Origin of the sequence: Rhodococcus sp. 5A-K4 (assembly GCF_046097995.1) — a bacterium.
Lineage (GTDB): Bacteria > Actinomycetota > Actinomycetes > Mycobacteriales > Mycobacteriaceae > Rhodococcus_F > Rhodococcus_F erythropolis.
Window position 1 is genome coordinate 229,576 of sequence record NZ_JBJURM010000004.1, and the last position, 57,671, is coordinate 287,246.

General features: G+C 62.5%; 49 protein-coding genes (1 of these 49 running past the window's edge). 20 read left to right on the forward strand and 29 right to left on the reverse strand.

The annotated features are described in order from the left end of the window. Both ACKAMS_RS07850 and ACKAMS_RS07855 read right to left on the reverse strand, forming a co-directional pair. Nucleotides 1–278: the 5' portion of an oleate hydratase gene (locus ACKAMS_RS07850; RefSeq protein ID WP_306294060.1), read on the reverse strand. The gene continues 1,474 nt to the left of window position 1, outside the view; 278 of the gene's 1,752 nt are visible here — the first part of the coding sequence; it begins with the start codon at nt 276–278; its stop codon lies beyond the left edge, outside the window. 22 nt (nt 279–300) lie between these two features. Further along, the gene (locus ACKAMS_RS07855) at nt 301–1,227 is read right to left on the reverse strand and encodes a TetR family transcriptional regulator (RefSeq protein WP_029254130.1); all 927 of its coding nucleotides are present in this window, start codon (nt 1,225–1,227) and stop codon (nt 301–303) included. A gap of 115 nt (nt 1,228–1,342) precedes the next feature. Between ACKAMS_RS07855 and ACKAMS_RS07860 the strand changes: the two genes are divergently transcribed. Further along, a complete protein-coding gene (locus ACKAMS_RS07860) occupies nt 1,343–2,296 on the forward strand; it encodes a cyclase family protein (RefSeq protein WP_003943547.1) in 954 nt (317 codons plus the stop codon). After that, complete coding sequence (locus ACKAMS_RS07865) at nt 2,293–3,942, forward strand: class I adenylate-forming enzyme family protein (protein ID WP_029254129.1); 1,650 nt, start codon at nt 2,293–2,295, stop codon at nt 3,940–3,942. Before ACKAMS_RS07860 ends, ACKAMS_RS07865 begins: the two co-directional genes overlap by 4 nt. Nucleotides 3,943–3,991: 49 nt before the next feature. On the opposite strand, the gene ACKAMS_RS07870 is transcribed toward ACKAMS_RS07865, so the two are convergent. The 5 genes from ACKAMS_RS07870 to ACKAMS_RS07890 are packed head-to-tail and all read right to left on the reverse strand — an operon-like array spanning nt 3,992 to nt 8,745. Beyond that, on the reverse strand, nt 3,992–5,203 hold the full coding sequence (locus tag ACKAMS_RS07870; RefSeq protein ID WP_080909334.1) for a lipase family protein: 1,212 nt from the start codon (nt 5,201–5,203) through the stop codon (nt 3,992–3,994). A gap of 17 nt (nt 5,204–5,220) precedes the next feature. Beyond that, on the reverse strand, nt 5,221–6,045 hold the full coding sequence (locus ACKAMS_RS07875; RefSeq protein WP_047889337.1) for an ABC transporter ATP-binding protein: 825 nt from the start codon (nt 6,043–6,045) through the stop codon (nt 5,221–5,223). Continuing rightward, nucleotides 6,042–7,112, reverse strand: a complete 1,071-nt coding sequence (locus ACKAMS_RS07880) for a glycine betaine ABC transporter substrate-binding protein (RefSeq protein WP_047889336.1) — start codon at nt 7,110–7,112, stop codon at nt 6,042–6,044. Before ACKAMS_RS07880 ends, ACKAMS_RS07875 begins: the two co-directional genes overlap by 4 nt. Next, the gene (locus ACKAMS_RS07885; RefSeq protein ID WP_080909336.1) at nt 7,109–8,011 is read right to left on the reverse strand and encodes an ABC transporter permease; all 903 of its coding nucleotides are present in this window, start codon (nt 8,009–8,011) and stop codon (nt 7,109–7,111) included. Before ACKAMS_RS07885 ends, ACKAMS_RS07880 begins: the two co-directional genes overlap by 4 nt. Next, nucleotides 8,008–8,745 (reverse strand): SDR family NAD(P)-dependent oxidoreductase, encoded by a 738-nt coding sequence (locus ACKAMS_RS07890; RefSeq protein ID WP_080909426.1) that lies wholly within the window; start codon nt 8,743–8,745, stop codon nt 8,008–8,010. Before ACKAMS_RS07890 ends, ACKAMS_RS07885 begins: the two co-directional genes overlap by 4 nt. Before the next feature lie 321 nt (nt 8,746–9,066). On the opposite strand from ACKAMS_RS07890, the gene ACKAMS_RS07895 reads away from it, so the two are divergent. Next, entirely contained in the window at nt 9,067–10,419 is a 1,353-nt protein-coding gene (locus ACKAMS_RS07895) for an aspartate aminotransferase family protein (protein WP_047889335.1), read from the forward strand. Continuing rightward, nucleotides 10,416–11,675 (forward strand): Glu/Leu/Phe/Val dehydrogenase, encoded by a 1,260-nt coding sequence (locus ACKAMS_RS07900; RefSeq protein WP_047889334.1) that lies wholly within the window; start codon nt 10,416–10,418, stop codon nt 11,673–11,675. Before ACKAMS_RS07895 ends, ACKAMS_RS07900 begins: the two co-directional genes overlap by 4 nt. Here the strand turns inward: ACKAMS_RS07900 and ACKAMS_RS07905 are convergent. Then, nucleotides 11,665–13,173, reverse strand: coding sequence for a PLP-dependent aminotransferase family protein (locus ACKAMS_RS07905; RefSeq protein ID WP_185564482.1), 1,509 nt, complete (start codon nt 13,171–13,173; stop codon nt 11,665–11,667). The genes ACKAMS_RS07900 and ACKAMS_RS07905 overlap by 11 nt on opposite strands. A gap of 85 nt (nt 13,174–13,258) precedes the next feature. On the opposite strand from ACKAMS_RS07905, the gene ACKAMS_RS07910 reads away from it, so the two are divergent. Together ACKAMS_RS07910 and ACKAMS_RS07915 are read left to right on the forward strand one after the other, a co-directional pair. Next, a complete protein-coding gene (locus ACKAMS_RS07910) occupies nt 13,259–13,975 on the forward strand; it encodes a TSUP family transporter (protein WP_047889332.1) in 717 nt (238 codons plus the stop codon). A gap of 349 nt (nt 13,976–14,324) precedes the next feature. Next, nucleotides 14,325–15,773, forward strand: a complete 1,449-nt coding sequence (locus tag ACKAMS_RS07915; RefSeq protein ID WP_047889331.1) for a histidine-type phosphatase — start codon at nt 14,325–14,327, stop codon at nt 15,771–15,773. On the opposite strand, the gene ACKAMS_RS07920 is transcribed toward ACKAMS_RS07915, so the two are convergent. Together ACKAMS_RS07920 and ACKAMS_RS07925 are read right to left on the reverse strand one after the other, a co-directional pair. Beyond that, nucleotides 15,719–16,102, reverse strand: coding sequence for a helix-turn-helix domain-containing protein (locus ACKAMS_RS07920; RefSeq protein WP_029254127.1), 384 nt, complete (start codon nt 16,100–16,102; stop codon nt 15,719–15,721). The two genes, ACKAMS_RS07915 and ACKAMS_RS07920, sit on opposite strands and share 55 nt — an antisense overlap. A 154-nt stretch (nt 16,103–16,256) precedes the next feature. Continuing rightward, complete coding sequence (locus tag ACKAMS_RS07925; protein WP_019746277.1) at nt 16,257–16,715, reverse strand: hypothetical protein; 459 nt, start codon at nt 16,713–16,715, stop codon at nt 16,257–16,259. A gap of 170 nt (nt 16,716–16,885) precedes the next feature. On the opposite strand from ACKAMS_RS07925, the gene ACKAMS_RS07930 reads away from it, so the two are divergent. Together ACKAMS_RS07930 and ACKAMS_RS07935 are read left to right on the forward strand one after the other, a co-directional pair. After that, nucleotides 16,886–17,782: an oxygenase MpaB family protein gene (locus ACKAMS_RS07930; RefSeq protein ID WP_047889330.1), complete on the forward strand. Its 897-nt coding sequence runs from the start codon at nt 16,886–16,888 to the stop codon at nt 17,780–17,782. Between the two features lie 21 nt (nt 17,783–17,803). Continuing rightward, on the forward strand, nt 17,804–18,301 hold the full coding sequence (locus ACKAMS_RS07935; protein ID WP_047889329.1) for a hypothetical protein: 498 nt from the start codon (nt 17,804–17,806) through the stop codon (nt 18,299–18,301). Nucleotides 18,302–18,308: 7 nt separating this feature from the next. Here ACKAMS_RS07935 and ACKAMS_RS07940 read toward each other — a convergent pair whose 3' ends face one another. Beyond that, the gene (locus ACKAMS_RS07940; protein WP_047889328.1) at nt 18,309–18,917 is read right to left on the reverse strand and encodes a hypothetical protein; all 609 of its coding nucleotides are present in this window, start codon (nt 18,915–18,917) and stop codon (nt 18,309–18,311) included. Beyond that, complete coding sequence (locus ACKAMS_RS07945) at nt 18,914–19,378, reverse strand: GNAT family N-acetyltransferase (RefSeq protein ID WP_047889327.1); 465 nt, start codon at nt 19,376–19,378, stop codon at nt 18,914–18,916. Before ACKAMS_RS07945 ends, ACKAMS_RS07940 begins: the two co-directional genes overlap by 4 nt. 204 nt (nt 19,379–19,582) lie before the next feature. On the opposite strand from ACKAMS_RS07945, the gene ACKAMS_RS07950 reads away from it, so the two are divergent. After that, the gene (locus ACKAMS_RS07950) at nt 19,583–20,104 is read left to right on the forward strand and encodes a hypothetical protein (protein ID WP_408988840.1); all 522 of its coding nucleotides are present in this window, start codon (nt 19,583–19,585) and stop codon (nt 20,102–20,104) included. A 10-nt stretch (nt 20,105–20,114) separates the two neighbouring features. Here ACKAMS_RS07950 and ACKAMS_RS07955 read toward each other — a convergent pair whose 3' ends face one another. From ACKAMS_RS07955 to ACKAMS_RS07965, 3 genes are read right to left on the reverse strand one after another with little or no spacing between them, the layout of a single operon-like run. Next, a complete protein-coding gene (locus ACKAMS_RS07955) occupies nt 20,115–21,050 on the reverse strand; it encodes a tyrosine-protein phosphatase (protein WP_408988841.1) in 936 nt (311 codons plus the stop codon). Between the two features lie 51 nt (nt 21,051–21,101). Beyond that, nucleotides 21,102–22,265, reverse strand: coding sequence for a hypothetical protein (locus ACKAMS_RS07960; RefSeq protein ID WP_408988842.1), 1,164 nt, complete (start codon nt 22,263–22,265; stop codon nt 21,102–21,104). Continuing rightward, nucleotides 22,262–23,485: a phosphotransferase family protein gene (locus ACKAMS_RS07965; protein WP_408988843.1), complete on the reverse strand. Its 1,224-nt coding sequence runs from the start codon at nt 23,483–23,485 to the stop codon at nt 22,262–22,264. Before ACKAMS_RS07965 ends, ACKAMS_RS07960 begins: the two co-directional genes overlap by 4 nt. 124 nt (nt 23,486–23,609) lie before the next feature. Here ACKAMS_RS07965 and ACKAMS_RS07970 point away from each other — a divergent pair, with 124 nt between their 5' ends. Continuing rightward, on the forward strand, nt 23,610–24,230 hold the full coding sequence (locus ACKAMS_RS07970; protein WP_041814434.1) for a TetR/AcrR family transcriptional regulator: 621 nt from the start codon (nt 23,610–23,612) through the stop codon (nt 24,228–24,230). Here ACKAMS_RS07970 and ACKAMS_RS07975 read toward each other — a convergent pair. Next, on the reverse strand, nt 24,227–25,213 hold the full coding sequence (locus ACKAMS_RS07975; RefSeq protein WP_408988844.1) for a DUF2332 domain-containing protein: 987 nt from the start codon (nt 25,211–25,213) through the stop codon (nt 24,227–24,229). The two genes, ACKAMS_RS07970 and ACKAMS_RS07975, sit on opposite strands and share 4 nt — an antisense overlap. Before the next feature lie 72 nt (nt 25,214–25,285). Between ACKAMS_RS07975 and rraA the strand changes: the two genes are divergently transcribed. Beyond that, a complete protein-coding gene (rraA, locus tag ACKAMS_RS07980) occupies nt 25,286–25,762 on the forward strand; it encodes a ribonuclease E activity regulator RraA (protein WP_003943552.1) in 477 nt (158 codons plus the stop codon). Between the two features lie 15 nt (nt 25,763–25,777). On the opposite strand, the gene ACKAMS_RS07985 is transcribed toward rraA, so the two are convergent. Next, a complete protein-coding gene (locus ACKAMS_RS07985; RefSeq protein ID WP_003943569.1) occupies nt 25,778–26,005 on the reverse strand; it encodes an RNA-binding S4 domain-containing protein in 228 nt (75 codons plus the stop codon). Nucleotides 26,006–26,093: 88 nt separating this feature from the next. On the opposite strand from ACKAMS_RS07985, the gene lysX reads away from it, so the two are divergent. From lysX to ACKAMS_RS08005, 4 genes are all read left to right on the forward strand, one after another. Beyond that, nucleotides 26,094–29,450, forward strand: a complete 3,357-nt coding sequence (lysX, locus tag ACKAMS_RS07990; protein WP_047889516.1) for a bifunctional lysylphosphatidylglycerol synthetase/lysine--tRNA ligase LysX — start codon at nt 26,094–26,096, stop codon at nt 29,448–29,450. A gap of 13 nt (nt 29,451–29,463) precedes the next feature. Beyond that, nucleotides 29,464–30,354, forward strand: coding sequence for an alpha/beta fold hydrolase (locus tag ACKAMS_RS07995; protein WP_020968026.1), 891 nt, complete (start codon nt 29,464–29,466; stop codon nt 30,352–30,354). Between the two features lie 78 nt (nt 30,355–30,432). Next, complete coding sequence (locus tag ACKAMS_RS08000) at nt 30,433–31,842, forward strand: GGDEF domain-containing protein (RefSeq protein WP_020905658.1); 1,410 nt, start codon at nt 30,433–30,435, stop codon at nt 31,840–31,842. A 5-nt stretch (nt 31,843–31,847) separates the two neighbouring features. After that, nucleotides 31,848–32,447 (forward strand): histidine phosphatase family protein, encoded by a 600-nt coding sequence (locus ACKAMS_RS08005; protein ID WP_020968024.1) that lies wholly within the window; start codon nt 31,848–31,850, stop codon nt 32,445–32,447. Here ACKAMS_RS08005 and ACKAMS_RS08010 read toward each other — a convergent pair whose 3' ends face one another. The 6 genes from ACKAMS_RS08010 to ACKAMS_RS08035 all read right to left on the reverse strand — a co-directional run bounded on the left by ACKAMS_RS08010 (nt 32,448) and on the right by ACKAMS_RS08035 (nt 40,064). Next, nucleotides 32,448–33,437, reverse strand: a complete 990-nt coding sequence (locus ACKAMS_RS08010) for an ABC transporter ATP-binding protein (protein ID WP_020905656.1) — start codon at nt 33,435–33,437, stop codon at nt 32,448–32,450. It abuts the gene before it with no gap. Then, nucleotides 33,437–34,534 carry an ABC transporter ATP-binding protein gene (locus ACKAMS_RS08015; RefSeq protein WP_020905655.1) on the reverse strand — a complete coding sequence of 366 codons (1,098 nt, stop codon included), beginning with the start codon at nt 34,532–34,534 and terminating at the stop codon, nt 33,437–33,439. The genes ACKAMS_RS08010 and ACKAMS_RS08015 overlap by 1 nt, the downstream gene beginning before the upstream one ends. Next, entirely contained in the window at nt 34,531–35,625 is a 1,095-nt protein-coding gene (locus tag ACKAMS_RS08020) for an ABC transporter permease (protein WP_020968023.1), read from the reverse strand. Before ACKAMS_RS08020 ends, ACKAMS_RS08015 begins: the two co-directional genes overlap by 4 nt. After that, nucleotides 35,618–36,574 (reverse strand): ABC transporter permease, encoded by a 957-nt coding sequence (locus ACKAMS_RS08025; RefSeq protein ID WP_019746259.1) that lies wholly within the window; start codon nt 36,572–36,574, stop codon nt 35,618–35,620. The genes ACKAMS_RS08020 and ACKAMS_RS08025 overlap by 8 nt, the downstream gene beginning before the upstream one ends. Nucleotides 36,575–36,666: 92 nt before the next feature. Beyond that, the gene (locus tag ACKAMS_RS08030) at nt 36,667–38,286 is read right to left on the reverse strand and encodes an ABC transporter substrate-binding protein (protein WP_020968021.1); all 1,620 of its coding nucleotides are present in this window, start codon (nt 38,284–38,286) and stop codon (nt 36,667–36,669) included. A gap of 182 nt (nt 38,287–38,468) precedes the next feature. Continuing rightward, complete coding sequence (locus tag ACKAMS_RS08035; RefSeq protein WP_020905652.1) at nt 38,469–40,064, reverse strand: Na+/H+ antiporter; 1,596 nt, start codon at nt 40,062–40,064, stop codon at nt 38,469–38,471. A 26-nt stretch (nt 40,065–40,090) separates the two neighbouring features. On the opposite strand from ACKAMS_RS08035, the gene ACKAMS_RS08040 reads away from it, so the two are divergent. Both ACKAMS_RS08040 and ACKAMS_RS08045 read left to right on the forward strand, forming a co-directional pair. Then, complete coding sequence (locus ACKAMS_RS08040) at nt 40,091–40,411, forward strand: UBP-type zinc finger domain-containing protein (protein WP_269577403.1); 321 nt, start codon at nt 40,091–40,093, stop codon at nt 40,409–40,411. 292 nt (nt 40,412–40,703) lie between these two features. After that, entirely contained in the window at nt 40,704–43,016 is a 2,313-nt protein-coding gene (locus ACKAMS_RS08045; RefSeq protein WP_020968019.1) for a transketolase-like TK C-terminal-containing protein, read from the forward strand. Between the two features lie 83 nt (nt 43,017–43,099). Here ACKAMS_RS08045 and ACKAMS_RS08050 read toward each other — a convergent pair whose 3' ends face one another. Then, entirely contained in the window at nt 43,100–44,719 is a 1,620-nt protein-coding gene (locus ACKAMS_RS08050; protein ID WP_408988845.1) for an ABC transporter substrate-binding protein, read from the reverse strand. 361 nt (nt 44,720–45,080) lie between these two features. On the opposite strand from ACKAMS_RS08050, the gene ACKAMS_RS08055 reads away from it, so the two are divergent. Continuing rightward, nucleotides 45,081–45,983, forward strand: a complete 903-nt coding sequence (locus ACKAMS_RS08055) for an SDR family NAD(P)-dependent oxidoreductase (RefSeq protein WP_020968018.1) — start codon at nt 45,081–45,083, stop codon at nt 45,981–45,983. Nucleotide 45,984: 1 nt separating this feature from the next. Here the strand turns inward: ACKAMS_RS08055 and ACKAMS_RS08060 are convergent, their stop codons facing one another. Together ACKAMS_RS08060 and ACKAMS_RS08065 are read right to left on the reverse strand one after the other, a co-directional pair. After that, nucleotides 45,985–46,710 (reverse strand): hypothetical protein, encoded by a 726-nt coding sequence (locus ACKAMS_RS08060; protein WP_408988846.1) that lies wholly within the window; start codon nt 46,708–46,710, stop codon nt 45,985–45,987. A gap of 150 nt (nt 46,711–46,860) precedes the next feature. Then, nucleotides 46,861–47,733: a hypothetical protein gene (locus tag ACKAMS_RS08065; RefSeq protein WP_408988847.1), complete on the reverse strand. Its 873-nt coding sequence runs from the start codon at nt 47,731–47,733 to the stop codon at nt 46,861–46,863. 212 nt (nt 47,734–47,945) lie between these two features. Between ACKAMS_RS08065 and ACKAMS_RS08070 the strand changes: the two genes are divergently transcribed. Continuing rightward, on the forward strand, nt 47,946–48,506 hold the full coding sequence (locus ACKAMS_RS08070; protein WP_317832559.1) for a DUF732 domain-containing protein: 561 nt from the start codon (nt 47,946–47,948) through the stop codon (nt 48,504–48,506). On the opposite strand, the gene ACKAMS_RS08075 is transcribed toward ACKAMS_RS08070, so the two are convergent. The 3 genes from ACKAMS_RS08075 to gltB form a co-directional block, all read right to left on the reverse strand. After that, a complete protein-coding gene (locus tag ACKAMS_RS08075; protein ID WP_020905644.1) occupies nt 48,507–49,403 on the reverse strand; it encodes a cutinase family protein in 897 nt (298 codons plus the stop codon). A 184-nt stretch (nt 49,404–49,587) separates the two neighbouring features. Continuing rightward, on the reverse strand, nt 49,588–51,039 hold the full coding sequence (locus tag ACKAMS_RS08080) for a glutamate synthase subunit beta (protein WP_020968013.1): 1,452 nt from the start codon (nt 51,037–51,039) through the stop codon (nt 49,588–49,590). Next, nucleotides 51,032–55,630 carry a glutamate synthase large subunit gene (gltB, locus tag ACKAMS_RS08085; protein WP_408988848.1) on the reverse strand — a complete coding sequence of 1,533 codons (4,599 nt, stop codon included), beginning with the start codon at nt 55,628–55,630 and terminating at the stop codon, nt 51,032–51,034. Before gltB ends, ACKAMS_RS08080 begins: the two co-directional genes overlap by 8 nt. Before the next feature lie 556 nt (nt 55,631–56,186). Here gltB and ACKAMS_RS08090 point away from each other — a divergent pair. Continuing rightward, on the forward strand, nt 56,187–57,626 hold the full coding sequence (locus tag ACKAMS_RS08090; RefSeq protein ID WP_408988849.1) for a phytoene desaturase family protein: 1,440 nt from the start codon (nt 56,187–56,189) through the stop codon (nt 57,624–57,626). Nucleotides 57,627–57,671: the final 45 nt, after the last annotated feature.

Below are 57,671 nucleotides of genomic sequence, written 5' to 3' on the forward strand. Positions count from 1 at the left end.
CCCGCGTCGTTACCGAGTTCGCGATGGCCGTACTGGTGCTGAAACGTAGCGGCGGATTCGCCGTCGTTCGCTCCGTGCATGTCCAGGCCCATGATGGTGATGTCCTCACCGTTCCACTCACCGTCTCGAATCAGATAGACGGCAGCCGAGAGGTTTCCGATGCCGGCACCGATCATGTAGGCCTTGTGAGACAGATTGGAAGACATTGGGTTTCGTTCCTTACTCGAGTCGCGGTACGGATACCTTCCAAGCATGGACCCGTTTGCCCGCAGGCGCATCACCCGAACCGGATGACGTCCGTCACGGTCGCTGAAGGCGCACCAGATCGAGCGCAAAACGCACGTAGTCACGTGCAATTTCCTCGGGCGTTTGCGGCCCACTCGGCCGATACCATTGCGCGACAGAGACACACATCACGACAATCGCACGCGCGGCCTGTCGCGGCCGATCCGTCTCGAACACACCGGCGGCGATTCCGTCGTCCACTTGCTTCGTCATCAACCATTGCTGGTAGTTGCGTGATTCCGTGATGCGCAACCTGTTCTCGGCTGTGAGACTGCGCATTTCACTGGCGCCGAGAAATCCTTGATCACGCCGATAGATATGGAACAAGGTCACACATTCGACAAGGAAAGCCAATCTTTCGTCGGGACTTTCGCCCTCTTCGATAGCCGCCAACGATCTCGTGTTGAGTTCAGCCATGGTGAGGTCGAGAATTTCGGCCAACATCTGTTGCTTACTGGAATAGTGGTGATACAGACCCGGAACACTCATCTGCGCACGTTTGGCGATCTCACGCATCGCAGCGCCGTGATATCCGGTCTTCACCATCTCCGCGAGCGCGGCAGCCAACACCGGATCGAACGAACTCGGACCGAACCTTCGCCACTCGTTCGGGCGAAAATGTGCGTCCGGGTCGGCGTCGTCGCCTCCCCATCGCGGCTGTTCCGGCGGACGCACTATCGCAGCCGGGAGCAGAGCGTCGAAACGCACTCCGAGAATCCCGCCGATTGCCGCCAACCGGTCGACGCTGACTCTGGTCTTTCCGGTCTCGACAGCGCTGAGGGTGGCCGGGCTGACATCGAGACGCCTGGCCAATTCACGCAGCGAGAGCCCGCTGTGACGCCGCGCTTGCCGGATCGACGCCCCGATCAGGACAGCATTCTCAAATTCGGTCACAGTGTTCAGTATTGCCGAACATAGGATTTCCAACAATGCGATGACCACGGAAATCTATGAACGTGTTGACTACTAGTTATCGGCCTGAACATGATGTGGATCACAAAGACCCAGGTCCGCCCGAGCGATCGTTCGGTGTCGGTAGCGAGAGGATCGAATCACCATGACCGAGGCGCCATATCTTGGAGAACTCCTGCGCGACGCACCCAGTAACTGGGGCAAGTGGGGAGAGTCCGACGAGGTCGGTTCACTGAACTACCTCGACGCCGGACAGGTGCTTCGCGGCGTCGGAACCATCAAGCAGGGTTCCGTGTTCACACTCCAACGTCTTATCGGCGATCCCAAGGGTGATCCGGTCTGGCCGGGACGGAGCCCCGCCGAGCGCACACAGATCTTCGACGAGAGCAGCTGGGACGGCGACGACGCCCCCAACTTCCCCGGCGGCCTGCATTACGCGGACGACAAGATCGACGCGTTCCTGCAGGGCTCGACGCAGTACGACGCACTCGGCCACGTCTGGTACGACGGCGCCCTGTGGAACGGATACTCGGCTGATACCACTGTCGGCGGCCTGGAGAAGGCCAGCGTCGAACCGATTGCCGACCGCGGCGTCGTCGGACGCGCAGTACTTCTCGACATGGCGAAGTTCCGCGGCAAGGAAAACCTCGACAAGGCCGAAACCTTCACGCACCATGATCTTTTGGCCTGTGCCGAAGCGCAGGGCGTCACCATCGAGAAGCGTGACATTCTCGTCATCCGCACCAACTTCCTCAAGCTGTTCTTCGACCAGGGCGAAGCCTTCTACGAGGGCTTCTGCGAGCCCGGCTTGATCTACAGCCCCGAACTCGTCCAGTGGTTCCAGGACATGGAGATTCCGAACCTCGTCACCGACACCATTGCCAACGAGGTCACCACCGACCCCGAAAACGGTGTGGCACTGGTTCTCCACAACGCATTGATGCGCAACCTCGGTGTGGTGTTCACCGAGATCTGCGATCTGGAGAAGCTGGCCGCGGACTGCGCGTCCGACGGCCAGTACACGTTCTTGTACGTCGCCGCACCGCTCAAGGTTGCCAAGGCCAGCGGCTCTCCCGTGAATCCGGTTGCCATCAAATGACATACGAAGATCGCCCTTGGTTGGCGTTGTACCGCAACGACGTTCCCCCCGACATCGACGTCGAACAGCCCACAATGCTCGAATTGTTGGCAGCGGCGGTCCGCTCTGATCCGGACGCCACGGCCGTGAAGTACTTCGACGGTCAACTCAGTTTCGCCGAACTGGATCAGCAGAGTGACGCCCTGGCCCGCGCACTACGAGCAGGTGGTCTGACGAAGGGAGACCGTGTCGCACTCTTCCTGCAGAACGTTCCGCAATTCGTGCTCGCCCTCGCCGGAATCTGGAAAGCCGGCGGCGTCGCAGTCTCGATCAATCCCATGAGCCGTGAACGAGAACTGGGATACCAACTCGAAGATTCCGGAGCAGCGGTTCTGATCGCTCTCGAGGGGCTCTACGAGTCCGTCGGCCGCAACGTCGTCTCCGACTCGCCGGTCAGGCGAGTCATCACCACCTCGGAACTCGAGTACCAAAGCCGCAACGATCCACGGGTTTTCGACGGAATCGTGAAGAAGGATCTCGGTACCGACGATCTCGCGACGCTGATCGACCAGCATCGTCTCGGCGATCCGATCACTACCGACGCTGCACCGGAAGACATTGCGGTACTGACCTATACGTCGGGGACCACAGGTCCGCCCAAGGGAGCGATGACCTCTCACGCGAACATGACCTTCAACGCCCAGGTCTACCGTGACTGGCTGGGGCTCACCCCGAAAGACACGGTTCTCGGCGTCGCACCGCTCTTCCACATCACGGGGTTGATCGGTCACATCGCGGTGTCCGTCTTGGCGAGAATGCCGCTGGTGCTTGCCTACCGCTTCCAGCCCGAGGTGATGCTCGACGCGATTCGTGAGCACCGCCCGACATTCACAGTCGGCGCCATCACTGCGTTCACCGCACTGCTCAACACTCCGGGTTGCGCGCCCGAAGACTTCACCTCCATGCGGTTGCTGTATTCCGGCGGCGCACCCATCTCGCCGACAGCCGCCGAGGCAGTCCGCGCCATGACCGGTGCTGCGCTGCACAACATCTACGGGCTGACCGAGACCACGTCGCCCACTCACGCCGTTCCCGTCGGGGCGGACACGCCCGTCGACCCCACGTCCGGGGCACTGTCCGTTGGCGTTCCAGTACCCAACACCGTGGTCCGCATCGAAGACGAGGGCGGTGCGGTCCTGCCGATCGGAGAGATCGGCGAATTGGTCGTCCGTGGTCCACAGGTGGTGCGCGGTTACTGGAACAAGCCGGAGGAGAGTGCGTCGGCCATTCGCGACGGGTGGTTCCACACCGGCGACGTCGGTTTCATGGACGAAGCCGGCTGGTTCTACGTCGTCGACCGTAAGAAGGACATGATCATTGCGTCCGGCTACAAGGTGTGGCCACGCGAGGTCGAGGACGTTCTTGCCGAGCACCCCGCAGTCCGTGAGGCGGCAGTCGTCGGGATCGCCGACGAATACCGCGGTGAGACGGTGAAGGCGTTTGTCAGCCTCGTCGCGGGGGCCTCGGTGACGCCGGAAGACTTGATCGATCACTGCAAGCAGCGGATGGCGGCGTACAAGTACCCACGCTCCGTGGTGCTGGTGGAGGAACTGCCCAAGACCGTCACGGGCAAGATCTTGCGACGGGAGCTGCGCACGACCTCTTGACGACGAAGGCGGGCGGGCCTCCAGGCTCGCCCGCCCTCCGACATGTCGTTCAGCAAGTACCTGGCGTCACGCGACCACCCGCGAGGATCCTGCTCGTGAAGTCCTTCGCGTCTTCGTAGGAAGCCGCGATTGCGCCACGGTGGTCGGCGCCCTCATAGGTCTTGAATTCGACAGCCGACCCTTTGGCGCAGAAATCCTCTACCGCGCCGGTGGTACTGGCCACCGACACCAGAACGTCAGCCGTCCCCTGCGCGAACAGCGTCGGCACCTTTGGCGCAACAGTCGTCAGTTCCTGTTCGTTCAAGTTCGCCGTTAGAGCTGTCAGGTCTGCGCCCTCACGAAAGATCTGGTCGACGGGAACCGGCGGCACTGCTCTCACCGCCGCCAGGCAACCAGTCCGCGCTGCCTCGAGCAGCGGTTGCGCTTGATCCGAGAGAAGTTGCTCGGGGACGACCGACGGATCGACTGCCTGGACTCCGAGAAGAATGATCGGAACGAATGGCACTCCACCTGCCATAGATTGATTACCGGACGCGACCAGTTCCGGAATCTGCGCGGTTCCGTTCCCTGGAGCGATCGACACCGCACCCTTCAAGTTCAGCTCAGGTGCTCGGTCCTTGCCGATAGCCGAGGTGAAGACCACAGCTTGCCCGCCTTGGCTGTGGCCCATGGCAAACCAGTCCTTGCCGACGTGCTCGTCGATCTGACGCGCAGCGCGAACGATGTCGGTTACGGCATTGGCTTCACTGGTTCCGTTCATGTACGGATGACCGCCGGGTGTGCCCAGGCCCTCGTAGTCCGTCTGCACCACGACGTAACCGTTTTCGACCCACCGGTCAAGGGTCTGATCGACCACCGAGAGGTAGTCGTGGACCGGTCCGTTCGGCGTATCAGCGGAAGGTGCGCACGCATCGGCTACGCCGGTGGTTCCATGCGCCCAACTGACGACCGGCCAGCCTCCAACCGGAGCCGGCGTCTTGGGGATGGCGACCACTCCCGATACCAGAATGGCTTCGCCGGAGGCACTTTGGGATATATAAGTGACGCGCTGGTTCTTTGCTGCGCTTGGCAATGCGGCCGATTCCGTCAAGTCGTGCGACGTGACCAATGTTCCCGGCGACAGCGGTGCAGGCGGCTCTTCTCCGAACGAGAGAGACCCCTCGGCGTTCGCGTTGGAGCACGCCACCATGGAGACCATCGCACCCAAGGCGACGATGCAGCCGGCGGTACGGGTAAATCGTTTCTTCCGAACATCTTTCATTTACAAAATCCTCACGTTCAGTGGAGCGCAACCGTGGCGCCGATCAATCCCTGTGCTTCGTAGATCTTGGCCGCTACTTCGTCTCGCATGGCGACGAATTCCGGCGTCGAGCGGATTTCGGTGTCGGTCGACCGAGGGCTGCCTTTCTTGAACCACACCTTGCGGTCGTAGATCACCCGTCCAGGGCGCGCTCCCATCACGATGACCCGCGTGCCGAGGAAAATCGCCTCCTCGACACTGTGCGTGACAAAGAAAACCGTCTTGCGACGCTCACGCCACAACTCGAGCAGTTCCAGTTGCAGCCTCTCGCGTGTCATAGCGTCGAGAGCGCCGAAAGGCTCGTCCATCAGAATGATTCGTGGGTCGGTGATCAGGACGCGCGCAATCTGGCATCGCTGCTGCTGACCACCCGACAGCTGGTACGGCTTTCGGTTTCCGTACTGCTCCAGGCCGACGAGCTCCAACATACGTTCGGCTTCGTCAGCGCGTTCGCGGCGCGGAACACCCCTCATCTTGAGCCCGAACTCGACGTTTCCCCGCACCGACAACCATGGATACAGATTCGAATGCTGAAACACCACACCACGGTCCGGGTCCGGGCCTTTGATGTGGGTGTTTCCCACCATGATGGTTCCCTCGGTGGGCGTCTGGAACCCAGCCAGCATCTGGAGCAGCGTAGTCTTACCGCAACCGGAAGGACCTACGACACATACGAATTCCTCGGGCTCGAAGGTCAAACTCGTCGACGAGAGGGCGACGACCGTTTCGTCGGAGGTGACGTATTCCTTGCGCACCTCTGTGAGAACTACTCGAGTACTGAGGTCCGTACCTTCCGTTGTCATGACTGTCCCACCTTCGCGACCGCATCGTTGAAGATTCCGTCTGCATACTTGCCGGGCGTGCTGACCGCATCGATATTGCCCTGCTGTAGAAGGAACTCCGCTGTTCCTGCCAAACTCTGCGCAAAAGCCCCACCGAGATAGTCCGGGCCGGCCTGCTCTGCAGCCGAAAGATATGTGTACCCCACGAGCTGAGGAATGATCACGTCCGGTGCGATGCCGAGCTGTGCAGACATCGAGACGGCTGCTGCGGTGGGATCGGCGTTGATCCGTCCGACCGCAAAGTCCTGCAACTTCGTCCACATCTCCATGAACTCGGGGTTCGATGTAGTGAAAGCCGTTGTGGCTCCCGAAAGATCGAAGGTGGGTGCGCCCTGTTTCGCCACATCCCCACTACTCAGGATGACGCGACCGTCTATTGTCAACTTCGACAATGTCGGGTCCCAGACCCACGCCGCATCGATCTGGCCGCCCTGCCAGGCGCCGAGCATCGCATCCGGCTTCAGGCTCATCAAAGTGACGTCAGCCGACATGTTCGCGGCGCCGAGCGCGGCCAGCAGACTGTAATGAGAGGTGCTGCCGAAAGGTGTTGCGATCTTTTTGCCGCGCAACCCTTCCAGCGTGGTGATCGACGGATCCCTGACCACCAGAGACTCCGCTTTCCCGATCACATCCTGAATCCATATCACTTGCATCGGAATGTTCAGCGGCGACGACAAGGCCATGGTAGCGGGACTCGAACCGAGTGTTCCGAGATCGAGGCTGCCAGAACCGAAGGCTTGGACGACGTCTTGCCCCGAACTGAACTTGCTCCAAGTGATATCGGCATTGGGCATGCAGGCTTCCAGCAAACCTTGATCCTTGACGATCAGATCGCCGTTCGGGATGTCCTGGTAGCCGATCCGCGCGGTAGTCGTGATCGACTCGTTCACTGTCACGGGGCAACTGGTCGTGGCACCCGTCGATCGACTCATCTCACCGCGCCCCGTCTCCACGCACGCAGTCAGGCTCATGCCCAGAGTTCCGGACGCGATGACGGCGATGACAAGCTTTCTCGAATTGATTTTCATGCCTTACCTTTCCATGGCGCCACGACTGTTCCGATCGCTTTGATCACAGAGTCGAGAACGAGCGCAGCACAACCGATGACGATGATGCAGGCGATGGTCAACGGCGTATCGAGCTGAGTTCCGGCCAGATAGGCCAGTCCGCCGATGCCCGGAATACCGTTGTTGAGTTCGGCTGCCACCACAGTGGTCCACGCGAATCCGACTGCAATACGGATGCCGTTGATCACTTCCGGCAGCGTCGATGGAAAGACCACGTTGGTCAGAACCTGGGTTCGGCTTGCACCCAATGCTTTTGCCGCATTGATCTGGTCGACCTTGACCGAGGTGACTCCGTTCAACGTGGCGATGGCTATCGGAGGGAATGCAGCCAGGAACAGGAGCCAGATCTTCGAAGTGTCACCGATACCGAACCAAACGATGAGCAATCCGATGTAGCCGAGTGGGGGCAATGCACGAAGAAAGTTCAAGTACGGCTCGACGAAGGTGCGTATCGGCGCAGACATCCCCATGGCGAAACCGATGAGGGGGCCGACAATCACGGCCGCACCGACTCCGGCAGCGATCCGTTGGCCGCTCGCGATCAGATGCTCCCACAGGAAGTAGTTCTGCTCACCGAGGACTTCACGATCCACACCGGGCGCAATCTGGTGCCACGTGTTGGCTCTGACGAACGCGTCCCATACCGACTTCGGTGACGGGAGGAACAATTCGTCGATCACACCGGCAGCAGTGATTCCCCACCACAGAACCAGAAAGACGAGCAACGCAACTACACGAACACCGATGGACCGCAATCGCTTCGACGACAGGTGTCTTTTTCTGCGCAGGGGTGTTCGATCAGGCCTCCCGGTCTCCAACGACGGCGCCACCGCGGTCGGCGGGGAACTGGTGGTGGTCATGCGGTCCTCCTGTGTACTCGCTGAGCCGAGGTCTGATCGCGGGCCAGTACAAGCATCGAGTCGACGTTGACCCGACTCGGGCGAGTGACGACCCAAGCAACGCAATCCGCGATATCGTCGGCGGTCAGTGGATCGGCGCCGGCGTACACGGCGGCGGCACGCTCCTTGTCACCGCCGAAGCGCACCATGCTGAACTCCGTCTCCACCATGCCCGGATCGATCTGACAGACACGGATCGGCTCTCCGAGAAGTTCGAGTCGCAACACCCGAGTGAGTGCTGTCACAGCATGTTTCGCAGCGTTGTACCCTCCCCCTCCCAGATACGGCTCGCGGCCGGCGATCGATCCGATACTCACGACGGTGGCGTTCCCGCTCTCACGTAACCGTGGCAGCAACCGTTGCGTGACGCGCAGGACACCCAGGACATTCACATCGAACATCGCGGTCCAGTCCGCCTCGTCGGTATCGGCGATACTGTCTGCGCCGAGCGCGCCACCGGCATTGTTGACCAACACGTCACAGCGCTCGATCAGGTTGCAGAAAGCATCAACCGAGGCGACGTCGGTCACGTCGAGAGGTAGAGCGCGAGCGCCCGTTTCGGCCGCCAACTCCTCTAGCCGATCCATCCTGCGCGCACCCATCACCACATCGAATCCCTCCTTGACGAGGTGCCGAACCGTCGCCGCGCCGATGCCACTGCTGGCCCCGGTGACCACAGCTACTGGAGTCTTCATGACGGACATAGTGGGGAACTCCTTCGAGAATGATGCTGCAGAATCCTGCTGGTGAATGTTGTTCATGCCCTGGGAGATTCCCATCGGCATCGAATGAACTGCTCACCAGTCTGCTCATAATCTGGCACCTGCTCCAGTGCCACCTGCAGGGTCATTTTCTCGGGCCAGTCGTAACGTACTCGACTCGTGTTAACGCGATGGTTCCTCTGTGTAACTGGCCCCTCCAGATCGCGTCCGATCTGGATCTGGCGACGGGCCACCACTGTTCTCCATCATTGAGTGGACTGAAGAAGTTCAACCCTCGATCAGGAGGTTTCTGCCATGGCAGCTCCCGCACTCAGCACGTCACAACGGACCTACGAACTGGATCGAGCGCATGTCTTCCACTCGTGGTCGGCTCAGAAGTCGTTGCAACCCATGGTTGTCGAACGTAGTGAAGGTTGCTACCTCTGGGATGGCGAAGGCAAGGAATATCTCGACTTCTCCTCGCAACTCGTCTACACCAACGTAGGACATCAGCACCCGAAGGTTGTCGCCGCCGTCCAGGAACAGGCAGCGAAATTGTGCACCATCGCACCTGCTCACGCGAACGAGGCTCGGTCCGAAGCGGCGCGACTGATCGCCGAGATCTCCCCCGAGGGGATGGATCGAGTCTTCTTCACCAGTGGCGGTGCGGATTCCAACGAGCACGCAATCCGCATGGCGCGCCTCCACACCGGTCGATACAAGATTCTCTCGGCGTACCGCTCCTACCACGGTGCGACGGCGGAGACTATCAATCTCTCCGGCGATCACCGTCGCTGGCCGAACGACTACGGCAACTCAGGAGCTGTCCACTTTCACGGACCGTTTCTCTATCGGTCCGAGTTTCGTTCCGAGACGGAGCAACAGGAGTCCGAGCGCGCACTGGAGCACCTCGAAACTCTGATCCGATTCGAAGGTCCGTCAGCGTTTGCAGCAATCATCGTCGAATCGGTTCCCGGCACGTCCGGCATCATGCCGCCACCGCCCGGATACCTGAAGGGTGTCCGGGACATCTGCGACCGATACGGCATCGTCATGATTTGTGACGAAGTCATGTCCGGCTTCGGTCGCACGGGAGCCTGGCTGGCAATCGACCACTACGATGTCGTCCCCGATCTCATCACCTTCGCCAAGGGAGTGAACTCCGGCTACGTGCCCCTCGGTGGAGTCATCGTCGGTGAGAAGATCTACAACTCGTTTGCCGAGCGTCCGTACCCCGGCGGCATGACGTACTCCGGCCACCCGCTCGCCTGCGCCGCCGCCGTGGCCACCATCACGACGATGCACGAGGAACGCATAGTCGAGAATGCCGAGTTCATCGGCCGCACGTCACTCGGTCCGGGGCTCGCTGCTCTCACTGACAAACACCCGAGCGTCGGAGACGTCCGAGGTCTCGGAGTCTTCTGGGCACTCGATCTCGTCACGAACCGTGAGACACGCGAACCACTGTCCCCGTACGGCGGCACCAACGCTGCGATCGGTCGGACCATGACAGCGGCGCGGGAGGCGGGGCTGCTGGTCTTCAACAACTACCACCGCATCCACGTGGTCCCGCCGTGCACCGTGACCCCCGCACAAGTCGACGCTGCGCTTGCCATGCTCGACACTGCGCTGGACGTAGCCGATTCCTACTACGACGGCCCCCGGTGACAGTGCCGACAGTTCAGGCGAATGCGCTCGACGACGCGCGTGTTCAACTCGCGGAGGCAGTGGCAGTCCTGGGCTACCCCGAAGGTTTGCACCGCATCCTCGGCGCTGCCAGGCGTGAAACGACCGTCAGCGTTCCTCTTGTCCGCGACAACGGCGACGTGGAGGTCTTCACCGGATACCGGGTGCAGCACAGCATCGCCCGCGGGCCGGCCAAGGGTGGGATCCGATACAGCTCCGAGGTAAATCTGGACGAAGTCCGTGCTCTGGCGATGTGGATGACATGGAAGTGTGCGCTTCTCGACATCCCCTACGGCGGGGCGAAAGGCGGAGTCGACGTCGATCCCCGGACACTGTCCCCCGCCGAACTCGAACGTCTCACCCGGACGTACACCCAGGGAATCTCACCCGTCATAGGGCCGGACAACGATATTCCCGCTCCGGACGTCGGCACCGACGAGCAGACCATGGCCTGGATGATGGACGCATATTCCGCAACTCGGGGTCGTGGTGTCCCGGGCGTTGTGACAGGCAAGCCCCTTGATCTCGGCGGCTCGCTCGGCCGACGGACGTCCACTTCTCGCGGCGTCGCTCACATCTCGCTGTTGGCTTTGGCGAAAGAAGGCATTGCACCGTCCTCGGCGACGGCAGTCGTTCAGGGATACGGCAAAGTCGGCGCGGATGCCGCAGACTACCTTGCCGAGGCGGGGGTTCGAATCATCTCCGTCAGTGACAGATTCGGCGCAGTGCACAACGCCGACGGTCTCGACTTGTCGCGTCTGCGGGCACATTCCGAAGAACGTGGCACAGTTGCGGCGTTCGGTGGAGGACTCCCGATTGATCCGGCGGCGGTACTCGAACTGGATGTCGACCTGTTGGTGCCGGCGGCAGTCGAGGGCGTTGTCAATGCCGACAATGCATCTCGGGTGTGTGCTCGCATCATCGTGGAGGGCGCAAACGGACCGACCACGGCCGAGGCGGACAGGATCCTCGAACGATCCGGAGTGCTTGTGGTGCCGGATATCCTCGCAAATGCCGGAGGAGTTGTGGTCTCGTATTTCGAATGGGTTCAGGCACAACAAGGTTACTGGTGGACGCTCTCCGACGTCGAGCGTGGACTGGATGATCGAATGACCGCAGCGTGGTCGTCGGTACTCGATCAGGCTGCGACTACCGGATCCACACTCAGACGCGCCGCGATGGCTCTCGCGGTCGGCCGGGTTGCCAGAGCACACCGAGCCAGGGGCCTCACCCACTGATTCGGCGAGTCTCGTCGAGCATTCGATGAGCAATACCCCCGAGCAGGGCGATGCCGGGCTCGATCGACTGCTGGGCTATCGAACCGAAGCCCAGCCGCAAGCAATTGTGCGAGCCGGTGCCGGGAAAGAAGTATCGCGATCCGTCAGCAACAAGAATCCCCTGCTTCGCTGCCCTTTCGGTCAACTCTGCAGCGTCGAGATCCTCCGGGCCGGTGTACCAGACACTGACACCGCCCGGAGGAAACGATGATGCTTCCACACGTGGCATGTACGTGTTGATCGACTCGGTGATGATCTCCCAATTCTGCTTGAGTCGACGACGGTGCGAGCGCAGAACCTTGTGGTAGTCCCCCGAGGTGATGAAAAGCGCGAGCGAGCGCTGGATGTGACCGGGCAGGTGTTTGGTTCGATGATGACGCTCGGCCCGAAGTGCGGCAATGACTGGAGCATCGGCGACGATGTAACCGATCCGAAGACCCGCCGAGAGAAATTTCGAGAAGGATCCGAGGTAGATGACTCGACGGTTGTCTCCGATCGATTTCAGCGAGGGGGTCGGCCGACCGCGAAAGCGGAATTCACTGTCGTAGTCGTCCTCGATCACGAAACCGTTTCTCTCTTCGAGCAATTCGAGAAGTAGCTTCCGGCGCGGCAGACTCAGCGTGACGTTGGTGGGGTGGTGGTGGCTCGGTGTGAGGTACATGGCATCGAACACCGTCGATCGATCGAACACCGCCCCCCTACCGTCCACCGGGACCGGGGACAATTCCACACCGGAGCGCTTGAAGATGTGCATCGCATCGAGGTATCCGGGGTTCTCAAAACCCATTATCTTGCCCGACCCGAGCAGAACATCGGCGATCAGCGAAAGCCCTTGCTGGGTGCCGCTGGTCACCAAAATCTCGTCGGAACTCGCTTCGATTCCTCGCGACGGCAGGATCTCCTTGCGGAGCGCCTCGACGAGCAACGGATCATCTTGATCGACGGCGTCACGGACGCTGTATCGCAGATGCGGCCCGGTCATTGCCTCACTCGCGGCGCGCAACCAACCGCGCACGGGGAAGGAACGCAATTCGGGCTGGGAGCTGATGAACGGGTACGGGTAGTCGAAAGCGTCGGGATGCCCGAGAGTACGAGTGAATTCGACGCTCTCACGGGGTCGGAGCAACGTGGACCAATCGACGGGTTCGGCCGACGAGACGGACTCGGCCGCGGCGCGTGTCAGCGGCGTTGCCGCGTAAAGCCCACTGCGAGGCCTGCTCTCGATCACACCGAGCGCAATCAACTCGTCGTATGCGGCAGCAACGGTGTTACGTGAGACCCCGAGTTCCTGGGAGAGGTACCGCGTCGACGGCATAGGCCGTCCGCCGTCGAATACTCCTCGGGCAAGGAGATCTTCGATCATCGCGCGCACGCGGCGGTACATCGGCATCGTGGTGTCTGCATCGAGATACGCCGACCGGCCCGCTAGAAAATCATCCAAATTCTCGTGTGATCTCAACTGCGGTTCCTCCTGGTACTGGCCCCCTCAATGCTTGCACGATCTGGATCTTCCGGCAGTGCCAGACTGCCCAGAGAATGGGAATGTGATTCTTATCCTGGTCGCCTGCGTACTCGTCGGCTCGTCTGCAATTCAGTCGGCAACGGGATCGGGCTTCGGTCTGGTCGCCGGCCCTGCCCTGATTCTGATTGCGCCACAGCTGGTTCCGGCACCACTTCTACTTCTCACGCTACCCATCATGGGCTTGGTCGCAATCCGGGAACGCCGGCACTGCGACCTGAAAGCGGTACTGATCGCCAGTGCCACAATGATTCCCGGAATTGCTGCGGGTCTGTGGTTCCTCGGCCGCGTCGAGGTAACCGTCGTGCACGTGTTGGTTGCCGTCGTCGCATTGGCCGCGGGAGCAGCCCTCCTCACGGGCAAGTCCTTCGGCGGCACCAGCCATGCACTCGCCGGCGCCGGCATCGCGGCAGGCTTCATGGGCGCACTGGCTGCCATGCCCGGCCCGCCACTTTCACTGACATATCGGACGCCGAACGCTGCCGAACTACGGTCGACGCTCTCGACGATCTTTCTCCTCATGGCCGCGGCCACACTGGCTGCATTGCAGTTTCAGGTGGGCATCACTCGCGCCGAACTGCTGACAGCCCTCGCGCTGTCCCCACTGTTGCTGTGCGGTCACGCCCTCGGGACATTGGTCGCCCGCAGAATCTCTCTGCTCACCTCGAATCGGGTCACGACATACGTGATCATCGTTGCCGCAACCGCACTGCTCCTCCGTAGCGTCACTGTTGCAACTTGACCGATCCTGTCTGATCGCACACTTTTTCCCGTCGACCGCGCCATCGGGGTAATGGAACAGTAATATGTGCTGAGTACCCACGGACAAACGGGAGACATCAGTGAGCAAGTTCGGACGTAAGAAGCAGCCCACGCCCAAGAGCTACCAGTGGCTGGCCATGACCCTCATCGCGTTGTCGCTCTCCGTGTCGATCGGGATTGCCGCCAAACCCTCCTGAGCTCGGCGGATCCGAAACTTGTAACCCCGCGTCCATCTGCACATGGGCAAATAGGTGCAATTCGGACGCTTAGCTGTTCTAACTTTCCTTCCGTCGTGTCACCCCGGCACCGACGGAGAGGATCAACTCACCATGCGAAGCTCACGCTTCGGCGTGCTGGCCGCTGCCGGCGCTGTCGGACTCGTGCTTGTCACCAGCAGCGTCCAGTCCATCGCCACGGCGTCACCGTTCGGTTCGCTCGACGCCGGTTCGAGTTCCGGTTCGACAGAGACACCGACCGTCAGCAACGGCGGTTTCACCTCCAAGACGCCCTACACTCCCGGCCAGCGCATCGCCGACTATCAGGCGCCGCCGACCGGATACATCCCGGTGTACACGGAAAGTGTTGCGCGCCATGGTTCCAGAGCACTGTCGAGCCTGAAGTACGACGACCTGAGCCTGCAGCTGTGGGAAATCGCCGAAGCCGAGAACGCATTGACACCCGTCGGCAAGGAATTCGGCCCGGCGCTTCGTGATCTCATGGACGCCAACAAGAAGCTGGGGTACGGCAACCTCAGCGGACTCGGGGTCACCGAACATCGGCAGCTCGGAGCGCGCGTCACCGAGCGCCTCCCTCAATTGTTCGACGCCATCGCAGCGCAACAGGGCACCATCACTTTGACTTCGTCGGGCGTCGACCGTGCCGTGGACAGCGCCGAGAACTTCGCTCAGGGCCTGACCGGTGCGTTTCCGGCCGTCGCCGGTGACGTTGCGCCGGTGACCACGGATGCCGACCTTCTCTACTTCCACGACTCGGATGAAAACGCCGACTACAAGGACTACGAAGAGTCGGATCCTCGACTGAAAGCCGTCGACGACCAGATCGCCGATCTTCCCCGCACCCGCGAGGTCTCGCGGCACATGATGCTCAGGCTCTACTCGGAGGACTTCGTGAACCGGCTGAGTGCGGGCGAGTTCTCACTCGTCGACCGTGGCAAGGGTTCCAGCACGATCGACAACGAGGTCGACGCCGCGTACATGCTGTACAACACGTACATCATCACTCCGGGCATGGCCGAAGAAGGCAAGTGGAATTTCGAGCGGTTCATCGACTCCGACGACGCTCAGTGGCTCGCGTACACGAACGACGCCGAGGACTTCTACGCCAAGGGCCCTGGCTTCACCGGTGAAGACGTCACCTACCGGATGGCAACCGTCCTGCGCGACGAGTTCCTGCGCGGCTTGCAGGAACACACCGGCGACGCCGCCGTACCGGGAGCGGACTTCCGGTTTGCACACGCAGAAACGATCATCCCCTTCGCTGCGCTCCTGAAACTGCCGGGGAGCACCGTCTCGCAGGCCGAGGGTGATCTCTACACCTATGCGAACAACCCCTGGCGCGGAGCGAATGTCAGCCCGATGGCCGCCAACGTGCAGTGGGACGTCTACGCCGGACCGGACGGTGATCGGCTGGTCCGAATGCTCTACAACGAGCGCGAGACAGCATTTGCTGCCCCGTGCGCTCCGGTGAGCGCCGGGAGTTTCTTCTACACGCCGGCCGAACTGGCCCGCTGCCTACCGGAGATTTCACCGGCGGCCTGAGGTCCGGCAACTCGGGATCCAGCCAGCGGTCGACGAGGGCGCGCCCATGCCTGGTGCAACGCCAGCATGCGCGCCTTCTCGTCGTCTTCCATCAACAAGGCGTCGCAGATACGTACGATGACCGGAGCCGAAACACCAACGGACGTACCCTGTTCCAGCCGCTGATAGTGATTGAAACTGATGTCGGCTATCTGCGCGACATCACGCCGACTGAGGCCGTGCATGCGGCGAGCACCCTCGCAGCGCATGCCGACCATTTCGGGCGCAAGACTGTTTCGTTTCTCGACGAGCATCTGGCTCATCAACTGACGCGCGCTCGACCCGTTCACGTCGCCACCTTTTCCATCCCTGAAATATGCTTTCAACTAACACGTTTCAGAATATGGGATGGGACGGACACGGCGGTATCTCCGAGATGACAGATAATCACGCGATACCGCCAACCCTGTGCCCGTTCAGGCCGTGACGATCAGGGGCCGAAGATCAGGCTATGAACCTGCCGATCGTCGGATTCGACTGGCAGATGGGACTACTGCCCCAATTGATCGAACCGAACGCCGTCGCAACGACATTGCCGACGCCGGTATTCACCGTCGCAGAGAGATACGGGTACGCCCCTACCAGGTCGACGATTCCGGACTTACCCGTGTCGGTGTTGACCCACGCAACGGTCACCTGACCCGCCGCCGGAATGGGCGCGGCTGCCGGGAACGAATCGAAGCGAATATCACCCTTGGCGATGGGCGGATTGGACTCTGGTCCGGACTGGCCGGTGAGCCCGGTCAAGGAGGCCAGTGACCCCTGATTCGGGCACCCGATGGTGACGGCTGCGCCGCCGAAAGGGTGGGGCGGATCAGCCGAGGCGACTCCGGCGAACATGACGCTCGCGGCAATCGGTAATCCGATGGCCGCAAAAACCCCGGCCGTGCGTGTGACGCTCATAGCTGCTCCTCGGGTCGACAACACCCTCCGGATACCCCTGGTACAACGCCCGAAACGATGGAAAGTCGACTATTCACACCCCTAGACAACGCGTGTTGTCAGAACTACAGTCGGTGGTGCAGCTCACACCTACCTCTGCAGCGCGCAGACCAGTCCCAGGGAGTGTTCAGATGAAGCGCTACGACCTCCGCAGTCGCACGGATCGACTCGATCCCGAAACCGATTACGAAGAGATGTCGCGCATTCTCGCGGCGCAAGAGTTTCCCTGGGACATCAATCAGGCGCTCAGCTTCGCCCTCTTTCGCACGTACGCGGTTCCCTCGATCGGCAAGCTCCTCTTCTCGACGGGCGAGTTCACCGACAAGGTTCAAAAGCGCTACGACGACACCAGCCTGATCCTCGACGCCATCCTCGAGCACGGCCTCAGCAGCACCGAAGGCCGCAAGAGCGTCCGTCGAATGAATCAGATGCACGGTTCTTACGACATCTCCAACGACGACATGCTCTACGTTCTGGCCACCTTTGTCGTCACGCCGGTCAGATGGCTCGACGAGTACGGCTGGCGGAAGATGACCGACAACGAGATCGTCGGGTCGACGAATTATTACCGCCACCTGGGTCGGTACATGAACATCAAGGACACTCCTGACACCTACGAGGGGTTCGTCAGACTTCTCGACGACTATGAGCGCGAACACTTTTCATTCGACCCCGGCGCTCGGGCGGTCGCCGATTCCACCCTCGACCTGATGTGCACCTTCCCGCCCAACAACCTGGCGCCGAAGGCTCTGGTCAAGGGATTCGCCTTCGCCCTCATGGACGATCACCTACTCGACGCCTTCCACTACAAGCACCCGAGCACCGCGATGCGCGTCGTCTCGCGCGGTGCGCTGAAGGTCCGTGCGCGTCTGCTGCGCTTCTTCCCGGTGCGTACGAAGCGGAAATTCGCCCGCGAGCTACCCAACATCCGCAGCTACCCGAACGGTTACAAGGTCGAAGACCTCGGCACCTTCCCCACGGGATGCCCGGTCAAGCACCTGCAGGCAGACCAGCAAGCCCAAGCGTAGACGCGTTGGGATACTCGAACGGTGGCGCAACTCTGGATGCTCGAGGATCTCGAACCGTGGCGCGACACCCCCATGCCTGGCGATACTTGCGAACCGACGACCTACTGGGCCAGTCCCGAAATGTTGGACCTTCCTGCCGAGGTGTGCTGCGAAATCGATGCACGCATCGCGACCGTGACAATCGACGGCCGCACTGAGCACATAGCCCATCTCGGACACGGATTTACGACACTGATCGGCGACGATGTCGGAAGCGTCGGCGAGGTGCGGTTGAGAGGTTGCCTGGTGTGGGATCGCTACCTCTGGACGCAATACCGCACTCAGCCCACCGGGCGCGTACGGGTGAAAGCGCGGCCCGGCCACCTCGTGCGACACGAAACACTCTTGACGACAATTCATTCCGGTCTCTTCAACGTCGTCTTCGACGGGCCGACGGTGTACTGCGAGACGGGTCAGGTCCCCACAAATTTCGGCGTCCGCTGGAACACGCTGGTAGTCGAACTCGAGACTTGGCCGTGATCGGTCGTCAGTGCCAATACGGCGGAACGATATCCGGGTCGTCGAGGACGGCATCGATCCGCGAATCGGCCACAATTCGAATGATCGCTTCCTCAGGGGCGGCGATGATCGCGAAATGTGGGTCGACATCATTGGTTATGCACCATGCATGATCCGCCGGCCAGATGAAGGCCGGATCAGGGGAAGAACCCCACGGCCAACGAGCTGAGTTCTCCACGCTCCAATCGGCGTAGTCGGCAAGCGTTCCACGGAAGAGCCAGTAGTCACGATTGGGGATCTCGAACCGCGGAACGTCATCACCGACTGCCGACCCCCACCCGGTCCACATGCAGAAATAGCACTCGTCGGGTGTGGTTGTGTAAGTGGACAACACATCCAGGGCGAAGCCGATCAGCACTTTCTCTTCCGGCCCGGTTTGATCGAAATCGACATCATTGGATTTCTGACCGGGAAAGCTCGGATCTGGGATGAACCGCAGGCGCGCATACTTCGGAAATCCGATCGGGCCGCGCCCAGCCAACTGATACCAAGGCAAATCCTGATCGACCAGCCAATCGGTAGCCGTCAGATCTGTGCACAATGTCAGGCCCGTTCTGGGCTCATCCGTATCCCTCATGGCCGAGTGACGGAGGAGTCTCGCGCCGTACGACGCAGGGTGATCAATTCATGGTTTGTCTCGACGTCGAGTCGACGCCCCTCTTCTTCGAACTCCATCAGCGCATAGAACCTGCGTGCGCGATCGTTGAGTGTGTAAACCTCGAGTGTCACCTCGCCGTGCATGGTTGTGGCGTGTTCGACCAACGCCCGACCGACACCCAACCCTTGCGACGCCGGCGCGACGAATAGCCCCCCGATCTCGGAGCCGATCATTCCCAACAGGCCAACAACTTCGGAGTTATGCTCAGCCACCCAATTGTCGGCCTGAATCAGATAGACCTCTCGCATCTTCTGCTCCCGCTCACCGGTCCCCTCGCCTGCAAGGAATGGATGGGCTTCACGGGCAGCGCGCGACCACAGGTCGACGACCACATCCTCATCCGAGGGTAGGTAGCGGCGAATGATCAGATCCTGGTTCACAATCCGACCATACCCTCCGGCATCAGAGAGATAGCCGGCGCTGAAAGTGACCAATTCTCGGTTCAACGCACGACGGCCTCGACGTAAACCAGTGGCAACAATTCCATTCGTTGCCACCCCACAATTACTGCCTTGTGCAAGGGTTGTCCAATGACTGACGGTGATCCGACAACTGAGCGCGGAGGCCCGGCATCCTGGTGAAAGGTGACAGCGATTGTCGCCGCTGTGCTTGTCGCTCTCACATGCGGCGTCATCGTGTGGTCCTTCATGCCGCCGGTTGTGTACTTTCCGTTTTTCGCGCTCGCCGCCTCAGTGTTGCTGGGTTTGGGTGGAGTGTGGTTGATACTCAGCCTGATTGGTTGGATGAAGTACAAAACGCTCCGGTTGAGCACGATCGCGCCGGTGATAGTCCTCGTCACCGGCGCGATCGTGACCTTGTCCGTCCCTTCCCGTGTTGCGTTTGCATTGTCGAAAGATTCGCTCGAAGCAGTGGCGGCGGATTGCCAGAAGTCGTTGGACAACCAAACAATTGGCGTCTACCGGGTCCTGCAGGTCTGGCCCGTCGGCAACGGGTGCCGCTTCCACATCGAGGGCGGTCTGATCGATTCGATCGGATTGGCGTACTTACCCGACGGCGCACCATATCTCGGCAAGCCCCGCCGCGACGGCGAGATCGGATACCAGGAGTTCGACGGCGACTGGTACTCGTTCGTTCAAGCGTTTTAGCGGCGCGCAACTAGTCGACTAGCTTGGCCTTCAAAAGCGTGATCGTGTCCGCAGTGAGTCCGAGACCTTCGGTGAGATAACCGTCGACGGTTCCGTAATCGCTGGCTATCTGCGCGAGTCCAGCTTCCAGGTACGACGCATCGACACCGAGGGCCGGCTCGAGATTGGTCGCTACCTGCGGGCTCAGAGCCTGAGAGATCTGCGCAAGGATCTTCTCGTTGGTCGCCTGAAGGTAGGTGTTGCTCAACAGATAGTCGTCCATGATCGTCTGGGCGGGGACACCCGCGATGGTCTGCAGCAACATCGCGGTCCAACCCGTGCGGTCCTTGCCTGAAGTGCAATGGAACAACTGCACCCCGTCACCAGCAGCGATGTCCGAGAGCACCTGCTTGAAGCCGGCGCGGCGCACGGGATCGGTGACAAAACTGCGGTTGGTGTCGACCAAGAACTGCTTGGCCTCTTCCGGCGACTTGATCGTTGTGGCCAGCTGAGTGAGATCCTTGAACTCGATGGGGATGTTCGTGTACGTCACACCGTCCGGGAGCTTGTCCGCGCCACCGATGAACGGGTTGGAGATCTCGGTTGAACCGCGGAGGTCATAGGCGTCGGCAAGTCCGAGGCCGGTGAGCGTCGCCTTGTCTGCGTCGCTGGTCGCGGTCAGCGCATTGGACCGGTAGATGACGCCGCGCTTGAGGTGCGAGCCGTCGACGGTGGCGTATCCCCTACCGTCATTGCCGGCGACGTCGCGAAAGTTGGCCACGGAGGCCAAGTTCGGTGTCGGCGCGAGCACAGGATCGAGCGAGCCGAGATCGACCGATCCCGTGTTGAGAGAGCCCAAGTCGAGCGGGATGGCCGTGGCGGGAGCGGCAAACAACAGGCCTCCGGTGACAACAAGTGCGGCGGCCTTCGCAGTGCGAGCGAACAATATTCGTGAGCGTGTGGACATGTGGCAGTACCTCTCTCTGTAGTTTGGGATTTGTGGTTTGGTGAGCTGGAGTTACGGTGCGACATCACCGATTCCGGTGAACCCGTATCGCTGGTGGGGTCCAATGACTGCTACCTCGAACAGTCCTGTCCCGGTGCGAGTTACGCCGTCTCCTACAAGGGTGAACCGGGCCAAGTTGTCGACCGGGCACAGCATCTTCTTCCACGGTTCGATGTCCGAAACCTTCTCTCGCAGGCCCTGAACCACCAGTTCGCCCTGCCACATCCCGTGGCGCCAATCCTGCTCGAGTCCGTAGCCCGTACCGACACCGATGTAGTTGGGCAGAATCGGTTCGCAGGTTATCTCCAGGATGTGGTCGGATTCTCCTGGTGCACCGGGACGCCGGAAGTACAGAGTTCCGCTCTTCACCTCGCGGGTGCCGGAAATGAAGGTGAGCTGGTGGTCCGGTCGACCCAACCACTCCGGCTCGCGCGAACGATCCGCCCAGACGCGTGTCGCATCCTCCAGAATTCGGCGTCCCTGTTGATCCTCTTGAACGACCGTGACGACGGTGAAGTCCCCGAATTGCATGATCGAGTAGATCCAGAAGAAGTTCTGACTGCCGGCGATCGACGGATCCGCCTTGCGTCCAGGAGGTTCCGCCTCGCCGACCGGTCGAACACCCCAGGATCGATCGCGATTACCCCGCCACGTCGCCGGGGTGACCGGGATGACGTCGCCGTCGACGGTCAGGGATCCGGACCATGTTCCGGTCTGCACGAATCGTTGCGTGTCGAAGGTGACTCGTTCGAGCTGGCGATGGAAATGTCTGGCCTCGAGATTGGCGGGGCCGTCGGACTCGAAGGTGAGGTCGAAGCTCAGGTCCGGCGCTTCGGGACTCGGGTCCAACACCACCCGCAGACGGTGCAGACCCTCGATGATCTCGATCCTCAACGGGCCTACTGACAGGTCCATACGATCGTCACCCAAGGCGCGGGATGCCCGGAAGACGATATGGTCGTCGCCGCGCCGAAGAACCGCAAAGCCGTCGCACACACCAAGATTGGGGTACTGACCGAGACCGATGATGAGAAACAGCGGCTCGCTGTCGCCGTCGACGCCTGCATGGCAGTTGAAGTAGTAGCGGTCGTAGAAGTTTCGATCCGAGGTGCCCACGTGGCGGATAGTCTCGGCGATCTGATGTACCGGGTAGTCGTCGAGCGGGGACAGTGTCATCGTGCATCTCCTGTTGCGACCGACGCTGTTGTGAGCGTGGCTGTAGCGAGCGATTCCCAATAGGTGCCGTCGAGCATGGCTTCGAGTGTCTTGTGGTGCAGGATCATCTCGTCCGGATTGTCGGGGAATTCCGCCTGACCGAAAGCCACTGCGCGACTTTGGACTCGGAACATGATCACCGCATGTCGCAGCGCGGCGTACACGATGTAGAAATCTAGATCCGCAACCTGGTGGCCGGAAAGCGAGCCGTAGGCCTCTGCCACGGCCTCGCGACGAAGGAAGTCCGGCATTCCGGGGAGTCCGGCCATGGCAGCGAGATCCTCGAAGAACCTGTGCTGGAAGATCATCCAGCCGAGGTCCAGTTCACGCGGCCCCAGTGTGGCCATCTCCCAGTCGAGGACCGCCGCTGGTTCGAAGTCGCGGTAGATGACATTTCCGATCCGCGAGTCACCCCAGCAGAGCACTGCGGAACCGGCATCGGCGGGAAAGTTCGCTTCGATCCAGTCGAAGCCGCGCTCGATCAACGGAGATCCTGGTCCGTCGGCTGTTGCCCACTCGTAGTAGCGTCGCTGGTCCTCGAGGTGCGCGCGAAGTGCTTCTGCCCCAGTCGGTTCGGCACCGCCGCCGCACAACTCGGGGAGAGCGAGGTGCGGATCGGCCATAGCGTGCAACTCCGCCAGCACCTGGACCGATGACTGCTGGAGTCGAGAACAGTCGTCCGCCGAAGCCTCCGAGAGCCAGGATCCGAACGTGTACGGCATGACGTCTGGCGGGATTTCGCCCTCGCGCCGTTCCATCACGAAGAACTCGCCGCCGAGCGCGTCCGGGTTGCTCTCGGACCAGTACACGCGCGGGATCGGCACCGACGTGTGGGCTGCGACGGCGCTCATGACCCGAAACTGCTGGTCCAGGTTGTACGACGGGAAGATCGGCACCGCACTGTCTCGCGGAGCGATACGGGCGACCAGGCGATGCTCGGCTCGAATCCCGTCCTCGATCCACGTTGCATCGAACAGCACGGTCTCGTTGGACATCCCGTTCGCGGCGGGCACCTCGACCGAGGTCACGGAAGGTTTCGAGCCTCGCCACAGCACGGTCGTGAGCCAGCCTTCGAGGCTGCGCCGCATCTCGGCCGGGTCGTTGCGGGATTCGCCGGGCCTGGCGAATTCGGCGTAGTCGGGATCTTCGCCTGAGGTTTCTGTTTCGGTTCGAAGGTTCATCACCACTCCTCGTGGTTCGGTGGCGCCGATGCGCACGTGCCGATAGTCGATACAATATGTAACGACTAAAGCCGTGACAGAATGTAACGGCCATCACAGCGATACCGCAAGGGATTTGCCCAAAATGTCCAAAGATTCCGAAACTCAGCACCGCCTGGGCCCGCAGCGAAACCCTGCAATCGACGACGCAGTACTGGACGCGACCAGGCAACTGTTGGAGGAAAAGGGGTACGCCGGCACATCCATCGACGCCATCGCGACGCGCGCGGGAGTCGGGCGTCCAGCCATCTACCGTCGGTGGCCGTCGAAGGCACACATCGTCAACGACGCGATCTATCCGGTACTCGACGTCGAACAGGGCGCGGACATCGACACCGAACTCGGCGCCGAGGGCACGATCGCGGATCAGATTCGCGCGCTTGTGCAGGGCGCGGTGGCACTGTTCGCCGCTCCCGCCACCCGGGCCGCGGCGCCCGGACTGATGAGCGAAGTGCGAACAAACGCGGAATTACGCGACGTTCTCGTGGTGCGGCAACTGGCCGGAGTCCGCGTCGAGCTGAACCGTCGACTGGAAGCGGCGAGGGAGCGCGGCGACATCCGAAGTGGCGTCGACGCCGACGCTCTCCTCGACATCATGGCGGGCGCGGCCATCTTCGCGCTGTCGGTTCGTGACGTCTCGGACCCGGGACCGTTTGCCGATTCTCTCGCCGACATAGTGCTGAACGGCATACTTCCCAGCACCTAACCTACTGGCGCCGTGCGGGTTTGGTCTAACCAGTCGAGGGACTGCCCATGGCCACCAGCTAGCCCGCGGGGTGTGCCGTCAAGAGAGACAACAAATTTGCCACGGCGCGCCTCTGGTGATGCCGTCAACTTGGCATCGACTTCGGGCAGAACCCCAAGACCTTCGTTGGCTATCCAGTGGCATGGCAAAGCACGAACAGTTTCTGCGAATTCCTCTCTGGCAGTGAGGGTCAGATAGTTGAGGACTGCACTGTGATAGACCACGACCGTTGTGTTCTGTGGCGCACGCCGGACCAGATCGGCAACAGCCGCCGTGAGATCTCCGCGAACCAGATGCGGTGGATCCACACGAGCGAGTGCAGCAGCGTCGCGTAATCGCTGACGGCGATGGTCCTGCTCCGGCCACACAAGACTCTCCAACCATCTCATGTCGTCGGTGTCGCGTACATCGAGTGGATTCAGGTCTATGCCCGCCCGGTACACCACGTCTGGGACGCTCTCCGGAATCGGCGGACTGCCAGTCGTCGCGCACTCCAGCAGAACGGTGGACGGACCATCGACTGGATGCAGATACTTTTCGCCGTCGTAGAGATAGCTGTAGCGGTCCGGATAAAGGCACAGGCCCGCCGAAGCACCGACTTCGATGAGGGAGAGCGGGCCCTTCAACAACCCGAGAACGGGAAGCAACACAGCAGCGCGGCCTGCTTCATTGGTCTGGGTAGTCCGGATCCGCGCAAGTTGTTCAACCGCAGACCAGTTCTCCCTCAGCCACCGGCGAAACGACGCATACGGCGCGACCGGTGCACCGAGGTGACGGCTCGCCCCGAATATCAGGTTGGGTTGCCTGCGGGGTTCTGGAAGTCGATCGATCAGAGCGAGGTCTGCTGGATCCTCCGATACGCCGTTGCCCCATTCCTCGTAGACCTCGGAGTTCCCTCGGGCTTCCACTTCCGCGAACGATCGGTACCAGCGCGATGTGTCCACCGTCGATGTCTACCGGATGCGGCATAGGTCTGGGAACCCGTGGTCAACTCTCTGCCGACTATCCTGTGGGGCATGACCGAGCCTGTAGCGACCGCTGACCTTGCCGACGAGATCGGACCCGACATCCGTAGCTGCGACACGCAGTTCACCCAGTTCGGTGGACGTGAAGTGTTTGCCGGCCCCATCACGACCATCAAGTGCTTCCAGGACAACCTGCTCGTGAAGCAGACCCTCAGCGAACCGGGCAACGGTGGAGTCCTCGTCGTCGACGGTGACGCGAGCATCCACACCGCGCTGGTCGGCGACATCATCGCCGGCCGCGGCGTCGACAACGGCTGGGCCGGCGTCATCGTCAACGGAGCTGTCCGCGACTCGGCGATCCTGCGCACCCTCGACATCGGCGTCAAGGCGCTGGGTACCAACCCGCGCAAGAGCACTCAGACCGGTTCGGGCGAGAAGAACGTGCCGATCGAAATCGGCGGAGTCACCTTCAACCCCGGCGAGATCGTCTACAGCGACCAGGACGGCGTCGTCGTTCGCGAAAGCTAGTCAGAAGTCGCGGGATCAGGCGGGGGCTTCCACTTTGGCGGCCATCCCGCCGATCTCGACGACATCGCCGTCACGAAGCTGGCGGCCCCGACGATCTTCGACCTCACCGTTGACCGAAACCATGCCGTCGGCGATCACTTCCTTGGCCTCCGCGCCCGATTCGATGAGGTTCGCGAGCTTGAGAAACTGACCGAGCCGAATCATTTCGTCGCGGATGGGTACTGCTGGAATGTTGTCGGTCATGTCAATCATCTTCCTCCTCCCACAAAACTGGACACGACAGACCACACTTAGCGTGAGGATCTGATCGACCGGTAGGAGAGGAAGCTCGATGGCACCATTGACCGAGGTATCGGACACCACTGCAGAGTTGGTGGAATCGCCACCCGAAAATCCGCGCCAGGCGCGGCGATTCCGCAAAGGGCGGTTCAGCCAGGTTCCCCATATCTCGGGATTGATCCTCGGAGTCTTCTCCGTACTGGTGTTCCTGTGGAGCATCTCGCCGGTTCTGCGGCACATCCTCCGCGTCCCACGCGAATACATCGACAGCTACTACTTCGACGCACCGGATACGAGCCTGTCGTGGGCGCTCGTCGTCGCCCTGCTCGCCGCGGCCCTCGCGAGTCGCAAGCGCATCGCCTGGTGGCTGCTGACGATCTACCTCGCGCTGATCACCCTCACCAACATCGCCTCCACGATTGTCGACAAGAACCCGAACAACGCCGTCGCCGCTGTCGTTTTGCTTGTCGTGATCGGAATCCTCATCGCCGCGAGGCCCGAGTTCTACACACGCGTACGACGCGGCGCCGGCTGGAAAGCGCTCGGCGTACTGATCGGCGGCATGGCTGTCGCAACCGTGATCGGTTGGGGCCTTGTCGAACTCTTCCCGGGCGACCTGCCGCAGAACCAGCGATTCCTCTGGGCCCTGAACCGCGTCACCGCGGCGGCTTCGGTCGACAACGAGGTGTTCGACGGCCATCCACGCGTCTTCGTCAACACGGTCCTCGGTCTCCTCGGCGCCATCGCACTACTCGCCGCAGTTATGACGCTCTTCCGCGCGCAACGCTCCAACAACGCCCTCACCGGCAACGACGAGTCCGCGATCCGCGGGTTGATCCAGAACTTCGGCGCCGACGACTCCCTCGCTTACTTCGCCACCCGCCGCGACAAGGCCGTCATCTTCGCGCCGAGCGGCAAGGCCGCGATCACCTACCGCGTCGAGATCGGCGTCTGCCTCGCCAGTGGTGATCCCATCGGCGATCCCGAAGCGTGGCCGCACGCCATCGAAGCGTGGCAGGACCTGGCCTCGCAGTACGGCTGGGCGACAGCCGTCATGGGCGCCAGCGAAACCGGGGCGACGGCGTACAAGAAGGCAGGCTTGAGCGTCCTGCAACTCGGCGACGAAGCGATCCTGCGCACCCGCGAGTTCAACCTCAACGGACGCGACATGCGCCCGGTACGCCAGGCCGTCACCCGCGTCAGGCGCCACGGCGTCACCGTGCGGATGCGACGCCATCGCGACATCCCGCCCGAGGACATGGCGGCCGTCATCATCCGCGCGGACGACTGGCGTGACACCGACACCGAGCGCGGCTTCTCCATGGCACTCGGCCGACTGGGCGATCACCTCGACGGCGACTGCCTCCTCGTCGAAGCCGTCATGGGCGAAGGCACGGAGGACGAAAGCGTCGTCGGCATGCTTTCGCTCGTGCCGTGGGGACCGAACGGCGTTTCGCTCGACCTGATGCGTCGCAAGCCGACGGCGCCCAACGGTGTCGTCGAATTGATGGTCTCGGAGTTGGCCACACGTTCGGACGAGATCGGCGTCGTGCGGGTCTCGCTCAACTTCGCCGTCTTCCGCTCGGTGTTCGAGGAAGGTTCGCGCATCGGCGCCGGCCCGATCCTCCGCATCTGGCGCTCGGTGCTCGTCTTCTTCTCCCGCTGGTGGCAGCTCGAAGCGCTGTACCGCTCGAACGTGAAGTACCAGCCGGATTGGGAGCCGCGTTTTCTCTGCTTCGAGGACAACCGTGAGCTTCCACGCGTCGGATTCGCGTCGGCCATCGCCGAAGGCTTTGTGGTGCTGCCCAGTTTCGGCCGCAAGTCGAGCCAGGTCGTCAAGCACACCGGAACACATGCGGCGGTGCCGGCAGCTCTGGTGACTTCCGAAGGACTGCACGCCGACGGCAGCCCGCCGGACTCGGCGCCGTCGTTCACGACCAACGGTCCGCGTCGACCCGAGCAGGTCCGGGTGCGCATGAACAAACTCGCGCAACTCGCCGACGAAGGGATCGCCGCCTACCCCGTCGCCTATCCGCCGACCCACACGATTGCCGCCGCAGCGAAGTCGCCGGAGGGCACCCGCGTACGCATCGCGGGACGCCTGCTGAGGGTTCGCGACTACGGCGGAGTCGTGTTCACCGACGTGCGCGACTGGTCCGGCGACATCCAGGTTCTGGTCGACCAGGACAACGTCGGCCGCGAGAAGTTGGCGGAGTTCGCTGCCGAATTCGATCTCGGCGACCTGATCGAAGTCAGCGGAACCATCGGGCGTAGCCGCAAGGGCGAGCTGTCGCTCATCGCCGCCGAGTGGCGCATGAACGGCAAGTGCCTGCACCCGCTGCCGGACAAGTGGAAGGGCCTCTCGGATCCCGAGACCCGAGTCCGCCAGCGGTACCTCGACATCGCCCTCAACCCGAAGGCCCGCGAACTGCTCGAAGCTCGAAGTGCCGTCGTGAAGTCGCTTCGCGATTCACTCGGTGGTCGCGGATACCTCGAAGTCGAGACCCCGATCCTGCAGCAGGTGCACGGCGGCGCGAACGCCGCTCCGTTCCTGACACACATCAACGCGTACAACCTCGACCTCTATCTCCGCATCGCACCCGAGCTGTACCTGAAGCGGTTGTGCGTCGCGGGTATGGAGAAGGTGTTCGAGATCGGCCGCGTGTTCCGCAACGAGGGCGTCGACTTCAAACACAATCCCGAATTCACGATCCTCGAGGCCTACGAGGCGCACAGCGACTACGAGGGCATGATGCGGATGTGCCGCGAGCTCATCCAGGCGGCGGCCGTCGCAGCGTTCGGGCGCGAAATCATCATGCGACCCGGCCCGGACGGCGAATTGGTCGAGGTCGACATCTCCGGCGAGTGGCCGGTGAAGACGATGCACGGCGCCGTCGCCGAAAAGCTTGGCGTCGACGTCTCCCCCGAGACGAGTCTCGAAGACCTGCAGAAGCTGTGCGACGCCAACGAGATCCCGTACCAGTCCAGCTGGGATACCGGCGCCATCGCGCAGGAGATGTACGAGCACCTGGTCGAGGACTACACGGAGTTCCCCACGTTCTACACGAACTTCCCCACCTCGATGTCTCCGCTCACCCGGCCGCATCGCAGCATCCCCGGCGTCGCCGAGAAGTGGGACCTCGTCGCATGGGGTGTCGAACTGGGAACCGCGTACAGCGAGTTGACCGACCCCGTGGATCAGCGCAACCGGCTCACCGAGCAGTCGATGCTCGCGGCCGGCGGCGATCCCGAAGCGATGGAATTGGACGAGGACTTCCTCCAAGCCCTCGAACACGCGATGCCGCCGACGGGTGGTCTCGGGATGGGCGTCGACAGAATCGTCATGCTGATCACGGGCGGCAGCATCCGCGAGACGCTGGCCTTCCCCCTCGCGAAACCGCGTCAGTAGTCCGGATTCTCACGTGCCGGAATTGTTCCACGTGAAACCACCGGGCGAGATCTTGCAGGTCGGCGAGAGCCGACTTCATGTTCTTGCCGAGGGCGACGGCCCCGTCGTCGTCCTGTGCGGCGGGCTGGCGGGCAACTGGTTCGACTGGGATGACTGCGCGCGTCATCTCCAGTCGGACCACACCGTCGTCCGCTTCGATCGCCCGGGCTTCGGACTCAGCGAGCCGTCTTCCGACGTGCCGACCGTCCGCGGCGAAGCTCAGCGGATCCGCGACGTGCTCGACACTCTGGGACTGACTGGTCCGGCCGTCGTCGTCGGCCACTCCATCGCCGGCTTCTACGCCGAAGGCTTCGCGCGACTGTTCCCCGATCGGGCGGCGGGGATGCTGCTCCTCGATTCCAGTGCCGAGAAAGAACCGAAACGTCTTTTCCCCCGCGACCTGCTGCTGATCGCCTCCCGGGCCGCCGCGGCCTCGTTCAGCACCACCGGACTCCAACGACTCCTCGGCACCACGACGCGCAAGATCCTCAACCAGTCCGTGCCGCCGAGCGGGTCGTCCGAAGCCACCCTCGAATGGGTCAGGAAGATCTACCGCGAGCCTCACTATCTGGAGGCGGCGATGATCGAATACGTCGCGTACACCGATATGGCGCTGGAGCTCACCGCTTTACGACGCTCGAGCAAGCATCCACTGCCCGACATCGACCTCAGCGTCGTCGCTGCACACACTGGCCACACCACTCCCTGGTCCATCGCCTGGATGGCAAAGCAGCAGAAACTCGCCACCTACCTCGGCGGGAGTTTTCACGTCCTGCGCCCGGCGCATCACCACGCGATGATCGATCAGCCCGAGGAGTTGGCGAACTTGATTCGACGCCTCACGCAGCCGAACCCTCGGGAATGACACTTCAACGTACAACTCGGACAGTAGCCGGATCATTGCTAGGCTCGGACAGCTTCTGCTTTCTACGACAGGCTGGCCATGGATCGTTCGACAACCCGGGTGCGCTCGTCGCTGATCTTCGTCGCCATACTCGTTGTCGCACTCGCCGGCATCGCCGCCCGTCCGCCCGGGTTTCTGTCGACCTTCTGGCCCGCCAACGCGATCCTTCTGGGCATTCTCCTTCGTAACCCGCGCTCGTTTGCGCCGATCGGACTCGCTGTCGGCGGCGCTGCGCTGCTGACGGCGGATCTTGCGACCGGAAGCCCCGTGCAGAGGGCCTTCGAACTGAATGCGATCAATCTGGTCGGCGTCACGACAGGATTGATCGCCGCGAACTTGCTCGGCTGTTTTCCGCGGCGGATCTCCGAGACGAAGTACACGACCAGAATCTTCGTCGTCTCGGTTCTGGCGTCGTTCACGGCTGGGTCCGCCAGCGCACTGCGCACTCAACTCCACGAAGGAAGCGGTGCGGGAACGGAATTGGTGGGTTGGTTCTTCGCCGACCTGTGCACCTATCTGATCGTGCTGCCGATCCTTCTTTCCGCACCTCCGTTCGACCACGTCCGTCGTACGTTCGGGCCGTCCGTGCGGCAGAATCTGCGACTTCGACGGGTCGCCCAGATCCTTCTGCCGCTGGCAGCCCTCCTCGCCTGCCTCCCGCTGGCCCTCGAAGTGCAGGGAGCCCTCGCATTGCTGCTTCCGATGCCGGCGCTCTTGTGGTGCGCGATGCGCGTCTCGCTGTTCAGCACTTCGCTCCTCGCGGCTGGGTGGAGCGCGTGGGCGCTGATCATGGCGGGCCAGGGGCGGTTGGCCCTGGCCGATCCGGTTCATCTGCTCAGCGAAGGTGTAACCACCAGAATCTCCGTCATCTTGATGGCGCTCTCCCCCATCGCCGTAGCCGTCGCCACGGGCGCACAGCGACGCGCTGAACGTGAACTCCAACGCATCGCCGAATGCGACGCCCTGACCGGAACGCTGAGCCGACATGCGTTCTGGACCCAGTCGCAGGAACTCCTCGACACCCAACACACAGCGCGAAAATCGATCGCCGTCATGATGCTCGATCTCGACCACTTCAAATCGATCAATGACAACCTCGGCCACCTCACCGGAGATTCGGTCCTCGAACAGTTCGGAAACACCCTCCTCGCCACTACCGAAGGACTGGGACTGTCCGGTCGCCTTGGCGGTGAGGAATTTGCCGTCGCCGCCGCCGACTGCACATTCGAGGAAGCAATTGCCCTGGCAGAACGCATCAGACAGAGGCAGGAGGCGCACTCCCGATCCATCCGCGGCTTCGCCGGAACGGTCAGTATCGGAGTCGCCTGGGTAGATCAGGCAATGGCCGAGATGGACGCTCTGCTCGACATCGCCGACACCGCCATGTACCAGGCGAAACGCGAAGGCCGAAACCTCGTGGTGGCCGTCGATCTGTACATGGCAAGGTGACGTGGGTGCAACTACTCCTGATCCGACACGCGCTCCCCGAACTCGCCGAGGTCACCGAAGGCTTCGCCGATCCCTCACTGACCGACGCCGGTCGCGTGCAGGCACTTCGGCTGCCTGCGGCATTGGCCCCTTACCGGATCACCGGGCTCTTCAGTAGCCCGCAGAAGCGCGCACTCGAGACCGCGGACCCGGTAGCGCAGGCATTGGATCTTCCGGTCACCCAGCTCGAGGGTCTGGCGGAGTACGACTACGAGCAGCCCCACTACATCCCGATGCACGAGGTCTTGGAACGCGCACCGGAAACGTATGCGCGCATCAAGGCCGGATGGCTACCCGAGTCGGTGGACGGCGACGCTTTTCGTGCGCGAGTCCTCGGTGCGATCGACGACGTCGTCGCCGCAACCGACAACAACGCCACCGTGGCGATCTTCTGCCACGGCGGCGTCATCAATATCGTTCTGCAGGAACTACTCGGGCTGGAGCGTCCGTTGACCTTCCCGATCGAGTACGTGTCCGTCACGCGAATTCTTGTTTCCCGGGACGGAAGCCGCAGGGTCGGGTCGATCAACGAAACCGGTCACGTACGCAACATGCTTCGCGTGTAGTCACACGTTGTGGCACGCCACCTGATGACCGCCCTGGACGAGACGAAGTTCGGGAACTTCCTCGGCGCAGAGATCCGTGGCCAGCGGGCACCGAGTACGGAACCGGCAGCCGCTGGGCGGATTGAGCGGCGACGGCAGCTCGATGACCTTCTGCTCGACGTTCTGCGCTGCGGTGACGGTGGCATCAGGATCGGGAATCGACGACAGCAGTAGCTGCGTGTACGGGTGCAACGCACGGTTCTGCATGTCTTCTGCGGGAACGATTTCGCAGACGCGGCCCAAGTACATGATCATCACGCGGTCGCTGATGTTCTTCACGACGGCCATGTTGTGCGCGATGAACAGCAAAGACAGCCCGTGACGCTTCTTCGCATCCTCGAGCAGGTTCAGAATCTGCGCCTGCACGGAGACGTCGAGGCTCGAGACCGGCTCGTCACAGATCAGGACCTTGGGGTCGAGCATCAATGCACGGGCGATGCACACACGCTGGCACTGTCCGCCCGAGAGTTCGCGCGGGGTTCGGTCCCACACCATGTCCGGGTCCAACCCGACCTCGGCAAGAACCTCGCGTGCCCGAGCTTCGATGGCGGCCTTGTCTTTTCCGCCCCAGATCGACGGACCCTCGGTGATGAGAGCCTTGACCTTGCGACGAGGGTTCAGGGAGGAGATCGGGTCCTGGAAGATCATCTGCAACTGAGTGCGACTGCGACGCAGTTCTTCCGCGCCCAGTGCCGTCATTTCCGTCTCTCCGAGGCGAATGGAGCCCGACGTCGGTGAGGGCAACTGCATGATCGCCCGGCCCGCCGTGGACTTGCCACAGCCGGATTCACCGACAACGCCCAAGGTTTCACCCGGAGCGACGGTGAAGCTGATCCCGGACACGGCGTGAACGGTCTGCCCCTTGCCGACGTTGAATTCGACGACCAGATCCTCGACCGTCAGGGCCGCGTCCACCGTCTCGGGCTTCCTGGTATCGGTTGCTGCAGTCATCAGACCATCTCCTTCACCGCGAGCGAGAGGCCCGCTGCGGTAGTGCCGGCCTTCTCGTTGGCGACCAATGCCGTTGTGCCTTCAGGGGTGTCGACCGGGTAGTGGCACGCGAACGTGTGGCTTTCGGTTGTGTTGTCTCCCAGGCCGCCGGGAGCCAGAGCCGGTTCGCCGGTCAGGCAGTCGTCCTGGGCATACCGGCAGCGAGCGGCGAAGCGGCAACCGGTGATCGGCTTCGTCATGTCCGGCAGTCCACCCGGAATTGTCTGCAGCACTGTGTGCGTCGGCGATTCGAGTCGCGGAATCGCGGCCATCAGCGCTTCGGTGTACGGGTGGCGCGGACGAGTGAACAACTCCTCGGTGGCCGACGTTTCCACGACGGACCCGGCGTACATGACGGCGACGCGATCCGATCGTCCCGAGACCACACCGAGGTCGTGGCTGATCAGGATGACGGCCATGTTGAGCTTGTCGTTGAGCGAGGCGAGCAGGTCGAGGATCTGCTTCTGCACGGTCACGTCGAGCGCTGTGGTCGGCTCGTCCGCGATCAGCAGTTTCGGCTCGCAGGCCAGGGCCATCGCGATGACCACACGCTGACGCATACCGCCCGAAAGTTCGTGGGGGTACTGATCGAGCCGACGCTTGGGCTCGGGAATACCCACCATCGACAGGAGTTCCGCAGCGCGATCGCGGGCCGCGTCCTTCTTCAGACCCAGGTGGAACTTCAAGGATTCGGTGATGTGGGTGCCGATGCGCTTGAACGGATTGAGCGAGGTCATCGGATCCTGGAAGACCATGGCGATCTCGGGTCCCCAGAAGTGCTTCATCTCCGACTTCTTCATGGTCGACATGTCGCGGCCGGCAAACGTCACCGTCCCGCTGATGTCCAGAGCCGGACCCTTCTGCAGCAGACCCATGATGGTGCGTCCGAGAACCGACTTGCCGGAACCGGATTCACCCACGATACCGAGAGTTTCACCGGCGGAAACGTGGATCGAGACACCGTCGACTGCTCGCAACTGGCCACGCGGAGTGGCGAATACGGTCCTGATGTTGTCCGCCTGCAGTAGCGGAACGCCGTTCTGAACTGAAGTGGTCACAGCTTACTCCGATACTTCTCGCCGATGAGGTTGAAGGAGAACACCGTCAGGAAGAGGAAGACGCCGGGAACCAGAACGATGAACGGATGCTTCTCCACGATCCCGCCCTGGCCTTCCGCAATCATGTTGCCCCAGGTCGGATCAGGTTGTGCGATACCGAGTCCGAGGAAGCTGAGTGATGCTTCCGCGACAATCAGGCCGGAGACGGCCACCAGGCCGAGCGCGGCGACCGGAACGAGGACGTTGGGAACCAACTCGCGCCAGATGACGCGCCATTTGGTGGCGCCCATGGCCCGCGCGGCAAGCACGAACTCCCGTTGGGCGACGACGATGGTGTTGGCCCTGGCGATTCGAACCATGCTGGGAATGCAGAGAATCGAGAGTGCGAGGGTGATGTTGCGCAGGTTCGACGTGAGCACCGCGGCCAGTGCGATCAACAGCACCAGAGAAGGAATGGCCAGCAGCGAGTTGGTCAGGATTCCGACGACTGCGTCGACCTTGCCGCGGAAGTAACCGGCCATGACGCCGATGGTGCCGCCGATGATCATGCCGATCAGTACGGCGCAGATGGCCACGGTCAAGGATGCCCTGGCACCGAACAAAGCGCGGGCAAGCAGGTCGAGACCGAAGTTGTTGGTACCCAGCGGGTGATCGGAGAGCAGGCTCGGCGAGGCGAAGCCCGGCTCGGCCAAGGTCTTGACCGTGTCCTTGTACTCACCGAGCGGCAGCAGCGGTGCGAAGATCGCGGCCAGGATCAGCGCGGCCAGCCAGATGCACGCCAACCAGTACGAGAGATCGAACTGACTGCCCCACTTGGACGTACCGAGTTTGCCGAGACCCTTGAAGAGGAAAACCAGGGCAACGAGCGCGAGCACGATGCGGACGGTCATCATGATGGCCGAACCGAAGAGTGCGGTGCCGAGCAGCGCAACGCCGATCACCGTGAGAATCGATCCGATCAGGACCAGATTCTTGGGCTGTTCCAACGTCTCGACGGGACCGGGAGCCAGCAGGACTGTCTGCTGCCGGTATGTCATCACCTCGGACGGGGCCGGCGACGGGGCCGCTCCGTCTGGCGTCACTTCAGACATGGACACGACGACTCCTCGGGTCAAGATAGGTGTACAGAACATCGATCGCACTGTTGACGAGGACGTAGATGACCGCGATCACGACCACCGCGCCAAGCAGCATCGGCGAATCACCTTGCTGCGCTGCGCGGACGATGAGCGTGCCCATTCCGGGCAACGAGAAGAGCGTCTCGACGATCACGGTGCTGCCGATCATGCCGCCGAGAGCCAGACCCATCATCGTGATGAGCGAGAACGACGACGGGCGGAGCGCGTCACTGAAAAGCACTCGCAGCGTGGGCATTCCCTTCGCCTTCGAAGCGAGGATGTAATCCTCACGGAGCGTCGTCACCAGATCGGATCGGAGAACGCGAGTGAACATCGCCATCTCGAGGAGGCTGATGGTGATCGCCGGGAGTATTGCGTGTGAGAGGTTTCCGGAGAGGCTGTCCCCGATGCGCACCCACTGTGATCGCGGGAACCAGCCGAGCCAATTGACGGTGACCATGATCAGCAACAGACCGGCGAGGAAGCTCGGGACGGAAAGAACACCGAACGTCGCGGCGCTGATGACGCGGTCGATGACGCCGCCTTCGTGGTGCGCCGACCAGAGTGCGAGCGGCACGGCGACGACGAGTGCGATGACCAGACCCATCACGGCCAACTGAACGCTGACGGGCAGTGCCGAGCCGATCGCAGTCAGAACGTCCTGCTGCGGAGGAACAAGCGAATTACCGAGGTCGCCCTGGAGAGCGCTGGTCAGCCAGTCCCAATAGCGAACCAGGAGTGGATCGTTGAGCCCGAGCTGCTGCCGAACTTCCTCGTACTCGGCGGGCGTTCGGCCTTCACCGAGAACGGAGACAGCAGGATCGCCGGGGATCAGTGATGCCAGCACGAAGGTTCCGAAGCTGACGATCAGGATCACAATGACGAGCTGGCCCAATTTCTTACCTATTGCGCCGATGTTCATCGATTTCGTCTCCTTCGGACAGCGAGCTCGCAATACACAGCAGTTCCTCTGATTTCAGGTCTTGGTTCAAGCTCTCCAGGACTTCAGGCTCTCTAGGACTTCCAAGCTCCGTCGAAGAGCACGATTCCGTCGAGGCTCTGCTCGAGACCGTGAACGTTCTGGTTCCAGACGTCGAGTGCGGCGACGTTGCCCCACACCTGCCACGGGACGGTCTCGTTGGCGCGCTCCTGAATCTGTGCCAGGACTGCCTTCTTGTCGTCGTCGGTGGTTGCGACGCCCAACTTGTCCAGGAGAGCGTCCATTTCGGCGTCGGAGTAGCCGGTGGCGTTGTTACGGCCGCCGGACTTGATGCCCGTGTACAGACGCTCGTAGGGATCGGCCTCGGCGAGGCTCAGTGCTGCGGTGCTCATGTCGTAGTCGTGATCGGCATACATCCGCTTGACCAGATCACCTGCACCGGTGACGTATTCGATCTGAGCGTCGAATCCGACAGCGTTGAGCATTGCCTGGATGGCCAGAGCCGTTGCCTGGGCGGACGGTTCCTGGATGGAGAGGAAGGTGATCTTTCCGTCGTAGCCGTCGGCCTTGGCCTGATCGAGCAGTTCCTTCGCCTTGGCGGGATCGACGCCGATCGGTGCGACGTCGTTGTGCCAGCGCGAGGTGTCCTGGAAGATCTCCTGGCCGGGCAGTCCCTTGCCGTTGTTGACGCGGGTGTTGAGCGTCTCCGGATCGACGGCAAGCGCCATCGCCTGGCGGACACGAACATCCGAGCCCGGGCGACCCGGGGCCATGTTCACGTTCGCGATGTAGCCGAGCGACGGGATGTCGACGAAGCCGGGGTAACCCGACTCGATCAGATCCAGGATCGGGGTGAGCGTACGCATGTACGCGGCATCGATGCCGCCGGTCTTGAGTGCTTCGGCGGTGGGCTGAGCGCCGACGATGCTGATCAGCTTGAGCTTGTCGATGTTCGGCGCGCCGTCGTAGTAGTCGGGGCGAGCAGCCAAGAGCAGTTCCTCGTTGGGAGCGAACTTCTCGAGAGTGAACGCGCCCGCACCGATCGGGGTGAACTGGTCACCCTGCTGCGCGCTCGGGGCGACGATCATGCCGGGTCCGGTAGCGAGCATCGACTGGATGCCCGTCCACGGATCAACGAGGTTGAAGACGACAGTCGTCGCGTCGGGGGTGTCGATCGAGGCAACCTTGGAAGCCCACAGGCTCGACTGCGGTCCCTTGTTGGTGACGTAGCGGTTGATACTGTCCGCCACTGCCTTGGAATCGAAAGCTGTTCCGTCGCTGAATTTCACACCGTCGCGGAGCTTCAGCGTCCAGGTCTTGCTGTCCGAACTCGCTTCGAGCGACTGGGCGAGCTTGGGCTCGAACTTCTGCCCGATGGGGTCGTAGCGCATGAGCACGTCGTAGATGGCGCTGAGCTCGCTGCCACCGGTGGCGCCGGCAACCTGAGCCTTCGCGGGATCGAGAGTCGTGACCGCCGAGTAGCCGCTGAACGTCAGCGTGCCGCCCTTGGTGGGAGTGCCGGGGTCGGCCTGCTCGTTGACCATGCCGATCTTCAGCGAGGAACCGGAATCAGCAGATTCGCCGCCGCCATTGCTCGAGCCGTTGTCGGCGCACGACGCCAGGAACATACTTGCGGTGATCGCCAGCGCAGCCGCAGCCAATCTGCGACTTCCGCGGCGGGAACTACGACTCATTCGAATGCCTCCAAGGCGGGGTAAGACCGTGACGTGATGTTGAACACGAAACAGTCTGTGACGGGAGGCACAGAAAATTGGATCGAGTCTCGCTCAGTGGAATCGGTTAAGTTGCAGGCCTCAACGGCCAGGTAAACCGACCCTGGCCAGCGATTACCCTCACCGACATCAGACCAGCCGGTCTAGTCCCGGTCGAGCGTGGCTTCCTCGAGATCGAGCTCTCGAAGTACCTTGCGAAGAACCTCGTCGTCGATCCGGCCGGCATCGCGCTCGGCGATGAACACACCTCGCTCGGCATCGATCATCTCGAGGCGCAGCGAGCGGAAGGCGTTCGACGGGCTCTCCCCCAGATCCTCGTCGCTGCGTCCCAGTCGCTCCCACGCCGAGTTCGCGCGGTGGGTGTTCCAGCTTCGCAAAATGTCCGCGGCGCGATTGCGGACCTGAGGGACGTCGTCGGCGTCTGCTCCGACCAATTCGTCCAGGCGCGCCGCAGCAGCGCGTGCAGCCTTGTCCTGAGCCGCCGCCTCGGCGCGTGCGTCGGACTGCTCCTCGTCTCCTTGCACACCGAGGACACGGATGACCCACGGCAACGTCAGGCCGTGCAGCAGCAGCGTGCCGACCACGACGACAAACGTCAGGAACAGGATCAGCGAACGGCCTGGGAAGTCTTCACCACTGTTGACCGTCAACGGAATGGCGAAGGCAGCAGCCAGCGACACGACCCCTCGCATACCGGCCCACGACACGACGAACACTGCCCGCGCCGAAATCTCCGGCTCCCTCGCTCGGATACGGGGCGACAGCCAACGCGGTACGTACGTGAACGGGAACACCCAGGCGATCCGCACCACCACGACGGTCACGAGCACAGCAATCGACGCCCAGACGACGATCGAGGTGCTGTACCCCTGCAATCCGTTGACAACACTGGGCAATTGGAGCCCGATCAACAGGAAGACGAAGGACTCCAGGATCAGGTCGACGGCCTTCCACACTGCCGTGTCCTGCAAGCGCGTCGCATAACTCGCGCGCGTGGAGCGCTGGCCGAGGAACAATCCGGCCACGACGACCGCGATGACGCCCGACGCGTGGACCTCTTCAGCAGCCAGGTAGGTGAAGAACGGCACCACCAATCCGATTCCACTCTCCATCACCGGATCCTGGAGTTTGCCGCGAACCTTCGAGATGACAAAGCCCACCGCGAGGCCGATCACCGTTCCACCGACCGCTGCGACGAGGAAGGTCTCGAAGCCGCCGATCAGTGTCGCACCGGTACCCACCGCCGCCGCGAGAGCGACCTTGTAGGCAGTCAGAGCGGTGGCGTCGTTGAGCAGGCTCTCCCCGCCCAGCAGGGTCATGATTCGGCGCGGCAGACCGAGCTTGCGTCCGATTGCGCTCGCGGACACCGCGTCCGGCGGCGCCACGATGGCGCCGAGAACCAGTGCGGCCGCAATCGAGAACTCCGGCACGATCAGGTAGGCGACAAAGCCCACCGCTGCCGTCGTCGCCAGGGGCAGCCCCACTGCGAGAAATCCGATCGGACGCAGATTGGACCGCAGTGCCAGGTATGAACTGTCCAGCGCCGCCGAGTACAGAAGTGGAGGCAACACGACGAACAGGACGAGGTCCGGATCGAGCTCCAACTCCGGAACACCGGGTATCTGGCAGGCGATCAAACCGACCAGGACAAGGATCAGCGGCGAAGACAATCCGAACCTTCGCGCGACCGCCGCCACCAGCAACGCCGCTACTACAACCCCCAGTAATATGCCGTTCACTCTGGCAGCATGCAGTATGGAAGGCGATGAAGAAAATCCTGAAGCGAGCAGCAACTCGCACACAGCAGCCCGCACCCGCTCCGACCGGTTGCGAGGAACTAACCAATGCACCCGAAACGGACCCGGCGGCGCTGACGCCCGGCGTCTGCCAGGAGTGCGCCGAGTTGGGCGAGGATAACTGGTCTCACCTGCGCATGTGCCTGTCCTGCGGCCACGTCGGGTGCTGCGATTCCAGCCCCCATCAGCACGCGACCAACCACTACCGCGACACCGCGCACCCGGTCATGCGCTCGCACGAGCCCGGCGAATCCTGGCGCTGGTGCTACGTCCACGATCTGATGGATTGAGCGCGCACGACTCGCAGTGTGCTGCGCATAGTGCCCACCTCGCACGGCGCACAGGCCTCGGTGTTGCGCACATTGCTCAATCCACTGGGTAGCTATTGCCCAATCTGTATGCCGATGATGGACTTTGACGCAGAATCTGCACAACAGATCGACAGGTGCGGCTGGACTTTGCCGCGCCGAACGGTTCGGCCTCAGGAAGTCCTGCCAAACATCACAACCACATCGTCGGCCCCATGATCTGGGGTACAGGCGGTGTGGCGATCGATGTCAACTATCGAAGGCAGGACCGGCCGTGAACAGCCCCAGCATCAACCAGAACGCTCCCGAGCCACTGGCGGAGATCGAGAAGCGTGTTCTGTGGTTGTCGACCGCGATGATCCATCACGCCAACCGTGTCCGTCCGAATCCCAGTGGGCTCAAAGTCGGCGGCCACCAGGCCTCGTGCGCGTCGATGGTCTCGATCATGACGTCGCTGTGGTTCGGCCAACTTCGTTCCGGCGACCGGGTTTCCGTCAAGCCGCACGCGGCTCCGGTGCTCCACGGCATCAACTATCTGCTCGGTGAACTCGACGAGTCGTACCTGACAACGCTGCGCGAGTTCGGGGGCCTGCAGAGCTACCCGAGTCGATCAAAAGATCCCGATCCGGTGGACTATTCGACCGGATCTGTGGGAATCGGTGCGACGGCTCCAATCTGGGGCGCCATCGCACGCCGATACGTCGACGCCTCCCTCGGCGGCGCCGGAACCGGGCGTCAGTACTCCCTTGTCGGTGATGCCGAACTCGACGAGGGCGCTGTGTGGGAAGCAGTTCTCGATCATTCGGTCGCCGAACTGGGTGAGATCGTGTGGATCGTCGACCTCAACCGCCAATCGCTCGATCGGGTGGTGCCGAACATCGCGGCAACCCGCCTGGAACGCATGTTCTCGGGCGCCGGCTGGCAGGTCATCACCGTGAAATTCGGCGCGCTCCTGGAATCACTGTTCACCCGGCCGGGCGGCACAGCGTTGCGCGAACGAATCCTGGACATGCCGAATCCGGAGTACCAGCGTCTGCTGCGATGCACGGCCGACGAGGTCCGTCTGAGGCTGCCTGGCGACGCGGCGGACGCCGACGCGATCACGTCGCTGATCAACGACCTCGACGACGCCACGGTGCTCGAGGCCATCCGCAATCTCGGTGGCCACGACCTCGACGCTCTGCGAGAGGCGTACGCGCAGATCGACGACACCCGTCCCACCGTGATCATCGCGTACACGATCAAGGGCCGGGGCCTGCCGACGCAGGGCCATCCGCAGAACCACTCGTCGCTACTCACCACCGAGCAGTACGAGATTCTGGCGGCGGAACTCGGCATGGATCCGTCGAAGCCCTGGGAACGGTTCGAGGCGGACGGCCCGTCTGGCCGCATCTGCGCCGAAACCGCTGAGCGCCTGGCTCGCCCGAAGGTGGAGCATCTGATGCCCCCGGCAGTTCCGAAAGACATCGGCCGTACCCCCTCCGGCACATCCACCACTCAGGCAGCTCTCGGTCGGGTGCTACTCGACCTGAGCCGAGAGGCGCCGGACGCCGCGAAACGTGTTGTCACACTGAGCCCGGACGTCAGTTCCACCACCAACCTGGCAGGGTGGCTGAACAAGGTCGGGGTCTGGTCCCCCAACGAGCGGCACAACTGGTTTGCCGACGACGCCGAAACGATCATGCACTGGCGTGAGAAGCCCACCGGTCAGCACATGGAACTCGGTATCGCCGAGACCAACCTGGTCGGACTGATGGGCGAACTCGGTGCAACCTGGAGTCGCTGGGGCCAGCCACTCTTCCCCATCGGCGTGATGTACGACCCCTTCATCGAGCGGGCTCTCGAACCGTGGTCGTACGGCATCTACGCCGGTGGACAGTCGATCATGGTCGGCACTCCGTCGGGCGTCACCCTGGCAGCCGAAGGTGGTGCGCACCAGTCGATCAAGACCCCGTCCATCGGACTCGAACAGCCGGGATGCGTCAGTTTCGAACCGGCATTCGCCGTCGACGTGGAGTGGACGCTCCTCGACAGCATCGGACGCCTCGGCCGACCAGACGGCAGCTCGTCGTATCTGCGTCTGTCGACCCGTCCGGTCGATCAGGCCTTGGCCGCGGTGCCGACCGATCCGGCTGCGCGAGAACGCCGTCGACGTCAGGTGGTGGCCGGCGCGTACACGCTGCGGCACAACCCTGATCCGGCCATCACCCTGGTCGGTATGGGTGCCACCGTCACCGAAACACTTGTCGCAGCCGAAAGACTGGGCGAGCAAGGCATTTCCGCCGACGTCGTGTGCGTGACCAGCCCCGGATTGCTCTTCGAAGCGCTCCAGTCTCGGCGCGGTCTCGCGGACGGTCCGTCGTGGATCCTGGATCAGGTCTTTCCGAGTAGCCGGTCCGCGCCGATGGTCACCGTTCTCGACGGGCACCCGCACACCCTCGCGTTCCTGACGGGAATCAACAACGTTCCGGGTGCTGCGCTCGGAGTGAGCCGGTTCGGTCAGGTCGGTTCACTCGAAGACGTCTACCGGTACCACGGCCTCGACTCCGACAGCATCGTTCGCGCCGCCCTCGATCTCACTTCTTGATCGGTCACACTCTCTGATGCCGAGAAGCGTCCCCGCGGGGACGCTTCTCGGGTCTGGTCAGTTCTTTAGTTCTTCAGAGGCCTTCAGTTCTTCCAGGCCTTGTCGAAGAACATGATTCCGTCCAGGCTCTGCTGAATGCCGTGGACGTTCTGCCCCCACACACCGAGCCACGGGGTGTTGCCGTAAACCTGCCACGGCACAACCTCATTGGCGCGCTCCTGGATCTTGGCGAGCACCTCGATCTTCGCGTCGTTCGACGTCGCTACACCCAACTGGTCGAGCAGCGAATCGATCTCCGGATCGGAGAAGCTCGTGGCGTTGTTTCGTCCACCGGACTTGAGGTTCGAGTAGAGACGCTCGAACGGATCGGCTTCCGCAAGGTTGGCCGAACCTGTTGCCATGTCGAAGTCGCGGTCGGCGTACAAACGCTTGACGACGTCGGCAACCGAGTTGACGTACTCGATCTGGAAATCGAAACCGACGGCGTTGGCCATCGACTGCAACGCCAGAGCCATCGCCTGCGCCGAATTCTCCTGCAGCGTCAGGTATGTGATCTTGCCGTCGAAACCGTCGGCCTTGGCCTCGTCGAGAAGCTGCTTCGCCTTGGCGGTGTCTACGCCGATCGGAGCGACGTCGTTGTGCCAGCGAGAGGTGTCCTGGAAGATGACCTGGCCGGGTAGACCCTTACCTTCGTTGAGTCGGTTGTCGATAGCGACGGGATCGGTCGCGAGCGCCAATGCCTGACGCACCCGCACGTCGGCACCGGGACGACCGGGAGCCGTGTTGACGAGCGAGAGGTACGACAGCGACGGAATGTCGACGAAGCCCGGGTAGCCGGAGTCGATCAGATCCAGGACGTTCGGAAGCGAACGCATGTACGCGACGTCGGTGCCGCCGTTCTTGAGGGATTCGGTGGTGGACTGTGAACCGACGATGCTGATCAACCGCAGCTTGTCCACGTTCGGGGCACCGTCGAAGTAGTCTTCCCGAGCGTCGAGGATCAATTCCTCGTTGGGAGCGAACTTCGCGAGGGTGAACGCACCCGCGCCGATCGGGGTGAACTGATCGCCCTGCTGGGCGCTCGGCGCGACGATCATGCCGGGTCCGGTGGAGAGCAGTGACTCGATACCGGTCCACGGGTCGACAAGATTGAAGACGACCGTCGACGCGTCCGGGGTGTCGACCGACGCAACCTTCGACGCGTACAGGCTCGACTGCGGCCCCTTGTTGGTGACGTAGCGATTGAGGCTCGCCGAAACGGCCGCCGAATCCACCGGCGTCCCGTCGCTGAACTTCACACCGTCGCGCAGTTCGAGAGTCCACGTCTTGAAGTCGGAACTCGGTTCCATCGACTCCGCGAGTTTCGGAACAAATTCCTTCGACGCCGGGTCGTAGCGCAGCAGGGTGTCGTAGATGGCGCCCAGCTCCGAACCGGCGACCGAACCGGCGATCTGCGTCTTCGCAGGGTCGAGATTCGTGACAGCGGAGTACCCGCTGAACGTGAGCGTGCCGCCCTTGACCGCGTCACCCTCGCCGGACTGCTCGTTGACCGGGCCGATGGACAACCCTGAACCGGAATCCGGTGCGTCGCCGCTCCCACCTCCGTTCCCGCTGTCAGCGCACGACGAGACGAACAGGCCGGCGGAGACAGCCAGCGCGACGGCGGCAACCTTGCGGTGACCGCGCCGAGAACTGCGACTCATTCAAAACCTCCAGGTCAGAAACTGTGATGTGAAGCATTGTCGAGACAGTTTGTGATGTAAGGCACAGGTATTAGTCGCAGGTCCCGCTCAGTGGAATGCAGCGAGAAGATTGTTCAGTTTTCGAGCGACATTTGCAGGTCAGGCCGTTAGCGAAGGTCAGGAATTCATTCCGATTCGAGTGTCCTCAACGGGTGAATCGCCGGAGCAGCGTCGAGGAGTGGGCAGCCGCGGCCAGTGCAGCCTGCAGATGTGCGGACTCGAACGACTCGTACGACACGAAGCCCCCTCATCGGATACCTTTCGCAGAGGGGAAGTCAGCTAGAGACACACGCCGCAAACGTACACACGAAAAGGGCAACCAATGGGGCTACTGAAGGACGTCACCGGCTGGCGACGCGGCACGAAGTTGCAGCGTCGACTACGCGACCTCACCGGCACGCTCGTAGTTGTCACCGGTGCAGGCAGCGGCATCGGGCGTGAAACGGCCCTCGCCTTCGCGGCCCAGGGAGCTATCGTCGTCGTCTCCGACATCAACCTCGAAAGCGCGCAGGACACTGCGGCGCTCATCAACACACCCACTCAGGCCAGCGGAGCCGAAGCGGTGTTCGGTGGCGGTTCGCACGCCTACCAGGTCGACGTGTCCGACGAACAGGCCGTGATTCGATTCGCGGAGACAGTCGCGGCGCATCACGGCGTGCCGGACATCGTCGTCAACAACGCTGGAATCGGGTTCTCCGGGACATTCGCCGACACCGAGCAGCGCCAGTTCGAGCGCGTCATGGACATCAACTTCTGGGGAGTTGTCTACGGCTGCCGGGCATTCACCCCGATGATGATCGACCGGGGAACCGGCGGACACGTGGTCAACCTGTCCTCGGCTGCCGCCTACACACCCCAGAAGGCCCTCACCGCGTATTCGACAAGCAAGGCAGCGGTATTCATGCTCTCGGATTGCCTACGGGCAGAGCTGCTTCCACACGGCATCGGCGTCAGCACCATCTGCCCCGGCCTCGTGCACACGAACATCCTCAAGACCACCGAGTTCGCCGGGACCACCGCCGAGGAACAACTCGAGAATCAAACCAAGGTCGACAACTTCTACCGCAAACGCAACTTCACCCCCGACCGGGTGGCCAGTGCGATCGTGAAAGCAGTTCGCACGAACAAGGCCGTGGTGCCCGTGACCGTCGAAGCCAAGCTCGGACGCACGATCAGCCGGTTGTCTCCCGGGTCGATGCGCGTCGGAGCTCGGTTCGAGATCTAGGTCAGCTGCCGAAGCTCAGGCTGCCCGTGAAACCCTGCTGCACATCGGCTTCCGAACGGGGAAGAACCTCGTAGGTGCTGGCGTATTGGCCACTGAAACCGGTGACGGTGATCGGGCGTCCGACTGCAATGGCGTCGACGTCGATTCCGGTCTGGGTGTTGACGAAGATGACGGTGTTTCCGTCGACGCCGGACACCAGGATCTTGTGACCGTACGGCAGATCGTCGACGACGGGTCCGCTCACGATCCCGGACACCGTCACGAGACGACCTTCGCTGCCCTCACCGATTGCATTGAGGGGCAATCGCGCCGCGCTGATCTGGGTGGTCGTGCCGATTACCTCGACGGCAGTCGGGCGGACGACGAGCAGGCCTTCCTGATCCGCGAGGACTCCGGTGACCTGAACCTGATCGCCGAGAGCAATCCCGGAGTTGTTCGGATCGCTGATGTAAATGCCCGAATTGCCGCTCTGGAGACCAAAGCCCTTGTCGTAGAAGCTGGATTCGAACACTCCGGACGGCGTAGTCGCGGTTCCCACGACGGTGACCGTCGTTCCGATGGCCTGCGCACGGGCTGCCGCGATGGAGTCCGCGGACACCTCACCGACAACTGCTGCCGGCTCCGCCGTTGCTGCGGTGCCGACAAACATGGTGGCCGCGGCTGCAACTGCCAGCGCCGTCACACCCCGACGCAGGACCGGACCGGCAAGAACGCTGTCTCGAAACATGTTTGAGGACTCCCCTGTGATTTCGTGGCCGCGCAGGTCCTCCTGATGGAGTGCCGCCTTCGCCCACCCTGAGGCACAGGTTATTACAGGTCGGACGCCGCAGCGGTGGTGACATTCCGTCACCACCGCTGCGTCTAGGCTTCCGATTTTTCAGGAACCGGAGCTTCCGGACGAACCGCTCGAGCCACTGGAACCGCTGGATCCTGTTCCGCCACCGAGAGCGTCGAGAGGATCGCTACCGGTGAGCCCTCCCGGGTACAGGTAGGCGTCGGAGATCGTGCTGAGCGAGGTGCCGGAAGTGGCCGGCACCTTTGCTCGCCAGTTGACGATCGGATTCAGCACTCCGAACGGTCCGCAACCACTGGCAGCGGGCAGCGCGAAGCCGGTGGCCTCGTTCCCGACCGGGCTCACCTTCAGCGCAGTCGACGGAAGCACCGTGTAGGTAGGGACCACCGACGGGTCAGGCGCGAGACGAAGATTCACCGGCGCCGCCTCGGAACCCAGGTAGCAGTTGTCACCGAGGAACGCGTTGTTGATCTTCATCCGCACCGGGATGCTCAGATCCATGTCGGTGATGATTCCGTTGAGAGTCGGCGCAGCCGTTGCCTCCACTTCGGCCGTTACTGCGGCCAGGCCGAAGAGATTGCCGAACGGAAGATCGATTCCCAGAACGCCGCCGGGAACCGTCAGCGGCTTGGAGTAGACACCGTTGTGTCCGTCGTCGCGCGGGAGAAGAACGGTGGACTCACCTTCACCGGAGCCGGCCTCGGCGGCGATGATCATGTCGCCTTTTCCGATCGGGAGGTTGAAGCCGTTGTTGTCGAAGGTTCCGCTCTGAACCACCACCGACACACAGGATTCGGCAGTAGCCGGACACACTGCGGCGCCCGGTACCGAATTGTCGACCGGGTCCTGAGCCGAGGCCATCGGCGCTGCAAAAGCCAGCACTGCACCTGCGGTACCTGCAATAACGGCCACGCGCGTGCCGAGACGTCTGTTGCCGTTCTTGTGAGATTTCTGCACTGATTTCTCCCTGCCGTTTATGTGATGGGGGACGAAACTCGCAGTCATTGCTTGTGTTTCGACCGCCGCCGACAAGGTCTTGCGGTGTGCTCCTACTCACAAGTAACAACTGAACAGATGTATATCACAGGACTTCGACTTAAAAACAGGGCAAAAGGGAGTTTCCTTAAAACGGACAAACTAAGCGGTACGGTGTGTAACACTCACGGGTGATGAACACGAACAGACTGGTCCTCTGCGTCGCGGCAGCGGGCCTACTCCTCAGCGGCTGCAGCAGCCAATCCGACAGCGACGCAGCGGAATCCACTTCTGCTGCCACCAGCACCACGGTGGCGGCAACGTCGAGTTCGACTGCTCCCAGTTCGCTCCCCGAATTGCCGACCAGCCCACTCGCCGAACCTGCGGAAGCAGCGCCGAGCGTCGTCGAATCGACGCCCCCGCAGCTGTCGCTTCCGGTAGCGCCACAGGTAGCGCCACCGGCAAACTCACCGATCGACGCCCGGTCACCGGACGAGATCGTCGCGAACGCAGGCGAGAAGGGACAGCGGTACATCGCTGCACTACGTCTGGCCGGGATCCCGCCCGCCGGAATGGATTCCGCAGAGATCCTCTACGCCGACGGCACCTGCAAGGCTCTGGCCGACGGCATGCCGCGGTCCGAGGTGCTGGCGGAGTTCAACTCCGTCGGCGAGGTGTACTCACAGATCACGCCGATGTCTTCGCAGCGGATCGCCGAGATCTACGTCGACACCGCGGAGCAGACGTACTGCTGATCAGGCTTTGCCGGCCAACCAGTTGTGCAGCCAGGATGTAGCCGAATTGCCTGCGCCGTCAACAACGTAACGCGTGTAGTCGGTGTGAACCTGCGAGCCGTAGAAGGCGACCAGTTGATCGACGCGCCGCGAGTTCGCGCCTGGATCGAGCTGAGCCATCAGTGCGGGGAGTCCGCCTGCAGTGACCAGATCGTTGACGATCACGGCGGCCTCGTCGCGCAGCGAGAGAGCGTTTGCCGGAGTGGGGTCGGAAACCTGAGCCATGAACCCGGCCAGACGCATCACGAAATCGTCCTTGGGCGTCGAGCAGTACAGATCACCGACGGCGCACAGCGTCACCGTTTTGCCTGACAGCCAACCGAATCCACCGATGCGAGCGCCGCTGGCTCCGTTGCCTCCGACAGCGGGTCCGATCAGGACGTCGGACTCGGAGCGGCGGGGATCGGACAGGAGGCCGACGCCCTCGACGCGAGTCGGGGGAACAACGCCGATGCCGGTTCCGATCTCGGCTGCGAGATCGCCTGCCGCGTCGGCGCCCTGGCTGTATCCGACGATCGCGAAGCGAGTGTCACCGCACGAGGCGGCCATCGCGGCGATCATGCCGCGGGCGTTGTCGACAGCCTGCTGCTTCGACTTGGCGTAGACGTTGGACTCCCACGGGAAGGCCGTTGCCGAGTACGTGACGTAATCGGTGCGTACGGAACCGGGAAGGCCGTTGGTGACCGGGGCAAGCATGCCGGCACCGGGAGAAGTACCCGAAGGCTCCCAGGTTCCCGGAATGGCCACGACGTACAGACCGGGGCAGGGATCAGCCGACGCCACGGGAGAACTGACAACCGGTACCACCACTGCCGCAGCTAGTGCCGACAACACCGCAACGAGACGCCTCGCACGCATGAAACTCCCCTGATTTAACTTAAGCAACCCATACACCACTATCGATGCTCCGGAATCATACTGTCTGGGCGTTGTGTCTGTCCGATGCACGATTGATGAAGGTTTGTTACAGATCGTGCGAACTACTTGCAGAAACAAAGCCGCACCCCACCGAATGCGATGGGGTGCGGCTTTGTAAGAGCCTCTAGCGCTGCGGAGCCGCTGTCGGGTGGATCGGTGACGGAAGGGCGGTGACACCCTCGAGGTAGGTGTCCACAGCGGCTGCTGCGGAACGTCCCTCGGCGATGGCCCAGACGATCAGGGACTGACCGCGGCCCATGTCACCGGCCACGAACACGCCGTCGACGTTGGTGTTCCACTTCGACGTGCGGGCGACGTTGCCGCGCTCGTTCAAGTCGACACCGAGATCGGTGAGCAGACCCGGCTTCTCGGGACCGACGAAGCCCATGGCCAGGAGCACGAGATCGGCTTCGAGCTCGAAGTCCGAGCCCTCAACCTTCTCGAAACGACCCGACTTCATCTCGACCTCGTGAGCCTTGAGTCCGGTGACCTTGCCGTTTTCACCGACGAAGTTCTCGGTGTTGACGGAGAACAGACGCTCGCCGCCTTCCTCGTGAGCCGAAGCCACGCGGAACATGAGCGGGTACGTCGGCCACGGAGTCTGCTCGGCACGAGTCTCCGGCGGACGCGGCATGATCTCGAACTGGTGCACGCTGGCTGCGCCCTGACGGTGCGAGGTACCGAGGCAGTCCGCGCCGGTGTCGCCGCCGCCGATGATGACAACCTTCTTGCCCTCAGCAGTGATGGTGGGAGCGTCGAGGTCACCCAACTGCACGCGGTTGGCGATCGGCAGGAACTCCATCGCCTGGTGGATGCCGTCCAGTTCGCGGCCTGGGATCGGCAGATCGCGAGCTGCGGTGGCGCCGCCGGCCAGAACCACTGCGTCGAACTGCTCGCGCAGCTCGTCCGCGGTGATGTCCACGCCGACATTGACGTTGGTCTTGAAGACGGTGCCTTCGGCTTCCATCTGCTCGAGACGGCGGTCGATGTGCCGCTTCTCCATCTTGAACTCGGGGATGCCGTAGCGCAGCAGGCCGCCGATGCGGTCTGCCCGCTCGAAGACCGTCACTGCGTGACCGGCGCGGGTCAGCTGCTGCGCTGCAGCCAGACCGGCCGGACCACTGCCGACAACTGCGACCCTCTTGTTGGTGGCGTGCGCGGCGCGAACCGGCTTGACCCACCCTTCGTCGAAGGCTTTGTCGATGATCTCGACCTCGACCTGCTTGATGGTGACCGGATCCTGGTTGATGCCCAGGACACAGGACGCCTCACAGGGTGCGGGGCACAGACGACCGGTGAACTCCGGGAAGTTGTTGGTCGCGTGCAGACGCTCGATGGCGTCGTGCCAGTGGTCCTTGAAGACCAGATCGTTCCACTCGGGAATCAAGTTTCCGAGAGGGCAACCGTTGTGGCAGAAAGGAATTCCGCAGTCCATGCAACGGCTGGCCTGGGTCTGGAGGGTTTCCTTCGGGAACTCCTCGTAGACCTCTTTCCAGTCGAGCAGGCGCAACGGCACCGGCCGGCGAACCGGAAGTTCGCGCGACGTGTGCTTCAGGAAGCCGCTTGGATCACCCACGAGCTGCCTCCATAACTGCCTCGTCCACGTTCTTGCCATCCTTCTCTGCGGCCGCGATGGCCAAAAGAACCTTCTTGTAGTCGCGGGGCATCACCTTTGCGAAGTGACCCACCTGCTGCGACCAGTCGCCGAGGATGCGCGTGGCAACCTCGGAGCCGGTTTCGTCGCGATGACGTTCGATGACGCTCTTCAACCAGGTGAAGTCGTCGCCCGAAAGATCCTCGAGGTCCACCAGTTCGGTGTTGAGGTTCTTCTCGAATGCCTTGTCGGGGTTGTAGATGTACGCGACGCCACCGGACATGCCGGCGCCGAAGTTACGTCCGGTGGCTCCGAGGATGACCACCTTTCCACCCGTCATGTACTCGCAACCATGATCGCCCACACCCTCGACGACGGCAGTGGCGCCGGAGTTACGGACTGCGAAGCGTTCGCCGACGACACCGCGAAGCAGAGCCTCGCCGCTGGTGGCGCCGAACAGGATGACGTTGCCACCGATGATGTTGTCCTCGGCGACAAAGCCTTCCGCTGCATCGAGCGGCGGGCGTACGACGATCCGTCCACCCGAGAGGCCCTTGCCGACGAAGTCGTTGGCGTCGCCGTGCAGGCGCAGGGTCATACCGCTGGGCACGAAAGCACCGAAGCTGTTACCGGCGGAACCGGTGAACGTGATGTCGATGGTGCCCTCGGGCAAGCCCTCTCCACCGAACGCCTTGGTGACCTCGTGGCCGAGCATGGTGCCGACCGTGCGGTTGACGTTGGTGATCGCGGACTCGAACGAGACCGCCTCACCCTTGTCGAGTGCGTTGCGGGCCGAGACGATCAACTGCTGATCGAGTGCCTTGTCCAGACCGTGATCCTGCGTTCCGGTGCAGTGGACGTCCTGGTCCATGAACGCGGACTCGACCTGGGTCAGGATCGGCGACAGATCGAGATTGCCTGCCTTGCTTCCCTTCCAGTGATCGAGAGCGCGCGTGGTGTCCAGCATGTCGACCTGGCCGACTGCTTCGAGCAGCGTGCGGAAACCGAGTTCCGCGAGAAGCTCGCGAACCTCTTCGGCGATGAATATGAAGAAGTTCTCGACGAATTCCGGCTTGCCACTGAAACGCTGACGCAGCAACGGGTTCTGCGTCGCGACACCGACGGGGCAGGTGTCGAGGTGGCAGACGCGCATCATGATGCAGCCCGAGACCACCAGCGGTGCGGTGGCGAAACCGAACTCCTCGCCACCGAGCAGGGCAGCGACGACGACGTCGCGACCCGTCTTGAGCTGGCCGTCGACCTGCACGACGATGCGGTCACGAAGACCGTTGAGCAGCAACGTCTGCTGGGTCTCGGCGAGGCCGAGCTCCCACGGTGCGCCCGCGTGCTTGACGGAGGTCAGCGGGGTGGCACCGGTGCCACCGTCGTGACCGGAGATCAGAACGACGTCGGCATGTGCCTTGGAGACACCGGCCGCGACGGTTCCGACGCCGACCTCGGAGACCAGCTTCACGTGGATGCGGGCCTGCGGGTTGGCGTTCTTCAGGTCGTGGATCAGCTGAGCGAGATCCTCGATCGAGTAGATGTCGTGGTGCGGCGGCGGCGAAATCAGCCCGACGCCAGGCGTGGAGTGCCGAACCTCGGCCACCCACGGGTACACCTTGTGAGCCGGAAGCTGGCCGCCCTCACCGGGCTTGGCTCCCTGCGCCATCTTGATCTGGATGTCGGTGCAGTTGCTCAGGTAGTGCGAGGTGACACCGAAGCGTCCCGACGCGACCTGCTTGATGGCACTGCGACGCAGATCGCCGTTCTCGTCCGGCGTGAAGCGCGACGGATGTTCGCCGCCCTCACCGGAATTGGAGCGGGCGCCCAGACGGTTCATCGCGATGGCGAGAGTCTCGTGAGCCTCGGCGGAGATGGAGCCGTAGCTCATCGCACCCGTCGAGAAACGCTTGACGATCTCGCTGGCCGGCTCGACCTCGTCGATCGAGATCGACGGCCGCTTGCCGATGTTGAAGTCGAACAGACCACGCAGAGCGGCAAGGCGCTCCGACTGGTCGTTGACCATTGTCGTGTACTCCTTGAACACCTCGTACTGACCTGTGCGAGTTGCGTGCTGGAGCTTGAAGACCGTGTCCGGGTTGAACAGGTGGTACTCGCCTTCACGACGCCACTGGTACTCGCCGCCGACCTCGAGCTCGCGGTGAGCGCGCTCTTCGGGGCGATCGAGGTACGCGATGCGGTGACGTGCTTCGACGTCGGCTGCGATCTGGTCGAGGCCGATGCCACCGAGCTGCGACTGCAGACCGGTGAAGTACTCGTCCGTCAGCTCCTGCGAGAGGCCGATGACCTGGAACAGCTGAGCACCGGTGTACGACGCGAGCGTCGAGATGCCCATCTTGGACATCACCTTCAGGACACCCTTGCCGGCTGCCTTGATGTAGTTCGCGATGCCCTTCTCGAGGGTCAGGCCCTCGAGTTCCTTGTTCTGCAGGAACTCGTCGATGGTCTCGAAAGCCATGTACGGGTTGACCGCTGCGGCACCGAAGCCGATGAGGAGCGCCATGTGGTGCACCTCGCGGGCGTCGCCGGCCTCGACGATGAGGCCGACCTTGGTGCGCGACTTCTCACGAACCAGGTGGTGGTGCACGGCTGAGGTGAGGAGCAGCGACGGGATCGGCGCGTAGTCCTCGGTGGACTCACGGTCCGAGAGCACGACGATGCGGGCGCCACCCTCGATTGCCTGCGAGACCTGGTACTTGATGCCCTCGAGCGCACGACGGATACCGTCGCCGCCTTCCTTGACGGGGTACAGGCCGCGGATCACAACGCTGCGGAAGCCCGGGAATTCGCCGTCGTCGTTGACGTGAACGAGCTTCGACAGGTCGTCGTTGTGCAGGATCGGCTGCGGGAGCGCAATCTGCTTGCAGGAGTCCGCATTCGGGTGCAGCAGGTCGCCCTCGGGGCCGATGGTCGCGCCGAGGCTGGTGACAACCTCTTCACGAATCGCGTCGAGAGGTGGGTTGGTGACCTGAGCGAAGAGCTGCGAGAAGTAGTCGAACAGCATCCGCGGACGTGACGAGAGCACGGCGATCGGAGTGTCGGTACCCATCGAGCCCAGTGCCTCGGCACCGGAGAGTGCCATCGGCTTGACCAGCAGGTTGACCTCTTCGCTGGTGAAACCGAAGAGCTGCTGACGCAGCACGACGCGCTCGTGCGACATGTATGTGTACGGGCGGTCCGGCAGGTCGTCCATGTGGATCAGACCTTCGTCGATCCACTGCTGGTACGGGTGCTCGGCAGCGAGTTCGGACTTGAGTTCATCGTCGCTGATGACCCGGCCCTGCGCGGTGTCCACGAGGAACATGCGGCCGGGCTGGAGGCGGACCTTACGGACCACGGTGGACGGATCGATCGGCAGAACGCCGACCTCCGACGCCATGACGACGAGGCCGTCTTCGGTGATCCACAGACGCGACGGACGCAGACCGTTGCGGTCCAGCACGGCGCCGATGACGGTGCCGTCGGTGAAGCACACCGACGCCGGTCCGTCCCAGGGCTCCATGAGAGCCGAGTGGTACTCGTAGAACGCCCGACGAGCGGGGTCCATGCTCTCGTGCTTCTCCCAGGCTTCCGGGATCATCATCAGAACTGCGTGCGGCAGGCTGCGGCCGGCGAGGTGCAGCATCTCGAGCACCTCGTCGAAACGAGCGGTGTCACTGGCGCCCTGGGTGCAGATCGGGAAGATCTTGTCCAGGTTCTCGCGGCCACCGAAGACGTCGCTGTCGATGAGGGACTCGCGAGCGCGCATCCAGTTTTCGTTGCCGGTGACGGTGTTGATCTCACCGTTGTGAGCGACCCGGCGGAACGGGTGCGCCAGCGGCCACGACGGGAACGTGTTTGTGGAGAAGCGCGAGTGGACCAGGCCCAGTGCGCTCTCGACACGATCGTCCTGCAGGTCGAGGTAGAAACCCTTGAGCTGCGGGGTGGTGAGCATGCCCTTGTAGACGAACGTCTGGCCGGACAGGCTGGGGAAGTACACGGTCTCGCTACCCGGGCCACCCTTGCCGGCGCCTTCTGAGCCGAGTTCGTGCTCAGTGCGCTTACGCACAACGTATGCACGACGCTCGAGATCCATGCCGGTGTACTTGTCACCCTCGGAGCCGATGAAGATCTGACGGAACGTCGGCATCGCGTCGCGCGCCAATGCGCCCAGCGATGAGTCGTCGGTTCCGACCTCGCGCCAGCCGAGAACCTTCAGGCCCTCTTCGACGACGATCTTCTCGACTGCAGCAGCAGCCTCGTGTGCATCGGCATCGCCCTGCGGGAGGAATGCGATACCGGTTGCGTACGCGCCTTCGGCGGGCAGCGCGAAGTCCACGACAGCTCGGAAGAACTTGTCGGGAACCTGCAGCAGAATGCCCGCACCGTCACCCGTGTTGGGTTCTGATCCGGCAGCGCCGCGATGCTCGAGGTTGACCAGAGCGGTGATCGCCTTTTCGACGATGTCCCTGCTGCGGCGACCATGCATGTCGACAACAAATGCGACTCCACAGGAGTCGTGCTCATTGGACGGGTGATAGAGGCCCTGGGGGCCTGGAAGTTGCTTCATACCCAGCCTTCGTATGCCATAAAGATGCACCGACGACCAGCAGCGCTGATGGCCATCAACTTGCAATGCAAGTCCTTCAAAGCACCGACACGACGATGTGTTCGGTACCACCGAAGTAGCCGCCCTGCGCAGACGCGATGGTGTGCGTTCTGGCACCCGGCGACGTGAGTCTTCGGTCGGTTGAAACTTTTGTGAGTCAACCGTGTAACGAAAACGATAATTCAGAACCCCGGCACGGGCGCAACTAAGGTAGCCCTATAATTGCTCTGAACTGCGGCGATGCAGGGAGCCAGAAGGCCCCTCGACAGATTTCGGAGCTGCGTCTGTGCAGAGAAGTTCCGATTCACAGGATACCGAATCCGCAGGAAACAGGCGCGATGGGCGATGAATGCAACAACTGGCCGCAGCGATAAGAATCAGCTGCGGCCAGTGCGCCTCGAACTGTAACAAAAGTTGATCGATCAACCAAGGTCTAGGCCTGAATTGTTTGCTCGCAGAATGCCATCGCTGTAATTTCCGTAGGCTCACACCTGAGAAGACGGGTGGCGAAGCGCAAATGACAACAGCAGTAGTGGTGGGCAGTGGCCCCAACGGTCTCGCGGCGGCGATCGAACTCGCCCGCGCCGGAATCGACGTTCATGTCATCGAGGGTGCGGACAAGATCGGCGGCGGTACCCGCAGTAGCGAATACATTGTCGACGGACTCGTCCACGACGATTGCTCCGCCTTCCATCCCACGGCCTTGGCCTCTCCCTACTTCAAGGCCCTCGACCGCGAATTCGGGCTCGCCAAGCATGGCCTGACGTGGCTGTGGCCCGAGATCGATCTGGTCCATCCACTCGACGACGGCACCGCCGGGGTTCTCTGGCGTGACATCAACCGGACCGCTGACGGATTGGGTGCCGACGGTAAGAGGTGGCTCGACGTCTTCGGATACCTCGCCGAGAACTTCGACGAGTTGGTGCAGGACGTCTTCCAGCCGATCGTGCACGTTCCGAAGCACCCGCTGATGCTCGCCCGTTTCGGGACGGGCGCTCTGCTTCCCGCGACGGGTTTCGCTCGGATGTTCAAGACCCCACAAGCGCGGGCGCTGTTCGGTGGCGTCGCGGCGCACATGTTCGGGCCGTTGGACCTTCCCCTGTCCAGCGCTGTCGCGTCAATGCTGACCGCGGCCGCTCATGCTCACGGTTGGCCTGTCGCGCAAGGTGGTTCGGGCTCAATTGCAGCCGCCCTCGCCTCGATCCTGCGCAGCCTCGGTGGCACCATCGAAACCGGGAACTGGGTCACCAACTACTCCCAGATCGCCGGTTACGACATCGTGATGCTCGACATCGCCCCCGACGCGGCCGGTCGTCTGCTCGACGGCCGGCAGCCCGACCGCATTGCCCGGGCCTACCGCAAATTCCGCTACGGCACCGCCGCCTACAAGGTCGACTACGCCGTGCGTGGTGATTCCGACGGAAGCGTCGTGCCGTGGACGAATCCGCATGCCCGCAAGGCCGGCACCCTGCATCTGTCCGGGACGATTTCGCAAACTGCTGCTGTCGAACGCCAGACCGTGCAGGGTCAGATGCCGGACAAGCCCTTCATTCTGTTGGGTCAGCAGTTCTTGGCCGACCCCTCCCGTTCCGTCGGAGACATCCACCCAGTGTGGGCGTATGCGCATGTGCCGCATGGATATCCGGGCGACGCGACCGATGCGATTACGAGTCAGATCGAACGCTTTGCGCCGGGATTCCGGGACCGGATCGTGGGCGTCCACGTGCGCAATGTGCCGCAGATGCAGGCCTACAACCCCAACTACGTGGGTGGCGACATCTCCGCTGGGGCGAACACTGCGCGGCAGATCATCGCGCGCCCCCGGTTCGGGCTCGACTCCTATGCCACCGGCGCCCCGGGCGTCTACCTCTGCTCGTCCGCGACTCCCCCGGGCGGCGGGGTCCACGGGATGGGTGGGTTCAATGCGGCGCGGGCGGCGCTGAAGGCGCGGGGTTGAGGCGTCCCCGATGGGGACGACATTTCGGACATACGTGAACCAATC

Bases quoted from the DNA above. Each gene is read 5' to 3' on its own strand.
- ACKAMS_RS07960 (WP_408988842.1), bottom strand. From the start codon at position 22,265: ATGACACTGTCCCCGCTCGACGACTACCCGGTACATCAGATCGCCGAG.
- ACKAMS_RS07875 (WP_047889337.1), bottom strand. From the start codon at position 6,045: ATGACAACGGAAGGTACGGACCTCAGTACTCGAGTAGTTCTCACAGAG.
- gltB (WP_408988848.1), bottom strand. From the start codon at position 55,630: ATGAAGCAACTTCCAGGCCCCCAGGGCCTCTATCACCCGTCCAATGAG.
- ACKAMS_RS07925 (WP_019746277.1), bottom strand. From the start codon at position 16,715: ATGAGCGTCACACGCACGGCCGGGGTTTTTGCGGCCATCGGATTACCG.
- ACKAMS_RS07940 (WP_047889328.1), bottom strand. From the start codon at position 18,917: ATGAGGGATACGGATGAGCCCAGAACGGGCCTGACATTGTGCACAGAT.
- ACKAMS_RS07985 (WP_003943569.1), bottom strand. From the start codon at position 26,005: ATGACCGACAACATTCCAGCAGTACCCATCCGCGACGAAATGATTCGG.
- ACKAMS_RS07865 (WP_029254129.1), top strand. From the start codon at position 2,293: ATGACATACGAAGATCGCCCTTGGTTGGCGTTGTACCGCAACGACGTT.
- ACKAMS_RS08060 (WP_408988846.1), bottom strand. From the start codon at position 46,710: ATGTTTCGAGACAGCGTTCTTGCCGGTCCGGTCCTGCGTCGGGGTGTG.
- ACKAMS_RS07885 (WP_080909336.1), bottom strand. From the start codon at position 8,011: ATGACCACCACCAGTTCCCCGCCGACCGCGGTGGCGCCGTCGTTGGAG.
- ACKAMS_RS07930 (WP_047889330.1), top strand. From the start codon at position 16,886: ATGAAGCGCTACGACCTCCGCAGTCGCACGGATCGACTCGATCCCGAA.
- lysX (WP_047889516.1), top strand. From the start codon at position 26,094: ATGGCACCATTGACCGAGGTATCGGACACCACTGCAGAGTTGGTGGAA.
- ACKAMS_RS08075 (WP_020905644.1), bottom strand. From the start codon at position 49,403: ATGCGTGCGAGGCGTCTCGTTGCGGTGTTGTCGGCACTAGCTGCGGCA.
- ACKAMS_RS08070 (WP_317832559.1), top strand. From the start codon at position 47,946: ATGAACACGAACAGACTGGTCCTCTGCGTCGCGGCAGCGGGCCTACTC.
- ACKAMS_RS08090 (WP_408988849.1), top strand. From the start codon at position 56,187: ATGACAACAGCAGTAGTGGTGGGCAGTGGCCCCAACGGTCTCGCGGCG.
- ACKAMS_RS08010 (WP_020905656.1), bottom strand. From the start codon at position 33,437: ATGACTGCAGCAACCGATACCAGGAAGCCCGAGACGGTGGACGCGGCC.
- ACKAMS_RS07955 (WP_408988841.1), bottom strand. From the start codon at position 21,050: ATGTCCACACGCTCACGAATATTGTTCGCTCGCACTGCGAAGGCCGCC.
- rraA (WP_003943552.1), top strand. From the start codon at position 25,286: ATGACCGAGCCTGTAGCGACCGCTGACCTTGCCGACGAGATCGGACCC.
- ACKAMS_RS07965 (WP_408988843.1), bottom strand. From the start codon at position 23,485: ATGAACCTTCGAACCGAAACAGAAACCTCAGGCGAAGATCCCGACTAC.
- ACKAMS_RS08000 (WP_020905658.1), top strand. From the start codon at position 30,433: ATGGATCGTTCGACAACCCGGGTGCGCTCGTCGCTGATCTTCGTCGCC.
- ACKAMS_RS07915 (WP_047889331.1), top strand. From the start codon at position 14,325: ATGCGAAGCTCACGCTTCGGCGTGCTGGCCGCTGCCGGCGCTGTCGGA.
- ACKAMS_RS07870 (WP_080909334.1), bottom strand. From the start codon at position 5,203: ATGAAAGATGTTCGGAAGAAACGATTTACCCGTACCGCCGGCTGCATC.
- ACKAMS_RS07880 (WP_047889336.1), bottom strand. From the start codon at position 7,112: ATGAAAATCAATTCGAGAAAGCTTGTCATCGCCGTCATCGCGTCCGGA.
- ACKAMS_RS08020 (WP_020968023.1), bottom strand. From the start codon at position 35,625: ATGTCTGAAGTGACGCCAGACGGAGCGGCCCCGTCGCCGGCCCCGTCC.
- ACKAMS_RS08050 (WP_408988845.1), bottom strand. From the start codon at position 44,719: ATGAGTCGCAGTTCTCGGCGCGGTCACCGCAAGGTTGCCGCCGTCGCG.
- ACKAMS_RS07860 (WP_003943547.1), top strand. From the start codon at position 1,343: ATGACCGAGGCGCCATATCTTGGAGAACTCCTGCGCGACGCACCCAGT.
- ACKAMS_RS07970 (WP_041814434.1), top strand. From the start codon at position 23,610: ATGTCCAAAGATTCCGAAACTCAGCACCGCCTGGGCCCGCAGCGAAAC.
- ACKAMS_RS08055 (WP_020968018.1), top strand. From the start codon at position 45,081: ATGGGGCTACTGAAGGACGTCACCGGCTGGCGACGCGGCACGAAGTTG.
- ACKAMS_RS07895 (WP_047889335.1), top strand. From the start codon at position 9,067: ATGGCAGCTCCCGCACTCAGCACGTCACAACGGACCTACGAACTGGAT.
- ACKAMS_RS08040 (WP_269577403.1), top strand. From the start codon at position 40,091: ATGAAGAAAATCCTGAAGCGAGCAGCAACTCGCACACAGCAGCCCGCA.
- ACKAMS_RS07890 (WP_080909426.1), bottom strand. From the start codon at position 8,745: ATGAAGACTCCAGTAGCTGTGGTCACCGGGGCCAGCAGTGGCATCGGC.
- ACKAMS_RS08030 (WP_020968021.1), bottom strand. From the start codon at position 38,286: ATGAGTCGTAGTTCCCGCCGCGGAAGTCGCAGATTGGCTGCGGCTGCG.
- ACKAMS_RS08025 (WP_019746259.1), bottom strand. From the start codon at position 36,574: ATGAACATCGGCGCAATAGGTAAGAAATTGGGCCAGCTCGTCATTGTG.